Below are 57,017 nucleotides of genomic sequence, written 5' to 3' on the forward strand. Positions count from 1 at the left end.
GCATATCCGTTTGCTATGTAGACGCAGAGTCACCTTTGCGCCCTTACGGCCAGGCCTTTCAAGGTGTTCGACGTTAGTGTTGCAGCGCTTATGAGATCGAGCGCCACCCGCGTGGCGCATCGCGGATGAATCCGCTCCTACATCGGTTGCAACGTACCGCACCTGCCAGGCCATGGTTGCCAGCCTTGGCGCCAGCCGAAAAAACGCGTCTTACAAACAAGGCGAACAACCATGGCCTATCGGTCATGGCCACGTTGCAACGAATGTAGGAGCGGATTCATCCGCGATGCGCCGCGCGGGCGGCGCTCGATTTCACAGGCGCTGCAAGAATCCCGGCGGGCACCTGGCGGCCCTGATGCGGTAACGCCCCCTGCGTCCAAAGACCTTGAAAGGGATGGCCGTAAGGGCGCAAAGGTGAATCAGCATCGCTATCGCCAATGGATATGCTCAAAAAACCGCAAACCATCAGGCTGAGAGCTGAATGCCTACCCCCCATAAGCCCGCATGAACAACCCCACTACCTCCCGCACATGCACCTCCACCTCATCCCCCGTCAACGCCGGCGCACATCCCAGTAACAATCGATAATCCGGAGCGCCCTTGATCAGGCAGAAGAAATGCTCCGCCGCTCGCAGCGGGTTGTCGATGCGCAGCAGCCCCCGTTGGTCGACGCAACGCAGCAGCGCCTCCATCCCGGTCAGCACCCGTTTCGGCCCCGCCTCGTAGAAGTACCGCCCGAACCCCGGGTCCTGGCTCCCCAAGGCAAAAATCAGCCGGCTGAGCTTGACCGACTCGTCCGAACTGATCAGCGCCTGGAACCCCCGTGCGATATTCAACAGCACGTCCTCCAGCGCCACCCCGTCGGGGTACTCGAAGATCAGGTCGGGCAGTTGGGTCTGACAGGTCGCCATGACCGCTGCGCCGAACAAGGTCTGCTTGTCGGTGAAATGGCTGTAGACCGTAAGTTTTGAAACACCTGCCGCCGCAGCGACCGCATCCATGCTGGTGTTGGCATAGCCAAGGCTGAGAAACAGCGACTTGGCGGCTTCGAGGATGGCCTCGCGCTTGGCCAAGTCCTTGGGCCGGCCTGGGCCGATGGGTGCGTCGTTGGACATGGGGATCCGCATCTGTTTTGAAACCGACCATCTTACCGGGTCGAGGGCCATCCGGCTGCAACGCGCGTCGCCGCGTTATTCCACATTTTCTGTCGGCAGCCTGCTTCCCCGACCCGATTCCCTGACTTAATATACCCGCCAGTATAAATATTCGATGCGCCCTCTGCCAAAGGTCCTCCATCATGTTGCGTCGTGCGTTGTCCCTTGCCCTGCCCGCTGCCCTCGTGCTGCTCACCGCCTGTGGCCAGCAGGCCGCGCCGCCCTCGGCCCCGCGCCCGGCGCTGGTGGTGCAGCCCCAACCCGCTGGCGCCTCGGCCGACAGCTACCCCGGCGAAGTGCGGGCGCGTTTTGAGCCCGAACTGGCCTTTCGCATCGGCGGCAAGGTGAACAAACGCCTGGTGGAAGAAGGGCAGCGGGTCAAGGCCGAACAGGCCCTGGCCGAGCTCGACCCACAAGATGTGCGTCTTCAACTGGAGGCCAACCGTGCCCAACTGGCCGCCGCCGAGGCCAACCTGGCGCTGGTGCGCGCCGAGCGCGACCGTTACCAGAAACTGCTGGATCGGCAGATGGTCAGCCATTCGCAGTTCGACAATGCCGAAAACCTCTACCGCGCAGGTCTTGCCCGCTTGAAACAAGCCAAGGCCGAATTCGAGGTCGCTGGCAACCAGGCTGATTACGCGGTGTTGCGCGCGCCTCAGGCCGGCGTTATCGCCAAGCGTCAGGTCGAAGTGGGGCAGGTGGTCGCCGCAGGCCAGACCGTGTTCACCCTGGCCGCCGATGGTGAACGTGAGGTGGCGATCGGCTTGCCTGAGCAGCAATTCGCCCGATTCAGTGTCGGGCAGACCGTGAGCGTGGAACTGTGGTCGCACCCCAACCAGCGTTTCGAAGGGCGTATCCGTGAACTGTCGCCGGCAGCCGATCCGCGCTCGCGTACTTTCGCCGCACGTATCGCCTTCACCTCCAGCAGCACCCCTGCCGAATTGGGCCAGAGTGCCCGTGTCTTTATCGCCCACACCGAGCAGGCGCCGCTTGCCGTGCCGCTGTCGGCGGTCACCGCCGAAGCCGGGCAGGCCTATGTGTGGCGGGTCGGCAAGGATAATCGCCTGGAGCGTGCCGCGGTCCGCCTTGGTGCTTACGGGGCCGACAGCGTGCCGGTGCTCGAAGGCTTGCAAGCCAGCGACTGGGTGGTGGCCGCGGGTGGCCATGTGTTGCGAGAGGGGCAGCAAGTGCGCCCGGTGGACCGCAGCAACCGTGAAGTGAACCTGGCGACCAAGGAGTAAGTGCCGATGGGTTTCAACCTTTCCGCCTGGGCGCTGCGCAACCGCCAGATCGTGCTGTTCCTGATGATCCTGCTGGCCGCGATCGGGGCCATGTCCTACACCAAGCTTGGGCAGAGCGAGGATCCGCCGTTCACCTTCAAGGCCATGGTCATCCGCACCTTGTGGCCGGGTGCGACCGCCGAGGAGGTCTCGCGCCAGGTCACCGAACGGATCGAGAAGAAGCTGATGGAAACCGGCGAGTACGAGAAAATCGTCTCGTTCTCCCGCCCCGGCGAGTCCCAGGTCACCTTCATGGCCCGCGACTCGCTGCATTCCAAGGACATCCCCGAGCTCTGGTACCAGATCCGCAAGAAGGTCGCGGATATCCGCCATACGCTGCCACCCGAGATCCAGGGGCCGTTCTTCAATGACGAATTCGGCACCACCTTCGGCAATATCTACGCCCTGACCGGCTCCGGCTTCGACTATGCAGTGCTCAAGGATTACGCCGACCGTATCCAGATCCAGCTGCAGCGCGTCAAGGACGTGGGCAAGGTCGAGTTGATCGGCCTGCAGGACGAGAAAATCTGGATCGAGCTGTCCAACGTCAAGCTCGCCACCCTGGGCGTTCCGCTCGCGGCGGTACAGCAGGCGTTGCGTGAACAGAACGCGGTCAGTACCGCAGGCTTCTTCGAAACCTCGAGCGAGCGTTTGCAGCTGCGTGTCAGCGGGCGTTTCGACAGCGTCGAGCAGATCCGCCAGTTCCCCATTCGTGTCGGTGATCGCACCTTCCGCATCGGCGATGTCGCCGAGGTGCAACGCGGTTTCAACGACCCGCCCGCGCCGCGCATGCGCTTCATGGGCGAGGATGCCATCGGGCTTGCCGTCTCGATGAAGGATGGCGGCGATATCCTGGTGTTGGGCAAGGCGCTGGAAGGCGAGTTCGCCCGCCTGGCCCAGAGCCTGCCGGCAGGCATGGAGCTGCGCAAAGTCTCCGACCAGCCGGCGGCGGTCAAGGCCGGTGTCGGCGAGTTCGTCCAGGTGCTGGTCGAGGCCCTGGCCATCGTCCTGCTGGTGAGCTTCTTCTCCCTGGGCCTGCGCACGGGCCTGGTGGTCGCCCTGGCAATCCCGCTGGTGCTGGCGATGACCTTCGCCAGCATGCATTACTTCGGCATCGGCCTGCACAAGATCTCGTTGGGCGCGCTGGTGCTGGCGCTGGGTTTGCTGGTGGACGACGCGATCATCGCGGTGGAGATGATGGCGATCAAGATGGAGCAAGGGTACGACCGGCTCAAGGCGGCCAGCTACGCCTGGTCGAGCACGGCGTTCCCGATGCTGACCGGCACCCTGATCACCGCAGCGGGCTTCCTGCCGATCGCCACGGCGGCCTCGAGCACCGGCGAATACACCCGGTCGATCTTCCAGGTGGTGACCATCGCCTTGCTGACATCATGGGTGGCGGCGGTGGTCTTCGTACCGTATCTGGGTGAACGCCTGCTACCTGACCTGGCCAAGCTGCACGCGGCGCGCCACGGCAGCGACGGGCATGCGCCGGACCCTTATGCCACACCGTTCTACCAGCGTGTGCGGCGGATGGTGGAGTGGTGCGTGCGGCGACGCAAGACGGTGATCCTGCTCACCATCGCGGCCTTCGTCGGCAGCATCCTGCTGTTCCGTTTCGTGCCCCAGCAGTTCTTCCCGGCTTCCGGGCGTCCGGAGCTGATGATCGACCTGAAGCTGGCCGAGGGCGCCTCGCTCAACAACACCGCCGAACGCGTCAAGCAACTGGAAGTGCTGCTCAAGCAACAGGACGGCATCGACAACTATGTCGCCTATGTCGGTACCGGCTCGCCACGCTTCTATCTGCCCCTGGACCAGCAACTGCCCGCGGCGAGCTTCGCCCAGTTCGTGGTGCTGGCCAAGTCGCTGGAAGACCGTGAGCGCCTGCGCAGCTGGCTGATCAGTACGCTGGACGAGCAGTTCCCCGACCTGCGTTCGCGGGTCACGCGCCTGGAGAACGGCCCGCCCGTGGGTTACCCGGTGCAGTTCCGTGTGACCGGCGAGCATATCGAGAAAGTCCGGGCATTGGCCCGTGAAGTGGCGGCAAAGGTGCGCGAGAACCCTCACGTGGTCAACGTGCACCTGGACTGGGAGGAGCCGAGCAAGGCGGTCTACCTGGACATCGACCAGGACCGTGCCCGCGCCCTGGGCGTGAGTACCGCGCAGTTGTCGAGTTTTCTGCAAAGCTCGCTGACGGGCAGCAACGTCAGCCAGTACCGCGAGGACAACGAACTGATCGAGATCCTGCTGCGCGGCACCCCGGAGGAGCGTCGCGAGCTGGGCAGCCTGGGAAGCCTGGCCTTGCCCACCGACAATGGCCAGAGCGTGGCGTTGTCGCAGGTGGCCACCCTGGAATACGGTTTCGAGGAAGGTATCATCTGGCACCGCAATCGCCTGCCTACGGTCACCGTGCGTGCCGACATCTACGACAAGGAGCAGCCGGCCACGTTGGTCAAGCAGATCCTGCCAACCTTGCAGCAGGTGAAGGACGAGCTGCCTGACGGTTACCTGCTGGAAGTGGGCGGCACCGTGGAAGACTCCGAACGCGGCCAGCGCTCGGTGAACGCCGGCATGCCGCTGTTCATCGTGGTGGTGCTGAGTTTGCTGATGATCCAGCTGCGCAGCTTCTCGCGGATGTTCATGGTGTTCCTCACCGCGCCCCTGGGCTTGATCGGCGTCACCTTGTTCCTGCTGGTATTCCGCCAGCCGTTCGGTTTCGTCGCCATGCTCGGCACCATTGCCCTGGCGGGGATGATCATGCGTAACTCGGTGATTCTGGTGGACCAGATCGAACAGGATATCGCGGCGGGACTGGACCGCTGGCAGGCGATCATCGAGGCCACGGTTCGACGCTTCCGGCCCATCGTGCTGACCGCGCTGGCGGCGGTGCTGGCAATGATTCCGTTGTCGCGCAGCGTGTTCTACGGGCCGATGGCGGTGGCGATCATGGGTGGGTTGATCGTGGCCACGGTGCTGACGCTGCTGTTCCTGCCGGCGTTGTATGCGGCGTGGTTCAGGGTGAAGAAGGGCTGAAGATCGGGGCTCCTACTGGTACAGCGTTGATCGTGTAGGAGCGGCTTCAGCCGCGAACACCGGCGTAGCCGGTGCCAGGCACCGCGGTGCTCGATTCGCGGCTGAAGCCGCTCCTGCAGGAATTGCATTGCACCATCCCGTGGGAGCGTTCAGGTTCAGAGCGCGCCAAATACTTTCTTGGCAAGGCTGGTCGCCGCCTGGGCCGGGTTCTGGCGAATGCTTTCTTCCTGCTTGGCGATCATCTCGAACAGCCCATCCAGGGCTTTCTCGGTCACGTAGTTCTCGATGTTGGCGTCATCCTTGATCAGCCCCAGGCCTTTGGCCTGCCCGGCAAAGCTGTTGTACTGCTGGGCCAGGCCGACCTTGTCGGTGGCCTGCTTGACGATCGGCAGGAACTTGGCGCGGATCTGCTCGCGGCTGCTCTTGTTCAGGTACTGGGTAGCCGAGTCCTGACCGCCGCTGAGGATGCCCTTGGCATCGGTCACGGTCATCTTCTTCACGGCGTCTACCAGAATCGCCTGGGCCTGTGGCACGGCGGCTTCGGCGGCCTTGTTCATGCTGGTTTCAAGGGCCTCGACCTGGTCACCCTTGCCGAACATCTTCATGGCTTTGGCTGCCTTGCCGAGGTTGCCGGGCAGCTCGATGCGCACATCGGGGTTGTTGCTGAAGCCGCCCGGCGAACTCAACTGTTTGACGGCGATCTGTGCGCCTTGGGTGAGCGCGTCCTTCAGGCCGCCGGAGGCATCGCTCTGGGACAGGTCGCCGAGCGACAGGGCCAGCGCGCTGGCCGACAGCAGCAGGCCGGCGCACAGGGTGGTGAAGCGCAGGGAGGTGCGAATCATGGGGCTTTCCTTATAGACAGAATGGAGCGGGTTCAGCGGACCGGGTCGACCTTGATGCGGACAGGTTGCGGGTCGCTGCCATCAAGCAGCACACCATGGTGTTCGGTGTTGATGAACAGCAGCTTGCCGTCCAGCTCGATGCGTGCGCTGAGCGCGTAGCGATGGCCAGGTTTGACCTGGGCGGGGTCATACTTCAGGTGGAAGGGCAGCGGCACGTTGCCTTTGACCGGGCCGGCCTGGCGGGCCAGGGTCACCGCCGGGGCGTCCATCAGCGATACATCCTGGAGGGCGACGCTCAAGGTGGCGGTCGGTGGCAGGGCAATGCGCTGCAGGTAGAAGACTTCGCCGTCCAGGCTGGCCTGGTTGGACGGGGCATGGTTGGAGCAGGCTGCGAGCAGGGATGCGCAACACAGCAGGACGAGCTTTTTCATGGAATCTCCAAAATCCTTGGGCCGGCTTGTGGCCAACCCAAGGACTTTAGCGGAAATTCATCGCCAGGGGCGATCTTGCCGTGAGGTGATCAAGACCTGGCGTTGCGCAGCTCGACCTGCATGCCGGCTTCCAGTGTTTCGAGATCGATGTTGCGCAGGTTGCGGCCGGCAACGAAGTGGCCCGAGGGGGCCTGCAGCATGAAGCTCAGGTCGTGGCTGACGCCATCGCTCACCAGCACCTGCTGGTCGTAGTACAGCGAGAACGGAGCATTGAGGTCACGCATCTGGTAGACATTCTCGGAGATCTGGTTGAAGACCTTCTGCCCGTCATCGTTCAGACGTACTTCATACAAATCGGCGAACAGTTGATGACCGGACAAATCCTCGATGTTCGCGGCCAGTACACTGCCAGTGATCTGCTTGAAGCTGGGGGCCGCCATTCGCTGGGCGCCCGTTTCAGAGCCGGCGAGCGTGATGTCCTGTTCGACGCGAATGGTGGCGTGATCGAGGGCCAGCGGCAGTGTGACACGTACCTTTTCGGAGCCTTCCCCCCAGCCTGCGATCAGAACCGCTTCAAGTTCCAATGCCTCCCCGGCTGCGAAAGTGCGCTTGTCGAGGTGCAACTGGTAGGGAATCGGGGCGCCGCTGTACTGCTGGACACAGGATGCCAGCCATTCGGAGCGGGGAATGATGCCGGGGTGGGTCACCACCACAAGCACGCGAACCGGCGTTGCATCGAATTCGGGAATGTCGACGAGATCGATCGAACCATGCAGTTCGATGATGTTTTCATTTGGCATGTAGTGTTCCTGTTTCAAGCACGGTAGGTGGATAACACCGGTAGCTGGTGTCGGATACCATTGTGGGAAACAGGCGGGGTTACGATCAGAGGGAAGTTGTTTCTGCCGGAGAGGCAGATTGAGGAAGCGCTCCTCGTGGAGCGCTCCTACAAACTGCGAATCCTAAGTGTCAGGCTTCAGGGTTTTCCTGCGGCTCATCCCGGTGCAGCGCCACCTGGCGGATGGACAGGCGCAGCTCCGCCGACAACACCCGCTTGGCCACGCCCTCGGCCAGCTCTGCGAGCTTGTCGTGGTAACCCAGCTTGCCCTCGCCATCGGGTTGCAGCACACCCTCGCGCACCAGGGTCTGGATGAAGTGGCGGAACAGGGTCTTGTCGAAGAATTCCGGCGCATTCAGGCCATGCAGGATCGACAGGCGCTGGGCCATCATCACGCACAACTCTTCCAGCTCCTCGGCGCTCAGCGTGTGCTGGCCGCTGTTGAGCAGCAGCGAGGTGGCCATGTAGAAGCGCTGCAAGGTCTGGGTGATGGTGCGGGCCAGCAGGGTCAACAGAACGAACTGCCGCGAGCTGGGGGCCGGGCGCATGTAGATGTCGTTTTCCTGGCGCAGCAGGCCCTGGCTGACCAGCGCCGCCAGCCACTGGTCGATCACCTCGTCCAGCTGTTCGGGCGTCCAGCGCAGGAACAGCTCGGCCTGCAGGTAGGGGTACAGCGCCCGCACATACTGGCCCAACAGATCGCGGCTCATGCGCGAACTGCTGAGGAAGAAGCTCGCCAGCAGCCCTGGCAGGGCGAAAATGTGCAGGACGTTGTTGCGGTAGTAGGTCATCAGCACCGCGTTGGCTTCGTCCAGGTAGAGGATGCGGCCCATCGCGTCCTTCTGCTCGGCCAGCAGGTCCATGCCCAGTACATGCTTGATCAGGACCTGGCCATCACCTTCGGGCAGTGTGGTGTGCGGCGAATAGGGCACTTGGCGCAGCAAGGCCAGGTACAGGTCGAGCACACGGGTCAGGGCGCGCTCGTCCAGGGCCAGGCGGCTGGTCGAAAGCAAGGCCAGGGCCACCAGGTTGACCGGGTTGATCGCCGCCGCTTCGTTCAGGTGGCGGGCGACGGTCTCGCCCAGGCGGGTGGTGGTGTCGTTGAGCCAGGCTGGTCGGAATTGCGGGCCGAGTGCCTGCTCACGCCAGCCGGGTTGCTGCTCATCGAGGAAGCCTGCGAGGCGGATCGGCTCGCCGAAGTTGACGTAGACCTGGCCGAAGCGCTGCTTGAGTGCGCCAATCACCTTGAAGATGTCGAAGATCGATTCTTTCTTCTTGCTCGCGCCGCGTAGTTCACCCAGGTAGGTACGGCCCTCGAGCACTCGCTCATAGCCGATGTACACCGGGACGAAGACGATCGGCGTACGCGAGGAGCGCAGGAAGCTGCGCAGGGTGATCGCCAGCATGCCGGTGCGTGGCTGCAGCATGCGCCCGGTGCGCGAGCGTCCGCCCTCGACGAAGTACTCCACCGGGAAACCCTTGGTGAAGAGTGTGTGCAGGTACTCGTTGAACACCGCCGTGTACAGCGGGTTGCCCTTGAAGGTGCGGCGCATAAAGAACGCGCCACCCCGGCGCAGCAACCCGCCGATCACCGGCATGTTGAGGTTGATCCCGGCCGCGATGTGCGGCGGCGTCAGGCCGTTGCGAAACAGCAGGTAGGATAGCAGCAGGTAGTCGATGTGGCTGCGGTGGCAGGGCACGTAGATCACTTCATGGCCAGGGGCGATGCCCTGCACCTGCTCGATATGGTTGACCTTGATGCCGTCGTAGATCTTGTTCCAGAACCAGCTGAGCACCACTTCGAGGAAGCGGATCGCTGTGTAGGTATAGTCCGAGGCGATCTCGTTGCCGTAGTGCAGCGCCTTGGCTTCGGCCTTGGCGTAGGGGATCTTCTCGCGCTCGGCTTCGTCGCTGATGGCTTGGCGCACCAGCGGGTCGTGCACCAGGCCCTTGACCAGGTTGCGTCGGTGCGAGATGTCCGGGCCGATCACCGCGGTCTTCAGGTTGCGAAAATGCACGCGCATCACCCGCTGGGCCATGCGCACGGTGCGTTCATGGCCCTTGTTGTGGTCGACCAGCTCGCGCAGATGAATCGGGGCGGAGAACTGCACACGCGTCTTGCGCCCCAGGATCAACACGCTCAGCAGCCGGCGCAGGCGCCCGGTGACCGCCCAGCTGTCGGCGAACAGCAGTTTCCAGGGGCTCGACTCGCTGGCCGGGGTCTGGCCCCAGAACACGCTGACCGGGATGATCTGCGCATCTTCTTCGGCGTGCTGGCTGATGGCTGCAACCAAGCGTTCGAGGGTGGGTGGGGCGCCGCGCTTGTCCTGCCGGCCCAGCCAGTCGGGGTCGGGGGTCAGGTAGAAGAACCCGGCGGGCTCCTGCAGCGGGCCGACGGCCACCGGCAGCACTGGGCGCGGCAGCCCCGCCTTGGTGCACTCGTGGTCCACCACGGCCAGGTCGGTGAGCGACGGCGAGGAAAGGGCGTAGAACACCGGGCGGCTGCGGTCGAGCTTGAGCGTCAGCGAGGACTGGTTGATGGTTTCGGAGCGCACCCACAGGTAGAGAACGCGACGCAGGGCGCCGAAGATGAGGCGGCGCAGGGGGGAACGGGTCATGGGGGTGGGCCCTGGGTGAGAGTTTCGGTGTTTTCCAGGCCGATAGTCTGCCGTATCTGCGTAAGTTCAGCAAAAATCGGCAAAAATCAGTGCCGTCATGAATTTTTTTTGTTTCGTGTCATATACTCGGCCTGCCGCTTGCAGGATATTCGGGCAAGCTGCGAAGGCCCTGGGTGCTGACCCCAGGCCGGCAAGGCGATCTTCAAAATAAAAAACCGGAGTAGTTCAGATGTCGTCTCGTGAGACTGGGAATGTGAAGTGGTTCAACGATGCCAAGGGTTATGGCTTCATTCAGCGCGAAGGTGGCGCGGACGTGTTCGTCCACTATCGGGCTATCCGTGGTGAGGGGCATCGCACCCTGGTCGAGGGACAGCAGGTTGAATACGCCCTGGTGCAAGGCCAGAAAGGCTTGCAAGCCGAGGACGTCGTTGGTCTCTGACCGCAGCCTCAAGCGGTAAGCTTCAAGCTGCAAGCTGTCCGTGGAGCTTGCAGCCTGATGCAATCGAGCTTGTAGCTTGTAGCTTGTAGCTTGTAGCTTGTAGCTTGTAGCTTGTAGCTTGTAGCTTCAGTTCGTACGCCAGGTGATTTCCTGTTCACCGTCGGCACTGATGCGGATCCAGCGATCGGCATCTTCTTCACCATCTTCCTCTGCCCAGCTACCGGGCGCGCAACGTACTTCCACGTTCAGTGCGGCATAAGCCGCGCGGGCGCAGGCGATGTCATCGGCCCATGGGGTCTGGTCGCTTTCCAGGTACAGGCTGTTCCATTTCCCCACAGCTTTCGGTAACCAGGTGACCGGAATGTTACCGGCCGTGCACTTGAAGGTCTGGCCTTTCTGCTTCCATTCACTGCAGGGGCCCAGGGCCTGGGTCAGCCAGTCGGCGATCTGTTTGTGATCGACGTCGGCGTCCTTGAGGTAGATCTCGATATCGGGTTGGCGCATCAGGGGCTCCGGTGTGCTCAGTCTTGGCGCACGAAATAGTCATAACGCATGGAAACAGTGACCTCGAACGGTTCGGGCTGGTCGATCACCCGTGCACGCTTTTCGGCACTGGCGCGCCAGCCGTGCGGGGTCATGGCCAGCAGGTCGGCGCGGGCCTTGGCTTCAACCAGGCTCAGGCGGAACTCGAGAATCTCGCTGTGGGCGTGCACCATGCCTTCGGGAATCAGCGCCAGGTGCTTGTCATCGGCGTAGGGGCGCACTTCATCGTAGAGCACCTCACGCAGTTCCATCAGGTGGCCGCTGGTCGGGCCGACCCGCATCAGGCCGCCGCCGGGGGCGAGCAGGCGCTTGGCCTCCTGCCAGTCCAGCGGGCTGAACACGCTGGCGATGAAGCCGCAGCTGGCGTCGCTCAGGGGGACACGGGCCATGCTCGCGACCATCCAGGTCACCTGTGGGGCGCGGCGGCAGGCACGCTTGACCGCCTCGCGGGAGATATCCAGGGCGTAGCCATTGGCAGCCGGCAGCGCCTGGGCGATCTGCGCGGTGTAGTAGCCTTCGCCGCAGCCGATGTCCAGCCAGGCCTGCGGGGCGCGCTCGGCCGCCAGTTCGGCGAGACGGCGGGCGACGGGCGCATAGTGGCCGGCGTCGAGGAAATCGCGACGTGCCTCGACCATGGCCTGGTTGTCGCCCGGGTCGCGGCTGTTCTTGTGCTGCACGGGCAGCAGGTTCAGGTAGCCCTGGCGGGCGCGGTCGAAACGGTGGCCGGCGGGGCATGCCACGCCGTTGTCGAGCCGCGCCAGGGGCGCCTGGCAGAGGGGGCAGGCGAGCATCAGGCGAGCAACCGCACCAGGGTTTGGTAGTAGATCTCGGTCAGCAGGTCGAGGTCGCTGGCCAGGATGCGCTCGTCCACCTGGTGGATGGTGGCGTTGACCGGGCCGAGCTCGACCACCTGAGTGCCCATGGTGGCGATGAAGCGGCCATCGGAGGTACCGCCGCTGGTCGATGCCTGGGTCTCGCGGCCAGTGACCGCCTTGATGCTCGACGACACCGCGTCGAGCAGGTCGCCCGGTTCGGTGAGGAACGGCAGGCCGGACAGCGCCCAGTCGATCGACCACTCCAGCTGGTGCTTGTCGAGGATCGCCGCGACACGTTGCTGCAGCCCTTCGACAGTCGACTCGGTGGAGAAGCGGAAGTTGAACAGCGCCGTCAGATCGCCCGGCACCACGTTGGTGGCGCCGGTGCCGGAGTTGAGGTTGGAGATCTGGAAGCTGGTCGGTGGGAAGAACGCGTTGCCTTCGTCCCAGTGCTCGGCGGCAAGTTCCGCCAGGGCCGCGGCGGCCAGGTGGATCGGGTTGCGTGCCAGGTGCGGGTAGGCCACGTGGCCCTGCTTGCCGCGCACGGTCAGCTTGGCGCCGAGCGAACCGCGGCGACCGTTCTTGACCACGTCACCCAGCAGCGTGGTGCTGGAGGGTTCGCCGACGATGCACCAGTCCAGGCGCTCGTTGCGCGCCTTGAGCAATTCGACCACGGCCTTGGTGCCGTGGTGTGCCGGGCCTTCCTCGTCGCTGGTGATGAGGAAGGCGACCTTGCCGCGATGGTTGGGGTAGTCCTGCACGAAGCGCTCGCTGGCCACCACCATCGAAGCCAGGCTGCCCTTCATGTCGGCGGCGCCACGGCCGCAGAGCATGCCGTCGGCATCGATCAGCGCTTCGAACGGTTCATGCTGCCATTGCTGTACCGGGCCGGTCGGTACCACGTCGGTGTGGCCGGCGAAGCACAGCACCGGGCCGTCCTGGGTGCCATGGGTGGCCCAGAAGTTGTCGACGTCCTCGAAACGCATGGGCTCGAGCTGGAAGCCGACGGCGCCCAGGCGGTTCATCATCTGGGTCTGGCAGTCGGCGTCGACCGGGGTGACCGAGGGGCGGCGGATCAGGTCGCAGGCCAGTTGCAGGGTAGGCGATAGCTCGGCTGGGGCCGTCATTGCAGGACTCCGGGGCAAGGCAAGGCGAGGGAAACAGAGGGGCGTTATCTTATATCAAACCAGGGGGAAGTGGGGCCGTGGTGCGGCCCTTTCGCGGCACAAGGCCGCTCCTACAGCCAGAGTAGGAGCGGCCTTGTGCCGCGAAAGGGGCGCAACGCGCCCCCGACGATCTCAAGCCTGCTGCGGTTCGGCGGCCTTTTCCGCAGGCTTTGGCAACGACGACAACAGCGCCATCACCAGCGCCGCCAGGTACGGCAATGACTGCACCAGCAGCATCGCTACCCAGAAGCGCATGTCCGAACTCGGCAGCCCCTGCACCAGGTAGATGCCCAGCGCCGCGCCCCACAGCATCAACATGATGAACAGCTCTTCGCGAGCCTCGGAGATCGCCACCAGCACACCATGGCTGTCGGCATTCTTCGGTGTGCGGAAGAACGGCATGCTGCTGGTGAAGAACCCGTACAACACCGCCTTGGCGATGGTGTGCGACAGCGCCAGCCCCGCCAGTGCCGCAGCGAAGGCATCCTTCAGGTCCACCCCCACGGCGCGGCGGTAGAGGAACAGGATCTTGCCGACCTTGAAGAAGAACAGCGCCAGCGGCGGAATGGCGAACATCATCAGCGGCGGGTCGACCCGGTGCGGCACGATGATCATCGCCGCCGACCACAGCAGCGCCCCCACGGTGAAGAAGATGTTCATGCCGTCGGCGATCCACGGCAGCCAGCCGGCCAGGAAGTGGTAGCGCTGGCCGCGGGTCAGCTCGCTGCCCTTGCCGCGCAGCAGGGCGCTGGCGTGGTGCTTGATGATCTGGATGGCGCCATAGGCCCAGCGGAAGCGCTGCTTCTTGAAGTCGATGAAGGTGTCGGGCATCAGGCCCTTGCCATAGCTGTTGTGGGCATAGGCGGCCGACAGGCCTTTCTCGAACACCCGCAGGCCCAGTTCGGCATCCTCGCAGATGCACCACTCGGCCCAGCCCAGTTCCTCGAGCACGGTGCGCCGAGTCATGGTCATGGTGCCGTGCTGGATGATCGCGTCGCGGTCATTGCGGGTGACCATGCCGATATGGAAGAAGCCTTTGTATTCGCTGTAGCACAGTTTCTTGAAGGCGCTTTCGTGCTGGTCGCGGTAATCCTGCGGCGACTGCACCACGGCGATCTTCGGGTCGGCGAAGTGCGGCACCATGTGCTTGAGCCAGTTGCGATCCACACAGTAGTCCGAGTCGATCACCGCGATCACTTCGGCGTCCTTGGCGGTATGCGGGATCAGGTAGTTCAGCGCGCCGCCCTTGAAGCCCGCCAGGGGCGCAACATGGAAGAATTTGAAGCGCTCGCCGAGTTTCTCGCAGTGGGCCTTGAGTGGCTCCCACACGGCCGGGTCCTTGGTGTTGTTGTCGATCACCAGCACTTCGTAGTCCGGGTAATCCAGTGCGGCGAGGGCGTCGAGGGTCTGCTTCACCATCTCCGGTGGTTCGTTGTAGCACGGCACGTGCACCGAGACCTTGGGACGGTAGGCGCTGTCGCCCTGCACCGGCAGGAACTCCCTGCGCCGCTTGTGCGTCCATACCGCTTCAGCCAGTTCATGGGCTTCGGTCAGGAGCACGATGAACACCCCCAGGGCACCCAATGCCAGCAGCACACCGACCGTGAGGCTGAACCAGGTGCTGTACTGCTGGCTGTAGTCGTAGCCGATCCACACCAGCACCGAGCCACACAGGAAAGTAATGAAGGTCAGGAACGTGCGACCGCGCTGGCGCAAGGCCGAACCGTCGATCAACAGCACGGTCAGGGCGATCATTGCCAGCACCACCGACGCTACGGCCAAGGCCCGCCACTGCGGGATCGCCACGATCGGACCTTCGAAATTGAATTTCTGTTGGCGCGCGGCATTGAACACCCCCCAATAGGCGCCCACCGAGCCTTCGTCGCTGGCTTTCCAGGGTTGGTCGTAGGCTTCGATGACGAAATAGTTGTAGCCCCGGCGGTTCAATGTGTTGACCAGAGTACGCAGGTAGATGGCCTGGTCGGCCTGGGTGGCATCGGCGCCGCCGCGCATGCGGCCGTTGCTCGGCCAACCGACTTCGGACAGCAGCAGTGGCTTGTGTGGGAACTGCTTGCGCAGGTCGCGGGCGCGGTCGAGGACGAATTGCACCGAATCCTTCATCGGCACAAACTCCCAGTACGGCAGGATGTGCGCGGCGATCAGGTCCACGTGTTTCGCCAGTTCCGGGTGTTCCTTCCAGATGTGCCACTGTTCGCTGGTGGTCACGGGTACCTTGACTGTGGCACGGACCCTGTCCAGGTAGCCGATCAACTGTTCGGCAGTGACCTCTTCGCGGAACAGCGCCTCGTTACCCACCACTACCCGCACGACGCTGCGAGCGGTATTGGCCAGGCCGATGGCCTTCTCGATCTCGCGCTCGTTGCGCTCCAGGTCGTTGCTGATCCAGATTCCCAGGGTGACACGCAGGCCAAGCTCTTCGGCCAGGTGGGGCACTTCGGCCTGGGTGCCTTCGACGGTGTAGATACGGATGTTGTCGGTCAGTTTGTTCAGTTGCTCAAGGTCCTGGCGGATCTCGTCCTCGCTCGGGTACTGGCCCTTTTGTGGGCTCTGGCCCAGGCGGAACGGTGAATAGGAGAAACCGGAGATCTGCTCCGGCCAGGCAGGGGCGGACACCGGGCGGTTGATGAGTGCCCAGAACCCGGTGAACAGCGCGGCGATGGCCAGGACCACCACCAGGTTGAGACCGAATTTGCGTGATGACATAGGTGTTAGAGGTTCCGAAGAGTGGCGCGGCGTGGGGCCGTCAGGGCGCAAGTCCTACACTGGCGAAGCGGGCACTGCGTTGGATTTGCCAAAGAGGATGAAGTTCTGGGGCCGCTCGGTTGTCGTCCATATCTTTTTCTTTGATGGAACATTAAAGCAGGCTTGGCAGGACTCTCGCCAATGGCAACCCCAGATCAGGCCGCTTGGCATATAATGCGCGCCGATTTTTTCGAGGTTGAGCCATGAGCACAGAAGATCCACGCTTTGCCGGCGTCGCCCGGCTGTACGGCGATGAAGGCTTGCAACGCCTGCGCCAGGCCCATGTGGCCATTGTCGGCATCGGCGGGGTCGGCTCGTGGGCGGCGGAAGCCATGGCCCGCAGTGGCGTGGGTGAAATTACCCTGTTCGACCTCGATGACGTATGCGTCAGCAACACCAACCGCCAGGCCCATGCCCTGGAAGGGCAGGTCGGGCGGCCCAAGGTCGAAGCCATGGCCGAGCGGCTGAAGGCGATCAACCCGGCGTGTACGGTGCACGCGGTGGCCGATTTCGTCACCCGCGACACCATGGTCGAGTACATCACCGAAAACCTCGACTGCGTGATCGACTGCATCGACAGCGTGATGGCCAAGGCCGCGCTGATCGCCTGGTGCCGCCGACGCAAGATCGCCATTGTCACCACTGGCGGTGCGGGTGGGCAGATCGACCCGACCCAGATCCAGATCGGCGACCTCAACAAGACCTTCAACGACCCGCTGGCCTCGCGGGTGCGCTCGACCCTGCGTCGCGACTACAACTTCTCGCGCAATACCAGCCGTAACTATGGCGTGCCGTGCGTGTTTTCCAGCGAGCAGCTGCGTTATCCCAAGGGGGATGGCAGCGTGTGCCTGCAGAAGAGCTTCGTGGGCGAGGGCGTGCGGCTGGACTGCGCGGGCGGATTCGGCGCGGTGATGATGGTGACGGCGACCTTCGGCATGGTGGCCGCGAGCAAGGCGGTGGAGAAGCTTGTGGCGGGGGCGCGGCGACCTTCGGAGCGGGTCAAGGCCCAATAGCGGCGTTGGCCCCTGCGCGGTATTTGGCACCGGCTTTGCCGGTGTTCGCCAGCAAGGCTGGCTCCTACAGGTGTGCGTTTGGCGCTGGTTCGTGTGGGTTCAGCCTGCGGATGCCAACTCGGCCATCCTGAGCAACACCGCATGTAGCCCATTGCTGCGTGAGGGTGACAACTGACGCTCCAGCCCCAGTTGAGTGAACCAGCCACTCAGGTCCAGATCGGCCAGCTCCGTGCTGCGCAGCCCTTGTGCCCGCACCAGCAATAGCGCCAGCAAACCTCGCAGCAAGCGAGCATCACTGGATGCCTTGAAGTGCCAATGGTCGTTTTCCAGCGTGGCCACCAACCACACCAGGCTTTCACAACCGTGCACGCGGTTGTGTTCACTTTTCTCTGCCTCGTCCAGCGGTTCCAGCCGATCCCCCCACTGCATCAGCAGCCGTGCCCGCTGCTCCCAACCCCGAGCCTGCTCGAAGCTTTCCAGCACGAGGCTGGCCTCGCTCGAAAGACTCATCGCAGCAGCTCCAGGCCTTGGTCGAGCGCCTCGAAGAAGCGCTGCAGATCGTCGCTGTCGCTATACAGCCCGAGGGACACGCGAATCGCCCCGTCCAGCCCCAGGTTCCTCAGCAATGGCATGGCGCAGTGATGCCCGGCGCGCACGGCAATCCCTTGTTCGGTCAACAAATGGGCGATGTCGGCATTGTGCACCCCCTCGATGACAAAGCTGGCCAATGCCGCCTGGGGGGAACCAAGCACTTGGATTCCTTCCCGATCGGCCAGCCCGCGCAACAGATGCTGGTGCAGGCTGGCTTCATGGGCGGCAACCGCATGGGCGTCGAGACTGGCCAGGTAATCCAGGGTGGCGCCCAGGCCGATGACGCCGGCAATAGGCGGAGTACCCGCCTCGAAGCCCAGTGGCGCGGGGCGGAAGCTGGCACTCTGATAGTCTGCCAACTGGACCATCTCCCCGCCGAACTGCCAATGGCGCAGCAGCTCCAGCGCCTGTTGGCGGCCATACAGCACGCCAACACCGTCCGGGCCATAGAGCTTGTGGCTGGAGAACACGTAGAAATCGCACTCCAGCTGCTGCACATCATGGCGACCATGAACCACGCCCTGGGCGCCATCGACAACGCTCAACGCGCCCTGGGCGCGGGCATGGGCCAACAGCGGTGCCAGCGGCTGCCAGGTGCCCAGTACGTTGGACAGCTGGCTGATCGCAAGCAGGCGGGTGCGTGGACCGATCAGTTGCAGGGCTTGCTCCAGGTCGACATACCCCTGGTCGTCCACCGGCAGGATAACCAGGCGCAGGTTGCGCCGATGTGCCAACTGCTGCCAGGGCAGCAGGTTGGCGTGGTGTTCCAGCGCACTGACGGCAATCTCGTCACCCGCCTCGAAGCGATGCTCCAGGCCATAGGCCAGCAGGTTCAAGGCCGAGGTGGCGCCGTGGGTGAAGATGATCTGCCGTGTGTCCGGCGCATTGAGCCAGGCTGCAACCTTCTCTCGGGTACCTTCGAACGCCTGGGTGGCCAGGGCGCCCGGCAGGTGCTGTGCACGATGCACATTGGCTGCGCCATGGCCGTAATAATGGTTCAGGGCGTCAAGCAGTGCCTGGGGTTTCTGCGTGGTGGCGGCGCTGTCCAGGTAGGTCTGGTGCTGCCGTTGCAGGGCGGCGATGGCGGGGAAGTCGGCACGCCAGGGGGAGGGCTGGAACATGTTCGCGGGGCCTGGAAAGAAAAATCGGGTCTGCCCGTAAGAGCAAGACCCGATCTTATCACTTCGAACTCGCAGGTTCTCAGTTGTGGGCGTGCAGCGCCTCGTTCAGCTCGATGGCCGACTTGTGGGTCTTGCACTCCACTGCGCCGTTGAGCGAGTTGCGACGGAACAGCAGGTCGGTCTGGCCGGCCAGGTCGCGGGCCTTGACCACCTGGACCAGCTGGTTGTTTTCGTCCAGCAGGTTCACCTTGGTGCCAGCGGTGATGTACAGGCCTGCTTCCACGGTGTTGCGGTCGCCCAGCGGGATGCCGATACCGGCGTTGGCACCGATCAGGCAGCCTTCGCCGACCTTGATGACAATGTTGCCGCCACCGGACAGGGTGCCCATGGTCGAGCAGCCGCCGCCCAGGTCCGAGCCTTTACCGACGAACACGCCCGCAGAAACGCGGCCTTCGATCATGCCCGGGCCTTCGGTGCCGGCGTTAAAGTTGACGAAGCCTTCGTGCATGATGGTGGTGCCTTCGCCGATGTAGGCGCCCAGGCGCACACGGGCGGTGTCGGCGATACGCACGCCGGCCGGCACGACGTAGTCGGTCATCTTCGGGAACTTGTCCACCGAGAATACTTCCAGCAGCTCGCCCTTCAGGCGCGCTTCCAGTTGCAGCTCGGCCAGTTCGGCCAGGTCGACCGCGCCCTGGTTGGTCCAGGCGACATTGGGCAGCAGCGGGAAGATGCCGGCCAGCGAGACACCGTGCGGCTTGACCAGGCGGTGCGACAGCAGGTGCAACTTGAGGTAGGCCTCGGGGGTGGAAGCCAGGGTGCTGTCTTCTTTCAGCAGAGTGGCGACCAGCGGCTTGTGGCTTTCGGCCAGACGGGTCAGCAGGGCGGCTTGAGCGCTATCGACACCCTTGAGCGCGTCGGCCAGCTGTGCGGCCTGGGCGGTGGTGAAGGCGATGGCCTGGTTGCCGCCTTCGTAACCGAGGATCGGCGCAATGGCGGCGACCAGCTCGGCGGACGGCTTGAGCACCGGCTGCGCGTAGAACACTTCCAGCCAGGCGCCCTGGCGGTTCTGGGTGCCGACACCGAAGGCCAGGCTGAACAGGGATTGAGACATGCGATTACCTCGTGCGAAAAGGGGGTGGAGCGTAATGCGGGGATCAGGCCAGTGCCGCGGCGTACAGGTCGGGCTTGAAACCGACGAGCGTGCGGTCGCCGAGGTCCAGTACCGGGCGCTTGATCATCGACGGCTGGGCGAGCATCAGTTCTACGGCCTTCGCTTGGTCGAGATCGGCCTTGCTGGCATCGTCGAGCTTGCGGAAGGTGGTGCCGGCGCGGTTCAGCACGACTTCCCAGCCATGCTCGGTGCACCAGCGGTTCAGGCTGTCGCGGTCGATGCCTTGGGTCTTGTAGTCGTGGAACTCGAAGCCGATGACCTTTTCTTCAAGCCAGGTGCGGGCTTTTTTCATGGTGTCGCAGGCTTTGATGCCGTAGAGAGTGTAAGCCATTGAATGCCAGGGCCGCCGGGCAGCCCGATACTCCGTGAAGATAGGGTGGGGCCGATTATGCGGTATCGATGGGGTTGGCGCCACGGCCACGGGCTCGAAGGCAGGGGCGATGTGTATCACAGCTTCTCACGAATCATTGTGTTACATATTCAGGGGCGAGCTGCGACTATCGTGCAGCGGCCCACGATAGACGCTCCCCGCTAACATATTGTTTCAATGGCGTTGTTGCGCCCCGCTGTCGATTCTCCGTTCAAACAGGAAGCTCACCGATGCAGTCAGCCTATACCGTCCTTATCCTGCTGATGCTGGTGAGCCTGTCGAAACTGGTGGGGCGCGTGGTGCCGCTTCCACTGCCGCTGGTGCAGATTGGCGCCGGCGCCTTGCTGGCCTGGCCGACCCTGGGGTTGCATGTGGCACTGGATCCGGAGCTGTTCCTGTTCCTGTTCCTGCCGCCGTTGCTGTTCGCCGATGGCTGGCGCATGCCCAAGCGTGAGCTGTGGCGCATCCGCGGACCGGTTGTGGCCTTGGCGGTGGGGTTGGTGCTGTTCACCGTGGTCGGGGCCGGTTACTTCATCCACTGGCTGCTGCCGGCTATTCCATTGCCCGTTGCTTTCGCATTGGCCGCGGTGCTCTCGCCTACCGATGCCGTGGCCGTGTCGGCCATTACCCAGGACCGTCTGCCCACGCCGTTGATGCACATGCTGCAAGGCGAAGCCTTGATGAATGACGCCTCGGGCCTGGTGACGTTCAAGTTCGCCTTGGTGGCGGCCATTACCGGCGTGTTCTCGTTGACCGAAGCCAGCCTCACCTTCGTGCTCGTCGCCCTTGGCGGGTTGGCGGTGGGCGTAGCGCTCAGTTGGTTGGTCGGGCGCCTGCGGATGTGGATGATCACCCGTGGCTGGGATGATCCGGCGACCCATGTGGTGTTCATGCTGTTGTTGCCGTTCGCCGCCTATGTGCTGGCCGAACGGCTGGGTGTGTCGGGCATTCTCTCGGCGGTGGCTGCCGGCATGATGCAGAGCTGGCTCGACCTGCTGCCGCGCCAGACCAGCACCCGCCTGCTCAACCGCAGCGTCTGGTCGCTGCTGGAGTTCGCCTTCAACGGTTTGATCTTCTTGTTGCTCGGCCTGCAACTGCCGGACATCGTCAAGGCGGTGGTCAGCGACGAGGCGGCGGCCTGGCCGACCCTGGCATGGCGCTGCCTGGATGTGATGGCGATCTTCGCCACGCTGGTGTTGCTGCGGTTCATCTGGGTGCAGAGCATCTGGCGGGCGATCGGCGTGGTGCGGCGCTGGCGTGGCAAGCCCGAGCTGGTTTTGATGCCGACCGCCCGGTCCTGCTGGCTGCTGACCCTGGGTGGCGTGCGCGGTGCGGTTACGCTGGCGGGCGTGATGTCGGTGCCCTTGCTGATGGGGGCGGGCAAGGCGTTTCCCGAGCGTGACCTGCTGATCTTCATCGCCGCCGGGGTGATCCTGTTGTCACTGGTCAGTGCCGTCATCGCGCTGCCAATCTTGTTGCGCGGCGTAACCAAGAGCCCGGACGAGCGCCTGCGCCAGGAGGTTCAGGAGGCCTGGCGGCGCACGGCCGAGGCAGCCATCCATGCCCTCGAGGCGGAGGAAGTCAGTGATGCCGGCGCACCACAGGACGCGGCGCAGGCCACCTTGGCCATCGAGCTCAAGGCCCGGTTGATGGCTGAGTACCGCGATGAGCTGGACAGCTACAACGATACCGCCGAGGCCCGTGCCCTGGCCGAGCAGATGGACCTGCTGGAGCGCCGCTTGCGCCTGCGTGCGCTGCGGGCCCAGCGCCTTGAACTGTACAACCTGCATCGCCAGCATCAGGTGGGCGATGAAGTGGTACGACAGGTACTGGGCGAGCTGGACTTGAGTGAGGCCAACCTGGGCCAGGTCAGGTAACTGCCTGGGAGCCATTGGTTGGAAAAGGGTAGGCCAGGCGCATGAAAGCCAGATCCTTTTCACTCAAGTGGCTGTTCAGCCCAATCTCCCAGTCACCGTGAGTGAACGCCTGGGGAACCGGGTAATGCATGACCGAAGCTGGGTCGTACTGGGTCTTCACCAGGCCGATGTCGGCACGCCTGGCGATCATCTCGTCCATCACCTGCTGGCGCGTCCAGCCCTGTTCCGCATTGGCCACGCGCACAACTTCCTCGACATTCCACGGAATGCTGGCATCGGGGTGCTGGTGTTCGTGTTCCGCCCCCAGGGCGTGGCCGAACTCGTGCAATACGACGTGCTCGAAGGCGGCATCGCCGGGTTCGACGTTGAGGTTCATGGTTTCGGCGGGCATGGCCAGGGCGTCGGTTCCGGCGCAGGACTCATTGCGTGGCAGCGCCCTGCCAGTGCGCACCCTGATTTGTGCCTGTGGGTCGTTATCCCAAGTCAGGGTCATTGCCAGGTTGGCCCCCGAGCGTAGCAGCCATTGTGAAGCAGTCCTGAAGATTTCCGACTTCAGGAAATCATCGGGGCTGCCGAGGAACGATACCTTCAGTAAACGGCCGGGGCGCCAGAGTTTGCGGGTGATGGCCAAGGCGCGCTTTTTTCGGCCGCCGGCGCTCGTGGGTACGTTGCCGGGATTCTCCAATCGTGCCTGCAGTTCGGCGAACCGTGGGTCGGCAGGCTTCAGGTGGTGGGAAAAGATCAGTTGAGACATGGGAAAACTCCGTGTTTGAAAGCCCGGAGTTTTCCTCTGCTGGCGTGCCGGTGTGCGGTAGATAGTGCTGCGGTGTCAGCGGCTCAGGAATGCACGAATCCGCTCGGCCGCCTCGATGCATTCGGCCAGCGGTGCGACCAGCGCCATGCGCACGCGCCCGGCCCCGGGATTGACGCCATCCACCTCGCGCGACAGGTACGAACCCGGCACCACGGTCACGTGCTGCGCTTCGAACAGGTCGCGGGTGAAGTCGGCATCGTTGCCCGGCACCTTGGCCCACAAGTAGAAGCTGCCATCGGGGCGTTGCACATCCAGTACCGGCTGCAGGATGTCGAGTACCGCATCGTACTTGGCGCGGTACTGGTCACGGTTGTCGCGCACATGAGCCTCGTCCTGCCAGGCTGCAATGCTGGCCAGTTGGGTTTGCACAGGCATGGCGCAACCGTGGTAGGTGCGGTACAGCAGGAACGGCTTGATGATCGCGGCGTCGCCGGCGACGAAGCCCGAGCGCAGGCCTGGCAGGTTGGAGCGCTTGGACAGGCTGTGGAACACCACGCAGCGCTTGAAGTCGCTGCGGCCGAGCTCGGCACATGCAGTGAGCAGGCCCGGTGGCGGGGCGTCCTCATCGAAGTAGAGTTCGCTGTAGCACTCATCGGAGGCGATGACGAAGTCGTGCTCGTCGGCCAGGGCGATCAGCTTTTTCAGCGTGTCCATTGGCACCAGCGCGCCGGTGGGGTTGCCCGGGGAGCACAGGAACAGGATCTGGCAGCGCTTCCAGACCTCGGCCGGCACGGCATCGAAGTCCGGGTTGAAGCCGTTGCTTTCCAGGCATGGCAGGTAGTGCGGGGTGGCGCCGGCCAGCAGGGCCGCGCCTTCGTAGATCTGGTAGAACGGGTTGGGGCTGACCACCAGGCCGTCGTCGGCGCGGTTGACCACGGCCTGGGTGAAGGCGAACAGCGCCTCGCGTGTACCGTTCACCGGCAGGATGTGGCGGTCGGCATCCAGCCAGCCGGCCGGTACCTTGAAGCGGCGCTCGCACCACTGGCCGATGGCTTGGCGCAGGGCGGGCAGGCCGAGGGTGCTCGGGTAGACCGCCAACTTGTCGAGGTTGTCGGCCAGGGCCTTGGCGACGAACGCCGGTGATTCGTGCTTCGGCTCGCCGATCGACAGGGCGATGGCACGTTTGTCCGCCGCAGGCTTCACGCTACCGAGCAGGGCGCGCAGTTTCTCGAACGGGTAGGGCTGAAGCTGGGTCAAGGCATGGTTCATCGGCGCAAGGTCTCGTAATCGTCAAAAGGTCATGCGGGAAGGGCTGGCTTCGCTGGCCTGGCCGGCCTGCAACTGCTGGACGATGGCCTCCTGCAGGCGGCTGCACAGCTGCGGGTCGGACAGCGGCTGGTTATCGGCGTCGGTGATGAAGAACACGTCCTCCACCCGTTCGCCGAGGGTGGCGATCTTGGCGTTTTGCAGCGACAGGTCGAACTCCAGGAAGATCCGCCCGATTCGTGCCAGCAGGCCGGGGCGGTCGGGGGCGGTGATCTCGAGAATGGTCACCGGGCGCTGGGCATCGTTGAGGATGGTCACCTGGGGTGGGAAGTCGAAGTGCTTGAGCTGGCGCGGTACTCGGCGCTGGATGATCGCCGGGTAGTCCTCGGGGGTACGCAACGCTTCGGTCAGGCCATCGCGGATCTGCTTGACCCGCTGCGGGTTGTCGCCGATCGAGCCGCCGTCGTTGTCGAGCACGATGTAGGTGTCGAGGGTGAACTGGCTGCTGGAGGTGATGATGCGGGCGTCATGGATGTTCAGGTTGAGCTGCGCCATGGCGGCCACGGTCACGGCGAAGAAGTCGTGCTGGTCGGGGGCGTAGATGAAAATCTGCGTGCCGCCCTCGAACTCGCGCTGGGTGGTTTCCTTGATCAGCACCAGCGGGCCGCTGTCGGCGGGCTGCTGGAGGATGGCATCACTGTGCCAGGCCACGTCGGCGGCGTTGTGCTTGAGGAAGTAATCGTCACCCAGTTGCGACCAGAGCTGCTCGACATCGTCCGGGTCGGTGCCTTCGCGCACCAGGATATCCAGCGCGGCGCTCTGGGTCTGGCGAATCTGCTCCTCGCGGTCCAGCGGGTTTTCCAGGCCCCGGCGCAAGGCACGCTTGGTTTCGGTGTAGAGCTGGCGCAGCAGGCTCGCGCGCCAGGAGTTCCACAGGCTGGGGTTGGTGGCGTTGATGTCGGCCACGGTCAGCACGTAGAGGTAGTCCAGGCGTGTCTCGTCGCCCACGTGCAGGGCGAAATCGTTGATCACCTGCGGGTCGGACAGGTCCTTGCGCTGGGCGGTGGTGGACATCACCAGGTGGTTCAGCACCAGCCAGACGATCAGGCGGCTGTCCCAGGCGGGCAGCTGGTGGCGGGCACAGAAGGCCTGGGCATCCACCGCGCCGAGTTCGGAGTGATCGCCCTGGCGACCCTTGCCGATGTCATGGTACAGGCCGGCCAGGTAGATCAGCTCGGGCTTGGGCAGGCGGCCCATGAGCTTGCTGGCCAGTGGGAATTTCTCCGAAACCGGGGTGTACTGCAGCTTGCGCAGGTGCTTGATCAGGTTGAGGGTGTGCGCGTCGACCGTATAGATGTGGAACAGGTCGTGTTGCATCTGCCCGACGATCAGGCCGAACTCCGGCAGGTAGCGGCCGAGGATGCCGTAGCGGTTCATTCGCCGCAGGTTGCGATGGATGCCGATTTCGCACTTGAACAGCTCGATGAACAGGCTGGTGTTGCGGATATCGTTGCGGAACTTGTCGTCGATCAGGTGGCGGTGTTCGCGCAACAGGCGCACGGTGTCGGCGCGCACGCCCTTGATCTCGGGGTGCTGGGCCATCAGCACGAAGATTTCCAGCATGGCGAACGGCGTGCGTTTGAACACGTTCGGATTGACCGCTTCTATATAGCCGTCATGCAGGCGGAAGCGGGCATTGAGCGGTTGCGTGGTGCCGCTGTCGTCGTCGGCGAGGATCACTTCCTCGAAATGCTGGATGATCAGGTCGCACAGCTGGCTGATGCTCATCACCACCCGGTAGTACTGCTGCATGAACTGTTCGATGGCGCGTTTGGGGTTCTCGTCGTTGAAGCCCAGCAGCGTTGCGATGCTGCGCTGGTGGTCGAACAGCAGGCGATCCTCGGCGCGCCCGGCGAGCATGTGCAGGGCATAGCGCACGCGCCAGAGGAAGGCTTGGGACGAAGCTAGCAGTTCGTTCTCGCTCTCCAGCAGGAAATCCTCGCCGGCCAGGGCATGCAGGTTCAGCGTGCCGTACTGGCGGCGCGCCACCCATAGCACCGTCTGGATATCGCGCAGGCCGCCCGGGCCACCCTTGACGTTGGGCTCGAGGTTGTACTCGGTGTCGTTGTACTTGTGGTGGCGGGCCTTGAGCTCGGCGCGCTTGGCCAGGAAGAACTCCTTGCTCGGCCACATGTGCGCGGTGCAGGTGGCATCGAGCATGCGCTGGCGGAGTGGCTCGGGGCCCGCGATGGTGCGGCTTTCCATCAGGTTGGTGATGACCGTCAGGTCGGCCCGGGCCTGTTCGGCGCATTCGTCGACGGTGCGCACGCTCTGGCCGACTTCCAGGCCGATATCCCACAGCAGCGTGAGAAAGCGCTCGATGGCGTCGCGGTACTGTTCGTGCTCGGCGGCATCGAGCAGGATCAGCAGGTCGATGTCGGAGTAGGGGTGCAGTTCGCCCCGGCCGTAGCCGCCCACCGCCACCAGGGCGATGCCCTCCGGGTTGCCCCAGGTGAACTGGTTCCAGGCCTGTTGCAGGATGTTGTCGACGAACCAGGCGCGGTCCTCGATCAGCCGGCGGATCTCGCGGCCTTCACGGAAACGCTTGTCGAGCACTTCGCCGGCCATGCGGATGGCTTTCTTGAAAGCGGCGATGGGGCTTGCCTTGAGGGCCAGTTCCGCCTGGAACTGGCCGCGGTCGAACAGCTCGGGATCCACCTGGGGCATCGAGTCGCGTTCCTGTGATGTGAAGGTCAGGCCGAGGTGCGCGGGATGGTGTCGTCCTTGCGCAGGGTGAAGATCTCGTAGCCCGTGGCGGTCACCACCAGTGTGTGTTCCCACTGGGCCGAAAGCTTGCGGTCCTTGGTGATGGCGGTCCAGCCGTCACCGAGCACTTTGGTGTCGGCCTTGCCCTGGTTGATCATCGGCTCGATGGTGAAGGTCATGCCTTCCTTGAGCTCCATACCGGTGCCGGCCTTGCCGTAGTGCAGGATCTGCGGTTCTTCGTGGAATACCTTGCCGATACCATGGCCGCAGAACTCGCGTACCACCGAGAAACCGTTCTTTTCGGCGTGCTTCTGGATCACTTCGCCGATGTCGCCCAGGCGGCAGCCCGGCTTGACCAGCTCGATGGCCTTGTACATGCACTCCTGCGTCACCTTCGACAGGCGCGCGGCCCACTCCGGGACCTCGCCGACGTGGAACATGCGGCTGGTATCGCCGTGGTAGCCGTCCTTGATCACGGTGATGTCGATATTGAGGGTGTCGCCCTTCTTCAACGGCTTGTCGTTGGGGATGCCGTGGCACACCACGTGATTGATCGAGGTGCAGATCGACTTCGGGTAGCCCTTGTAGTTGAGCGGTGCCGGAATGGCCTGCTGGACGTTGACGATGTAGTCGTGGCAGATGCGGTCGAGCGCTTCGGTGGTGATGCCGGGCTTGACGTGTTCCTCGATCATCTCGAGGACTTCGGCGGCCAGGCGGCCGGCGACGCGCATCTTCTCGATGTCTTCTGCGGTCTTGATGGTGACGGTCATTACAGGCTCTCTACGGCGCCGCGTGCGGCGCGAACGAACGGGAAAGGCCGGATTCTACCAGAGCATGGCGGCGATCTGGCGGGATAATCCCGAGGATCCAGTGGTCTATTGAAGGCATTCTGGCCCTAAAGCCCGGGTGCTGCAAAAGCCGCTGACGGACGAATCATTATTCGGGTTTCGTTCGTGCGTGGTCTGTGGTATAAAATGCGCCGCTTTCGGGGGATGACCTCCGTAAGCTCAAACCCACACACGTGTCGACACGATGGCCTGGGTGCCCGGTCTCCTCGGAGATGCGGGTTGGTCATTGGGATACGTGGAGGCCCAACCCGACTTATCAAGGAACTATCATGTCCCAAGTCAACATGCGCGATATGCTGAAGGCCGGTGTGCACTTCGGCCACCAGACCCGTTACTGGAACCCGAAGATGGGCAAGTACATTTTCGGCGCGCGTAACAAGATTCACATCATCAACCTGGAAAAAACCCTGCCGATGTTCAACGAAGCTCTGTCCTTCGTAGAGCGCCTGGCCCAGGGCAAGAACAAGATCATGTTCGTCGGCACCAAGCGTTCCGCCGGCAAGATCGTCGCCGAGCAAGCTGCTCGTTGCGGTTCGCCATACGTTGACCACCGCTGGTTGGGCGGCATGCTGACCAACTACAAGACCATCCGCGCTTCGATCAAGCGTCTGCGCGACCTGGAAACCCAGGCCGAAGACGGCACTTTCGCCAAGCTGACCAAGAAAGAAGCCCTGATGCGTTCCCGCGACCTGGAAAAACTGGATCGCAGCCTGGGTGGTATCAAGGACATGGGCGGCCTGCCTGATGCCCTGTTCGTGATCGACGTCGACCACGAGCGCATTGCCATCACCGAAGCCAACAAGCTGGGCATCCCGGTCATCGGCGTTGTCGATACCAACAGCAGCCCGGAAGGTGTTGACTTCGTTATCCCAGGTAACGATGACGCCATTCGCGCCATCGAGCTGTACATGACTTCGATGGCTGACGCTGTCATCCGCGGCCGCAACAACGTTGCTGGCGGCACCGAAGTCTACGCTGAAGAAGCGGCTGCACCGGCTGCTGAGTAATTGACGCTTAGCGTCTGACTTGGCACGCAAAAAGGGGGCTTGGCCCCCTTTTTGCCACCTTGAAATCCTGCTGTCAGCGTTGGTCCCGCATCATGGGCCTGCTGAAGTAAAAACAGCGGATTTGCAGAATTTAACGCCCGTGAAGAGCGGGTGGAATGGTTGAAAAACTTTCCAAGAGGATTTTGAAATGGCAGCAATTACTGCGGCGCTGGTCAAAGAACTGCGCGAGCGTACCGGCGAAGGCATGATGGATTGCAAGAAGGCCCTGGAAAAGGCCGGCGGCGACATCGAGAAAGCCATTGACGACATGCGTGCCTCGGGCGCCATCAAGGCCGCCAAGAAAGCTGGCAACGTTGCCGCTGAAGGCGCTATCGCCGTCAAGACCGACGGCAAAGCCGCTGTCCTGCTGGAAGTGAACTCGCAGACCGACTTCCTGGCCCTGCAAGACGACTTCAAGAACTTCGTTGCCGAAAGCATCGAAGAAGCCTTCGCCCAGAAGCTGACCGACGCCGCTCCGCTGATCGCCTCGCGCGAATCCGCGCGTGAAGCCCTGGTTGCCAAGTGCGGCGAAAACGTCAACATCCGTCGCCTGGTGCGCGTAGAAGGCGACGTTGTCGGCGCCTACCTGCACGGCAACAAGATCGGTGCTGTCGTTGTCCTGAAAGGCGGCGACGTCGAGCTGGCCAAGAACATCGCCATGCACGTTGCAGCGTCGAACCCAGAGTTCCTGGACGCGTCGGAAATCTCCGCCGAGGCCATCGAGCGCGAGAAGAACGTCTTCCTGCAGCTGAATGCCGACAAGATCGCTGGCAAGCCGGAAAACATCGTTGAGAACATGATCAACGGCCGTATCACCAAGTTCAAGGCCGAAGCCTCGCTGAAAGAGCAAGCTTTCGTCATGAACCCGGAAGTCAAGGTTGGCGAGCTGGCCAAGAAAGCCGGTGCTGAAATCGTTTCCTTCACCTACTTCAAGGTTGGCGAAGGCATCGAGAAGCCGGTTGACAACTTCGCTGAAGAAGTTGCCGCCCAGGTAGCTGCCGCCAAGCAGTAAGACAGACGCGTCTGTCGCCCCAAAGAGGCTGCCCGCTCACGCGCGCAGCCTCTTTGTCAAAACGGCCGCGGGTTTATAAAGCCCAAGGCTGCTGGCACTGAAGCAGTGCCACGCTACAGTTAGCAGGCTGTAAACAGCCCGCACGGAATTTTCTAAAAGTACGCCGCAGGAGAGACTCGCAATGGCTCAGCAGGTGAGTGGTCGCCAACCTCGCTATAAACGCATTTTGCTCAAACTTAGCGGCGAGGCCCTGATGGGCTCGGAAGACTTCGGGATCGACCCGAAGGTGCTGGATCGCATGGCCCTGGAAATCGGCCAGCTGGTCGGGATCGGTGTCCAGGTGGGCCTGGTGATCGGTGGTGGCAACCTGTTCCGCGGCGCGGCGCTCAGCGCGGCCGGCATGGACCGTGTCACCGGCGACCACATGGGCATGCTGGCTACCGTGATGAACGGCCTGGCCATGCGTGACGCCTTGGAGCGCTCGAACATCCCGGCGCTGGTCATGTCGGCCATTTCCATGGTTGGCGTCACCGATCATTACGATCGTCGCAAAGCTATTCGCCACCTCAACACCGGGGATGTGGTAATTTTCTCCGCCGGTACTGGCAACCCGTTCTTCACCACCGACTCCGCAGCGTGCCTGCGCGCGATCGAAATCGACGCCGATGTGGTGCTGAAGGCGACCAAAGTCGACGGTGTGTACACTGCCGACCCATTCAAGGACCCGCACGCCGAGAAGTTCGATCACCTCACCTACGACGAGGTGCTGGACCGCAAGCTCGGTGTCATGGACTTGACCGCAATCTGCCTGTGCCGCGACCACAAGATGCCATTGCGGGTATTCAACATGAACAAGCCTGGCGCCCTGCTGAACATCGTGGTGGGTGGCGCTGAAGGTACTCTGATCGAGGAAGGCCAAGCATGATCAACGACATCAAGAAAGACGCGCAGGAGCGCATGGGCAAGTCCATCGAGGCCCTGGGCCGCAACCTGGCGTCCATCCGCACCGGCCGTGCCCACCCAAGCATCCTGGACAGCGTCAAGGTCCCGGCCTGGGGCAGCGACATGCCGCTGAACCAGGTGGCCGCGATCACCGTCGAGGATGCCCGCACCCTGAAGATCGTCGCTCATGACAAGAACCTGAGCGCCGCCATCGAGAAGGCCATCCTGACCTCCGACCTGGGCCTGAATCCCTCCAGCGCCGGCACCACCATCCGCGTACCGATGCCGGCCCTGACCGAAGAAACCCGCAAGGGTTACACCAAGCAGGCCAGCAGTGTTGCCGAAGACGCCAAGGTCGCCGTGCGCAACGTGCGCCGTGATGCCCTGGCCGATCTGAAGAAGCTGACCAAGGACAAGGAAATCAGCGAAGACGAAGAACGTCGCGCCGCTGACGAGATCCAGAAGCTGACCGACAAGTTCGTCGCCGAAATCGACGCTGCGTTCAAAGCCAAGGAAAAGGACCTGTTGGCCGTCTAAGGCCGAGGTTTTTTAATGGAAAAGACCAAGCTGGCGGCACCGGGCTCGGTGCCGCGTCACGTCGCGATCATCATGGATGGCAATAATCGCTGGGCGAAGAAGCGTCTTCTGCCCGGTGTTGCCGGGCACAAGGCTGGCGTCGATGCCGTGCGTGCGGTCATCGAAGTCTGTGCCCAGTCCGGGGTCGAGGTGCTGACCCTGTTCGCCTTCTCCAGTGAGAACTGGCAGCGTCCGGCGGAAGAGGTGGGGGCGTTGATGGAGCTGTTCTTCTCGGCGTTGCGCCGTGAAGCCAAGCGCCTCAACGAGAACAACATCAGCCTGCGCATCATTGGTGACCGTTCGCGCTTCCATCCGGAGCTGCAGGCGGCCATGCGCGAGGCTGAGGCGCTGACGGCCGGCAACAACCGCTTCATCCTGCAGATCGCCGCCAACTATGGCGGTCAGTGGGATATCGCCCAGGCCGCACAGCGCCTGGCGCGTGAGGTTCAGGCCGGCCACCTGCGTCCGGACGACATCACGCCTGACCTGTTGCAGACCTGCCTGGCCACCGGCGACCTGCCGTTGCCCGACCTGTGCATTCGTACCGGTGGCGAGCGCCGCATCAGCAACTTCCTGCTGTGGCAGCTGGCCTATGCCGAGCTGTATTTCTCCGACCTGTTCTGGCCGGACTTCAAACACGAGGCCATGCGCACCGCGCTGGCCGATTTCGCTTCGCGCCAGCGCCGCTTCGGTAAGACCAGCGAGCAGGTCGAGGCTGGAGCTCGTGCTTAATGCTTAAACAACGCATCATTACTGCGCTGATCCTGCTACCGGTCGCGTTGGGTGGGTTCTTCCTGCTCAATGGTGGCGATTTCGCGCTGTTCATCGGCTTCGTGGTCACGCTGGGCGCCTGGGAGTGGGCCCGCCTGGCCGGCCTGGTGGCCCAGTCCGTGCGTATCGCATACGCCGCGGTGGTCGCCGGGGCGCTGATGCTGCTCTACCTGATGCCAGACCTCGCGCCTTGGGTGCTGGGGGCTTCGGTGATCTGGTGGGCCCTGGCCACCTGGCTGGTGCTCACCTATCCGCGCAGCAACGATTTGTGGAGCAGCGCTGCCTGTCGCCTGCTCATCGGCCTGCTGGTGCTGCTGCCGGCCTGGCAAGGGCTGGTGCTGCTCAAGCACTGGCCGCTGGGCAACTGGTTGATCCTGGCGGTCATGGTGCTGGTGTGGGCTGCGGACATCGGCGCCTACTTCTCCGGGCGGGCCTTCGGCAAGCGCAAGCTGGCGCCGCAGGTCAGCCCCGGCAAAAGCTGGGAGGGTGTGTACGGCGGCCTGGTGGTCAGCCTGTTGATCACCCTGGGCGTCGGCCTGGCGCGGGACTGGAGTGTCGGCCAACTGCTGCTGGGGCTGCTGGGAGCGGTCGTGGTGGTGATGTCCTCGGTGGTGGGTGACCTGACCGAGAGCATGTTCAAGCGCCGTGAAGGCATCAAGGACAGCAGCAACTTGCTGCCTGGCCATGGCGGCGTGCTCGATCGCATCGACAGCCTGACTGCGGCCATCCCGATGTTCGCTGTACTGCTGTGGGCTGCCGAGTGGGGTGTGATGTGAGCCGTCTTCAACGCATAACCGTGCTGGGTGCCACGGGCTCCATTGGCTTGAGCACCCTTGATGTCATTGCCCGGCACCCTGATCGCTACCAGGTGTTCGCCCTGAGCGGCTACTCCCGCCTCGACGAGTTGCTGGCTTTGTGCGAGCGCCATCGGCCTGCCTATGCAGTCGTTCCCTCCGCGGATGCCGCAGCGCGCTTGCGCGAGGGGTTGGCGCGTGCAGGTTGCGCCACCGAGGTTCTCGAAGGTGAGGCCGGGCTCTGCCAGGTGGCGGCGGCATCTGAAGTGGATACCGTGATGGCCGCCATTGTCGGCGCTGCCGGGCTGCGGCCGACGCTGGCGGCGGTCGAGGCCGGCAAGAAGGTCCTGCTGGCCAACAAGGAAGCGCTGGTGATGTCCGGCGCCTTGTTCATGGATGCGGTACGGCGCAGTGGTGCGGTGCTGCTGCCGATCGACAGCGAGCACAACGCAATTTTCCAATGCATGCCTACCGACTTTGCCCGCGGGCTAGGTAATGTCGGCGTGCGGCGCATCCTGCTGACCGCCTCGGGCGGCCCGTTCCGCGAAACGCCCGTGGCGGCGCTGCAGGGTGTCACGCCGGAGCAGGCGTGCGCCCACCCCAACTGGTCCATGGGGCGCAAGATCTCGGTCGATTCGGCAAGCATGTTGAACAAGGGGCTGGAACTGATCGAAGCCTGCTGGCTGTTCGACGCCAAGCCAGCCCAGGTCGAGGTGGTGGTGCACCCGCAAAGTGTCATCCACTCGCTGGTGGATTACGTCGATGGCTCGGTGCTCGCCCAGCTGGGCAACCCGGACATGCGCACGCCAATCACCAACGCCCTGGCCTGGCCCGAGCGCATCGACTCCGGTGTGGCGCCGCTGGACCTGTTCGCCATCGCTCGTTTGGATTTCCAGGCGCCCGACGAACTGCGCTTCCCTTGCCTGCGCCTGGCGCGTCAGGCTGCCGAGGCCGGCAACAGTGCGCCCGCCGTGCTCAATGCCGCCAACGAAGTGGCGGTGGATGCGTTTCTCCAGCGGCGTATCCGCTTCCCGGAGATCGCGGGTATGATCGAGCAGGTGCTCGACCAGGAGCCTGTGGTACCGCTCACCACGCTGGATGCGGTGTTCGCCGCCGACCAGCGTGCCCGGGAACTGTCCCGGGAATGGTTGAGGCGCCACGGCCGCTGATCCGCGGTGGCCCGCCACGCCGAACGTCATCCGGAGATAGGACATGACTGCGCTCTACATGATTATCGGCACCCTGGTGGCTTTGGGTGTGCTGGTCACCTTCCATGAATTCGGCCACTTCTGGGTGGCGCGTCGTTGTGGGGTCACGGTGCTGCGCTTCTCGGTGGGCTTCGGTACGCCGTTGATACGCTGGCATGACCGGCACGGCACCGAGTTCGTGGTCGCGGCGATCCCGCTGGGCGGTTACGTCAAGATGCTCGACGAGCGTGAGGGTGAAGTCCCGCCTGCGCTGGTCGAGCAATCGTTCAACCGCAAGTCGGTGCGCCAGCGTATCGCCATCGTTGCTGCGGGCCCCATCGCCAACTTCCTGCTGGCGATCCTGTTTTTCTGGTTCATCGCCATGCTGGGCACGCAACAGGTGCGCCCGGTCATTGGCGCGGTCGAGGCGGGCAGCCTGGCGGCGACCGCCGGTCTGAACGTCGGGCAGGAGATCGTTTCCATCGATGGCAAGCCGACCAATGGCTGGTCGGCGGTCAATCTGCAATTGGTTCGCCGCCTCGGTGAGAGTGGAACCTTGCGCGTCGGCGTGCTCGACGAGGGTGCCACGGTCGAGCGCCAGCACGATGTTCAGCTGAGCCACTGGCTCAAGGGCGCCGATGAGCCCGATCCGATCCAGTCCCTGGGGCTGCGCCCTTGGCGCCCTGCGGTCGAGCCGGTGCTGGCCGAGATCGATCCCAAAGGCCCGGCCGCCGCGGCAGGGCTCAAGACGGGCGACAAGCTGCTTGCCCTTGATGGCGCCGTGCTGGGTGACTGGCAGCAAGTGGTCGATGCGGTGCGCGCCCGTCCTGAAAGCAAGGTAAGCCTGCGCATCGAGCGTGATGGCGCGCAGCTGGAGGTGCCGGTCACCCTGGCGCGCAAGGGTGAAGGTCAAGCGTCCGGTGGCTACCTGGGCGCTGGCGTCAAGGCGGCGCAATGGCCGGCGCAGATGCTTCGCGAGGTCAGCTACGGGCCGTTGGAGGCCGTGGGGGAGGGGCTTTCGCGTACCTGGAACATGAGTGTCCTGACCCTCGAATCGCTGAAGAAAATGCTGTTCGGAGAGCTCTCGGTAAAAAACTTGAGCGGACCGATAACCATTGCTAAAGTGGCGGGCGCTTCAGCCCAGTCGGGCGTTGGGGATTTCCTGAATTTCCTGGCCTATCTGAGCATAAGCCTGGGGGTTCTGAACCTGCTGCCCATCCCGGTACTGGATGGGGGGCATTTGCTGTTCTACCTGATCGAGTGGGCGCGCGGTCGTCCGCTCTCGGATCGGGTGCAAGGTTGGGGGGTCCAGATCGGTATCAGTTTGGTCGTCGGGGTGATGTTGCTCGCCCTGATCAATGATCTGGGTCGACTATAAAAGCTTCGCTCAATCGCGAAACCTGCCGCCTCATCGCGGCGGGTTGTTTATTGCCAGTTGGAATAAAAGGACTTCATGAAACGTCTGCTGCTAACTGCGGTGCTCTCCGCACTGATGATCGCTGAAGTTCACGCCGAGTCCTTCACCATCTCCGATATTCGTGTCAACGGCTTGCAGCGGGTCTCCGCCGGCAGCGTGTTCGGCGCGTTGCCGCTGAACGTCGGCGACCAGGTCGACGATCGTCGTCTGGTCGACTCCACCCGCTCGCTGTTCAAGACCGGCTTCTTCCAGGACATCCAGCTGAACCGCGACGGCAATGTCCTGATCATCAACGTGGTCGAGCGCCCGTCGGTGTCGAGCATCGAGATCGAAGGCAACAAGGCGATCAGCACCGAAGACCTGATGAAAGGCCTCAAGCAGTCGGGCCTGGCCGAAGGCGAGATCTTCCAGCGTGCCACGCTCGAAGGCGTGCGTAACGAGCTGCAGCGCCAGTACGTCGCGCAAGGCCGCTACTCAGCCGAAGTCGACGCCGAAGTCGTCCCCCAGCCACGCAACCGCGTCGGCCTGAAGATCAAGATCAACGAAGGCACCGTGGCTGCGATCCAGCACATCAACGTGGTGGGCAACACGGTGTTCGACGACGAGACGCTGGGGCAGCTGTTCGAGCTGAAGACCACCAACTGGCTGTCGTTCTTCAAGAACGACGACAAGTACGCCCGCGAAAAACTGTCCGGTGACCTGGAGCGCCTGCGCTCCTACTACCTGGACCGCGGCTACATCAACATGGACATCGCTTCGACCCAGGTGTCGATCACCCCGGACAAGAAGCACGTCTACATCACCGTCAACATCAACGAAGGTGAGAAGTACACCGTTCGCGACGTGAAGCTGTCCGGTGACCTGAAGGTGCCGGAAGACCAGGTCAAGTCGCTGCTGCTGGTGCAGCCAGGCCAGGTGTTCTCGCGCAAGGTGATGACCACTACGTCCGACCTGATCACCCGTCGCCTGGGTAACGAAGGCTACACCTTCGCCAACGTCAACGGCGTGCCGCAACCGAACGACCAGGATCACACCGTCGACATCATGTTCGTGGTCGATCCGGGCAAACGCGCCTACGTCAACCGCATCAACTATCGCGGCAACACCAAGACCGAAGACGAAGTGCTGCGTCGCGAGATGCGTCAGATGGAAGGCGGCTGGGCCTCGACCTACCTGATCGACCAGTCGAAGACCCGCCTCGAGCGCCTGGGCTTCTTCAAGGAAGTCAACGTCGAGACCCCGCCGGTGCCAGGCACCGACGACCAGGTCGACGTCAACTACAGCGTCGAAGAGCAGGCTTCCGGTTCGATCACCGCCAGCGTCGGTTTCGCCCAGAGCGCGGGCCTGATCCTGGGTGGCTCGATCAGCCAGACCAACTTCCTGGGTACCGGTAACAAGGTCTCCATCGGCCTGACCCGTTCCGAATACCAGACCCGCTACAACTTCGGCTTCGTCGACCCCTACTTCACCGCCGACGGTGTCAGCCTGGGTTACAACGCCTTCTACCGCAGCACCAACTACGACGACCTCGACGTCGACGTGGCCAGCTATGCGGTCGACAGCCTGGGTGCCGGTGTCAGCCTCGGCTACCCGATCAGCGAGACCTCGCGCCTGACCTATGGCCTGACCGTCCAGCAGGACAAGCTCAAGACCGGTAAGTACACCGTTGACGAGATCTTTGACTTCGTCGACAAGGAAGGCGACAACTTCCTGAACTTCAAGGCCTCGATCGGCTGGTCCGAATCGACCCTGAACAAAGGCGTGCTGGCAACCCGTGGTCACTCGCAAAGCCTGACACTGGAATCCACCATCCCGGGCAGCGATCTGTCGTTCTACAAGCTCGACTACCGCGGCCAGCTGTTCAAGCCGATCAACAACGACTACACCCTGCGCTTGCACACCGAGCTGGGCTATGGTGATGGTTTCGGTGGCACTTCGGGCCTGCCGTTCTATGAGAACTACTACGCGGGTGGTTTCAACTCCGTACGTGGCTTCAAGGACAGCAGCCTCGGACCACGCAGTACACCTAGCCGTGGTGAAGGCAACCCTGGAGGAAAACCAGGCACCATCGCCGACCCGGATCAGGATCCGCTGCCGTTCGGTGGCAACGTGCTGGTGCAGGGCGGTGTCGAACTGCTGTTCCCGCTGCCGTTCGTCAAGGACCAGCGCTCGCTGCGTACTTCCGTGTTCTGGGACGTGGGTAACGTGTTCGATACCAACTGCGGCAGCAAGCCTGACTGCGCGAAGGTCGGTTTCTCGGACATGGCCAGCTCCGTTGGTCTGGGCGTGACCTGGATTACCGCGCTGGGCCCGCTGAGCTTCAGCCTGGCGATGCCGATCAAGAAGCCGGACGACGCCGACACCCAAGTGTTCCAATTCTCTCTGGGCCAGACCTTCTGAGGTCGGCCCTGGTTTAACGACAACGGTTTATCCAGGAGTTCATCGTGCGTAAGTTGACCCAACTGGCCATCCTGGCCGCGGCGCTGGTCGCCACCCCGGCTTTCGCCGAAATGAAGGTAGCCGTGCTGAACTATCAGATGGCCCTGCTCGAATCCGACGCGGCCAAGAAGTACGCCGTCGACGCCGAGAAAAAATTCGGTCCACAACTGACCAAGCTCAAGGGCCTGGAAAGCAGCGCCAAAGGCATCCAGGACCGCCTGATCAAGGGCGGCGACAAGATGCCACAGCCAGAGCGTGAGCGCCTGGAACTCGAGTTCAAGCAGAAGGCCCGTGACTTCCAGTTCCAATCCAAGGAACTGAATGAGGCCAAGGCCGTTGCCGACCGCGACATGCTCAAGCAGCTCAAGCCCAAGCTCGACGGCGCTGTCGAGGAAGTGATCAAGAAGGGTGGCTTCGACCTGGTGCTCGAGCGCGGCGCGGTCATCGATGTCAAGCCTCAGTACGACATCACCCGCCAAGTCATCGAGCGCATGAACCAAGCGCGTTGATATGACCGTGACCATGACACTCGGCCAGCTGGCCGAGGCCCTCGGGGCTACGCTGAAAGGCCCCGAGGCGCTGCAGATCACCGGGCTGGCCACCTTGCAGGAGGCCGGTTCCGGGCAGTTGAGCTTCCTCGCCAACAAGCAGTACCGCAAATTCCTGGACGACTCCCAGGCCAGCGCGGTGCTGCTCAAGGCAGAGGACGCCGAAGGCTTTGCCGGCAACGCGCTGATCGTGGCCGACCCTTATCTTGCTTATGCGCGCATTTCGCACCTGTTCGATCCAAAGCTCAAGGCTGTAGCGGGAATTCATCCCAGCGCCGTGGTGGCTGAAGATGCGCAGGTCGATGTCAGCGCCAGCATCGGTCCGTTCGCCGTGATCGAAAGCGGTGCCCGCATCGGTGCCGATGTGACCGTCGGTGCCCATTGCTTCATCGGTGCCCGCTGCGTGATCGGCGAAGGTGGTTGGCTCGCGCCGCGCGTCACGCTCTATCACGATGTCACTATCGGCAAGCGTGTGGTGATCCAGTCCGGTGCAGTGATCGGCGGCGAGGGCTTCGGCTTTGCCAACGAGAAGGGTATCTGGCGCAAGATCGCCCAGATTGGCGGTGTGACGTTGGGCGACGACGTGGAAATCGGTGTGAATACCGCCGTGGACCGCGGTGCGCTGTCCGATACGCGTATCGGTGATGGGGTCAAGCTCGACAATCAGATCCAGATCGCCCACAACGTGCAGGTCGGTGACCACACCGCGATGGCGGCTTGCGTCGGGATTTCCGGCAGTACCCGTATCGGCAAGCACTGCATGATTGCCGGTGGTGTCGGCATGGTTGGCCACATCGATGTCTGTGACAACGTATTCGTGTCCGGCATGACCATGGTGACCCGCTCCATCACCGAGCCGGGTGGCTATTCTTCCGGTACGGCCATGCAGCCTTTGGCCGAATGGCGCAAGAGCGCCGCGCGCATTCGCCAGCTGGACGAGATGTCCAAGCGTCTCCAGCAGCTGGAAAAACGAGTTGACACCGTGACCTCAGGTGGCCAGCCGACATCAGAAGGCTGATACCCTTTCCTGAGTGAGCGTTAATAGTCGCTGGCTGGCTCCTCTTTGGATCTGCAAAAGGAGCGTGAGGTCGGTACCTGCGCTCCCTATTCTTATTACAGGCTTCCCCCCGAAATGATGGACATCAACGAGATTCGCGAATACCTGCCTCACCGTTACCCGTTCCTGCTGGTGGATCGCGTGACGGACCTGGACTTCGAGGCCCAAAGCATTCGTGCCTACAAGAATGTCAGCATCAACGAGCCGTTCTTCAATGGCCACTTCCCGGCGCACCCGATCATGCCCGGCGTGCTGATCATCGAGGCGATGGCCCAGGCGGCCGGGATTCTCGGATTCAAGATGCTCGACGCCAAGCCGGCCGACGGCACCCTCTACTACTTCGTCGGCTCCGACAAGCTGCGCTTCCGCCAGCCGGTGCTGCCGGGCGACCAGCTGGTGCTGGAAGCCAAGTTCCTCAGCCGCAAGAGCATGATCTGGAAATTCGAGTGCCGGGCCCTGGTCGACGGCAAGCCCGTCTGCTCGGCTGAGATCACCTGCGCGGAACGCTCCCTATGAGTTCGATTGATCCTCGGGCGATCATCGACCCTTCGGCCAAGCTGGCCGAAGGGGTCGAGGTCGGCCCCTGGTCGATCGTAGGCCCCGATGTGGAAATCGGGGAAGGCACCGTCATCGGTCCGCATGTAGTGATCAAAGGGCCGACCCGCATCGGCAAGCACAACCGCATCTACCAGTTCTCGTCGATTGGCGAAGACACCCCTGACATGAAGTACAAGGGTGAGCCAACGCGCCTGGTGATGGGTGATCACAACGTGATCCGCGAGGGCGTCACCATTCACCGCGGTACTATCCAGGACCGTTCGGAAACGACGCTGGGCGACCATAACCTGATCATGGCCTATGCCCACATCGGCCACGACAGCGTAATCGGCAACCACTGCATCCTGGTCAACAACACGGCGCTTGCCGGGCACGTGCATGTGGGCGACTGGGCGATCCTGTCGGGCTACACGCTGGTGCATCAGTACTGCCACATCGGCGCCCACGCGTTCTCTGGCATGGGCACGGCGATCGGCAAGGACGTGCCAGCCTACGTCACGGTCTTCGGCAGCCCCGCCGAAGCGCGCAGCATGAACTTCGAAGGCTTGCGTCGCCGCGGCTTCAGCGATGACGTGCTGCACGCGCTGCGTCGCGCCTACAAGATCGTCTACCGCCAGGGCCTCACCGTCGAAGAGGCGATGAAGGAACTGGACGAACTGGTCACCCAGTTCCCTGAAGTCGAATTGTTCCGCCAGTCGATCGCCAACTCCGCCCGCGGCATCACCCGCTGACATGGCCCAGCTCTGCGTTGCGCTGGTCGCGGGCGAGGCCAGCGGCGATATTCTTGGCTCCGGTCTGATGCGCGCCATCAAGGCGCGCCATCCCGATGTGCGGTTCATTGGTGTTGGTGGCCCGTTGATGGAAGCCGAGGGCATGACCTCTTATTTCCCCATGGAGCGCCTGGCGGTCATGGGCCTGGTCGAAGTGCTCGGGCGCCTGCGCGAGCTGCTCAAGCGGCGCAAGGAGCTGATCCGGACGCTGATCGACGAAAAGCCCGACGTGTTCATCGGCATCGACGCCCCTGACTTCACCCTCAACATCGAACTCAAGTTGCGTCAGGCCGGCATCAAGACCGTGCACTACGTCAGCCCGTCGGTCTGGGCCTGGCGACAGAAGCGTGTGCTGAAGATCCGCGAAGGTTGCGACCTGATGCTCACCCTGTTGCCGTTCGAGGCGCGCTTCTATGAAGAGCAGGGCGTGCCGGTGCGCTTTGTCGGCCACCCCCTGGCCGACACCATTCCCCTCGAGGCTGATCGCGCTGGCGCACGTGCCGAGCTCGGCCTGGCCGTAGGCCCGGTCATCGCCCTCATGCCGGGTAGCCGGGGTGGTGAAGTGGGGCGTCTGGGCGCGCTGTTCCTGGACGCCGCGCAGCGTTTGCGCGAGTTGGTGCCGGGTGTGCGTTTTGTCTTGCCCTGCGCCAATGCCGCACGGCGTGCCCAGGTCGAGCAGATGCTCGAGGGCCGCGACCTGCCGCTGATGCTGCTCGATGGCCGCTCGCACCAGGCATTGGCCGCTTGCGACGTGGTGCTGATCGCCTCGGGTACGGCGACACTCGAGGCGATGCTGTACAAGCGCCCCATGGTCGTGGCTTATCGCTTGGCGCCGCTGACCTACTGGATTCTCAAACGCATGGTCAAAAGCCCGTACGTGTCGCTGCCCAATCTGCTGGCCCAGCGCATGCTGGTGCCGGAGTTGCTGCAGGATGCCGCCACCAGTGAAGCCCTGGCGCAGGCCCTGGCGCCACTGGTCAGGGATGGCTCGCACCAGACCGACAGCTTTGACCAGATTCACCGCACGTTGCGCCGCGACGCCTCCAATCAGGCCGCTGACGCCGTACTTGCCCTGTTGAAGGACCGCTGACATGCAGATGGGACTGGATTTCAACCTGGTCGAGGAACTGGTGGCCGGCGTCGATGAAGTGGGCCGTGGCCCGCTGTGCGGTGCGCTGGTCACTGCGGCGGTGATTCTCGACCCGCGCCGGCCGATCCTCGGCTTGAACGACTCGAAGAAGCTCACCGAGGCCAGGCGCGACGCGCTGTTCGACGAGATTCGCGAGAAGGCGCTGAGCTTTTGCATCGCCCGGGCCGAGGTCGAGGAAATCGACCGCCTGAACATTCTCCAGGCCACCATGCTGGCCATGCAGCGTGCGGTCGAAGGGTTGCATATCTCGCCGAAACTGGCGTTGATCGATGGCAACCGCTGCCCGAAGCTCGCGGTGCCGGCGGCGCCCGTGGTCAAGGGTGACTCGCAGGTGCCAGCAATTGCGGCGGCTTCTATCCTGGCCAAGGTTACCCGTGACCGGGAGATGAGCGAGTTCGAGCTGATCTACCCGGGGTACGGGATTGGCGGGCACAAGGGGTATCCGACGCCTGTGCACCTCGAGGCGCTGGCCCGGCTGGGGCCGACGCCCATCCATCGGCGTTCGTTCGCACCTGTTCGCGCCGCATGGGAAGCCCGTGAGGGGTATTCCAATTCCCTGATCTGATCAGGGGCTGTTCGCCGGCAAGCCGGCTCCTACGGGGTGCGTACCCTTGCAGGGGCCGGCTTGCCGGCGAACGGGCCACAGCGTGGCCCGAAACCCGCCGCCATTTGCGCTACAATCCCGCCCTTGTCGTTCAGCTCTGCTACAGGATCCTCCATGTCGGTCTCCTTCGTTCACCTTCGCGTGCACTCCGAATTCTCCCTGGTCGACGGCCTGGTGCGGATCAAGCCGCTGGCCAAGGCCCTGGCCGGGATGAACATGCCGGCGGTGGCGATCACCGACCAGAGCAACATGTGCTCGCTGGTGAAGTTCTACAAGACCGCCATGGGCGCCGGGATCAAGCCGATCTGCGGCGCCGACCTGTGGCTGGCCGGGGCCGACCCCGAGGCGCCGCTGTCGCGCATCTGCTTCCTGGCCATGAACCCCAAGGGCTATCGCAACCTCACCGAACTGATCTCGCGCGGCTGGACCGACGGCCAGCGCAACGGCCTGGTGATCATCCAGCGCGACTGGATCGCTCCGGCCAGCGAGGGGTTGATCGCCCTGTCCGCGGGCAAGGAGGGGGATATCGGCATGGCCTTGATGGCCGGTCGCCAGGCTGAAGCCGAGGTGCTGCTCGGTGACTGGATGGGCATGTTCCCGGATCGCTTCTACGTCGAGGTGCAACGCACCAACCGCGCTGGCGATGAAGAATATGTGCATGCCGCCGTCGCCCTGGCCGACAAGTTCGCTGCGCCGCTGGTGGCGACCAATGACGTGCGTTTCATCAAACAGACCGATTTTGACGCCCACGAAACCCGTGTTTGCATCGGCGAGGGCTGGACCCTTGATGACCCGCGCCGCCCGCGTCGCTACAGTGACCAGCAGTACCTGAAGTCGGCCGAAGAAATGGCCGAGCTGTTCAGCGACCTGCCCGACGCCATCGCCAACACCGTGGAGATCGCCAAACGCTGCAACATCACCGTGCAGTTGGGCAAGTACTTCCTCCCCGACTTCCCCACGCCCAATGGCATGGGCATCGATGATTACCTGCGCCATGTCTCCCACGAAGGCCTGGAAGAACGCCTGGCGGTACTGTGGCCGAAAGAGACCACACCGAATTATGAAGAGAAGCGCCAGGTCTACCTTGACCGCCTGAAGTTCGAGCTGGACATCATCATCCAGATGGGCTTCCCCGGTTACTTCCTGATCGTGATGGACTTCATCAAGTGGGCCAAGAACAACGACGTGCCGGTTGGCCCCGGCCGGGGTTCGGGTGCCGGCTCGCTGGTGGCCTACGTGCTGAAGATCACCGACCTCGACCCGCTGGCCTACGACCTGCTGTTCGAGCGTTTCCTCAACCCTGAACGTATTTCCATGCCCGACTTCGATGTCGACTTCTGCATGGACGGCCGCGACCGGGTGATCGACTACGTCGCCGAGGCCTATGGCCGTAATGCGGTGAGCCAGATCATCACCTTCGGCACCATGGCCGCCAAGGCGGTGGTGCGCGACGTGGCGCGGGTGCAGGGCAAGTCCTACGGCCTGGCCGACCGCCTGTCGAAGATGATCCCCTTCGAAGTGGGCATGACCCTGGAGAAGGCCTACGAGCAGGAAGAGATCCTGCGCGACTTCCTCAAAAGCGACGAGGACGGCCGCGAGATCTGGGACATGGCCCTCAAGCTCGAGGGTGTCACCCGTGGTACCGGCAAGCACGCCGGTGGCGTGGTGATCGCGCCGACCAAGCTTACCGACTTCTCGCCGATTGCCTGTGACGAAGAGGGCGGCGGCCTGGTGACCCAGTTCGACAAGGATGATGTCGAGGCCGCGGGCCTGGTGAAGTTCGACTTCCTCGGCCTGCGCACTCTGACGATCATCAAGTGGGCGATGGAGATCATCAACCGCGAGCAGAAAAAGAAGGACCTGCCCGACGTCAACATCGACTTCATCCCGCTGGATGACCGCAAGACTTACGAGCTGCTGCAGAAGGCCGAGACCACGGCGGTGTTCCAGCTCGAATCCCGCGGCATGAAGGAGCTGATCAAGAAGCTCAAGCCCGACTGTCTGGAAGATCTCATCGCACTGGTGGCACTGTTCCGTCCGGGCCCGCTGCAATCGGGCATGGTGGATGACTTCATCAACCGCAAGCACGGCCGCGCCGAGCTGGCCTACCCGCACTCGGACTACCAGTACGAGGGGCTCAAGCCGGTCCTGGCACCGACCTACGGCATCATCCTGTATCAGGAACAGGTGATGCAGATCGCCCAGGTGATGGCGGGCTACACGCTCGGTGGCGCGGACATGCTGCGTCGAGCCATGGGCAAGAAAAAGCCCGAGGAAATGGCCAAGCAGCGAGGTGGCTTCATCGAAGGCTGCGTGGCCAACAATATCGACGCGGACCTGGCGGGCAACATCTTCGACCTGGTGGAGAAGTTCGCCGGCTACGGCTTCAACAAATCCCACTCCGCCGCCTATGGCCTGGTGTCCTACCAGACCGCCTGGCTGAAGACCCATTACCCGGCGCCATTCATGGCTGCGGTACTGTCGGCGGATATGCACAACACCGACAAGGTGGTGGTGCTGGTCGAGGAAGTGCGCAGCATGAAGCTGCGCCTCGACGCGCCGGACGTGAACTTCTCCGACTTCAAGTTCACCGTCAACGACGACGGCCGCATCGTCTACGGCCTGGGGGCGATCAAGGGGGTGGGCGAGGGCCCGGTGGAGGCGATCGTCGAGGCGCGCGCGCAAGGCGGCCCGTTCAAGGACCTGTTCGACTTCTGCGAGCGCATCGACCTCAAGCGCGTTAACAAGCGCACCCTCGATGCCTTGATCCGCAGTGGCGCGCTTGACCGGCTGGGGCCGCACTTCCATGACGAGATCAAGGCCTACCAGGCCAACATCGACCGTAACCGTGCGGTGCTGTTATCGGCCCTGGAAGAAGCGGTGAAGTCTGCCGAGCAGACCGCCCGCACCGCCGACAGCGGTCATGTCGACTTGTTCGGCGGGCTGTTCGTCGAGGAAGATTCGGACGTCTACGCCAATTACCACAAGGTGCGCGAGCTGACCCTCAAGGAGCGCCTGAAAGGCGAGAAGGACACGCTGGGTCTCTATCTCACCGGTCACCCGATCGACGAGTACGAAACCGAGATTCGCCGCTTCGCCCGACAGCGCATCGTCGACCTCAAGCCTGCGCGGGACACACAGACCATCGCGGGCATGATCATTGCGCTGCGGGTGATGAAGAACAAGAAAGGCGACAAGATGGGCTTCGTCACCCTCGACGACCGCTCCGGGCGTATCGAAGCCTCGCTGTTCGCCGACGCCTTCATGGCCGCCCAGGCCCTGTTGCAGACCGACGCCATGGTGGTGGTGGAAGGGGAGGTGAGCAACGATGACTTCTCCGGTGGCCTGCGCCTGCGGGTCAAGACGGTGATGACCATGGAGGATGCGCGCACCAAGCTGGCCGAGAGCCTGCGCCTGAAGCTCAGCCACGAGGCACTCAAGGGTGACCGTCTGAGCTGGCTGGGCGAATTGATCAACCGCCACCGCGGTGGCTGCCCGATCACCCTGGAGTACACCGGCAGCGACGCCAAGGCCATGCTGCAGTTCGGCGACCAGTGGTCGATCGACCCGGCCGATGGCCTGATTCAGGCACTGCGTGACCAGTTCGGGCGTGAGAACGTCTTCTTGCAATACCGTTGAAACGACGCATTTTAATCTCGACCTTTATGCGCCTGATCCCTTAAGGTAGGGCGCCAAACGGATCAACCGGCCGGCCGCCTGGCCGTAGACCCAAGACGGAAGCCTATGAACCCGAATTTCCTCGATTTCGAACAGCCGATTGCCGACCTGCAAGCCAAGATCGAAGAGCTGCGCCTGGTGGGCAACGACAACTCGCTGAACATCAGCGATGAAATTGCCCGTCTGCAGGACAAGAGCAGCACCCTGACCGAGAGCATCTTCGGCAACCTGACCAGCTGGCAGATCGCCCGTCTGGCCCGTCACCCGCGCCGCCCGTACACCCTCGACTACATCGAGCACATCTTCACCGAGTTCGAAGAGCTGCATGGCGACCGTCACTTCTCCGACGACGCCGCGATCGTCGGTGGCACCGCGCGCCTGAACGACAAGCCGGTCATGGTCATCGGCCACCAGAAAGGCCGCGAAGTGCGCGAGAAGGTGCGCCGCAACTTCGGCATGCCGCGCCCTGAGGGCTACCGCAAGGCCTGCCGCCTGATGGAAATGGCCGAGCGCTTCAAAATGCCGATCCTGACCTTCATCGATACGCCGGGCGCCTACCCGGGCATCGACGCCGAAGAGCGCAACCAGAGCGAAGCCATCGCCTGGAACCTGCGTGTGATGGCGCGCCTGAAAACGCCAATCATCGCCACCGTGATCGGTGAGGGTGGTTCCGGTGGCGCACTGGCCATTGGCGTGTGCGACCAGCTGAACATGCTGCAGTACTCCACCTACTCGGTGATCTCGCCGGAAGGCTGCGCCTCGATCCTGTGGAAGACTGCGGACAAGGCCGCCGACGCGGCTGAAGCCATGGGCATCACCGCCGAGCGCCTGAAGAGCCTGAACATCGTCGACAAGGTCATCCAGGAGCCGCTGGGCGGTGCCCACCGTGACCCGGCGAAGATGGCGGCGAACGTTCGTGCCGACCTGATCGAGCAGTTGGACATGCTCGGCAAACTCGACAACGACACGCTGCTCAAGCGCCGTTACGATCGCCTGATGAGCTACGGTCTCTGATGAAACCCGGGGCCGCTTTGCGGCCCTTTCGCGGCACAAGGCCGCTCCTACAGGCGACCGCGATCCCTTGTAGGAGCGGCCTTGTGCCGCGAAAGGGGTGCGAAGCGCCCCCGGCGACCTCAAGTTATGTGAGGCCCTGATGCTCAACCTCACCCCCTGGATTTCAGCCCCCGCCTGGTACGTCGCCTTCTCCGGCGGTCTCGATTCCACTGTCCTCCTGCACCTGCTCGCCGACTACGCCCGCCAGCATCCAACGCCCCCCTTGCGCGCGATCCATGTCCATCACGGCCTGCAACGCGCCGCCGATGCCTGGCCCGCCCATTGCCAGTCGGTCTGCGATGCCCTGGGTATCGAGCTCGAGGTGATCCCTGTCCAGGTCGCCCCCGGCGCCAGTCTCGAGCAGGCCGCGCGCAATGCCCGCTACGGCGCTTTCGAACAATTGCTCAAGCCTGGTGATGTGCTGTTCACCGGCCAGCACCGCGATGATCAGGCCGAGACCTTGCTCTTTCGCCTGCTTCGCGGTGCAGGCCTACGCGGATTGTCTGCCATGCCGGTACACCGGGCGCTGGGGCAGGGCAGGCTGGTGCGGCCGATGCTGGGGCTGTCGCGCCAGCGGTTGCAGGCCTATGCCGATACTCACGGCCTGGTGTGGGTCGACGACCCCTCCAATTGCGACACGGCCTTCGCCCGCAACTTCCTCCGTGGAGAGGTCTTGCCGCTGTTACACAGTCGCTGGCCCCAGGCCGAGGCCAGCCTGGCGCGCAGCGCAGAGCACCTGGGCGAGGCGCTGGGGCTGCTGGACGAATTGGCCGCCAGCGACTTGGCGTGTGCCTGCGGCAAAGCGCCGCTGCCGTGGTTGGGGCTGGACTCTCTGAATCTCGAGCTGCTTGCAGCGCTGTCACCTGCGCGCCAGCGTAATGCGTTGCAGTTCTGGCTCAGCCGGCGTACCCGCCTGCCTGACAGCCGCCACTGGGCCGGTTGGAACGATCTGCTTGAAGCAGCCCCTGATGCCTCCCCGATCTGGCGCCTGGCCGATGGCGAACTGCACCGCAGTCATGGGCGGATCTGGTGGCTGAGCGGCGACTGGTTGACCGGTGTGTCGAGTGAACAGCTCTGGTTGGACAGTGCCCGGCCCCTGATCCTGACGGGTAATGGCAGTGTTCGCCTGGCACCCGGTCACGCGGGTGAAGGCCTGCGTATCCGCTACCGCCAGGGGGGCGAGGTCCTGCAGGTGCCCGGCCGCGGTCGACGCGATCTCAAGCGCCTGCTCAACGAACGGCAGGTCCCGCACTTTGTGCGTCCGCGCCTGCCGCTGCTGTACCGGGGCGAGCAATTGCTGGCGGTGGCCAACCTGCCCGGACTGACGCAAGCCGATTGGCAGTTGCACTGGCAACCACCGACGAACGTGCAAGGTTTGAGCTGAAGGGTACATTCGGGTAGACTACCCTCCCTTCTTGATACAGCTTCTGTGGGTTCCGCGAAAACACAGAGGTTGCCGATTACCAAGCAGTTTTTTGCTGGGCTGATTCTTAAAATGACGAGCGAGCTCCATGCCGGGGATACCCCTGGTCTGTACAGACGCGGCAGTTGTTCGAGATGCACTGTGATTGACGCAGGTGATCGGGGGCTTCGGCCTTCCTTCGCTTTCTCCGGCGGCCCATGCCGCCTTAACGCAGACTTCTAGGGTTTTTCATGACGCGCTACATATTCGTCACGGGCGGTGTTGTTTCTTCATTGGGGAAAGGCATTGCCTCGGCTTCCCTGGCGGCCATCCTGGAAGCGCGGGGGCTCAAGGTCACCATGCTCAAGCTGGACCCGTACATCAACGTCGACCCGGGCACCATGAGCCCGTTCCAGCACGGTGAAGTGTTCGTCACCCACGACGGCGCCGAGACCGACCTCGACCTGGGCCACTACGAGCGGTTCATCCGCACCACGATGACCCAGAACAACAACTTCACCACAGGCCGCATCTACGAGCACGTGCTGCGTAAAGAGCGCCGTGGTGACTACCTGGGCGCGACCATCCAGGTCATCCCGCACATCACCGACGAAATCAAGCGTCGCATCATCAAGGGCGCCGGTGATGCCGACGTCGCGTTGGTCGAGATCGGCGGTACCGTGGGCGACATCGAGTCGCAGCCGTTCCTCGAGGCCATCCGCCAGCTGCGCGTCGAAGTGGGCTCCAAGCGTGCCATGCTGATGCACCTGACGCTGGTTCCGTACATCGCCACCGCTGGCGAGACCAAGACCAAGCCGACCCAGCACTCGGTCAAGGAGCTGCGCTCCATCGGCCTGCAGCCTGACGTGCTGATCTGCCGCTCCGACCACCCGGTCGACGCTTCGTCGCGTCGCAAGATCGCGCTGTTCACCAACGTCGAAGAGCGTGCGGTGATTTCGCTGGAAGATGTCGACACCATCTACAAGATTCCTGGCGTGCTGCACGCACAAGGCCTGGACGACTTCGTCGTCGAGCGCTTCGGCCTGCAATGCAACAGCGCCGACCTGTCCGAGTGGGACAAGGTCGTCGATGCCAAGCTCAACCCTGAGCAGGAAGTGACCATCGCCATGGTCGGCAAGTACATGGAGCTGCTGGACGCGTACAAGTCGCTGATCGAAGCGATGAGCCACGCCGGCATCACCAACCGTACCAAGGTCAACCTGCGCTACATCGACTCCGAAGACATCGAGAACCAGGGCACCAGCCTGCTGGAGGGCGCCGACGCCATCCTGGTGCCGGGCGGCTTTGGCCTGCGTGGTGTGGAAGGCAAGATCACCGCGGTGCAATACGCCCGTGAGAACAAGGTCCCGTATCTCGGCATCTGCCTGGGCATGCAGGTGGCCGTGATCGAGTTCGCCCGTAACGTCATGGGCTGGAAAGACGCCAACTCCACCGAGTTCGATCGCAACAGCGGCCACCCGGTCGTCGGCCTGATCACCGAGTGGGCCGATGCCACCGGCGCGGTCGAGACCCGTACCGAAGCCTCCGACCTGGGCGGCACCATGCGCCTGGGCGCGCAGGACTGCCAGATCGTTGCCGGCTCCAAGGTCCACGACTGCTACGGCAAGGACGTGATCACCGAGCGTCACCGTCACCGCTACGAGGTCAACAACAACCTGCTGCCGCAGCTGATGGATGCCGGCCTGGTGGTTTCCGGTCGTTCCGAAGACGGCGCGCTGGTCGAAGTGGTCGAGTCCAAGGACCACCCATGGTTCGTCGCCTGCCAGTTCCACCCGGAATTCACCTCCACGCCACGTGACGGCCACCCGCTGTTCAGCGGCTTCGTCAAGGCTGCCCTGGCACAGAAGAACAAGGCCTGACCCATGACTCAGAAGATCATTCGCGTCGGTAATATCGAGATCGCCAACGACAAGCCGTTCGTCCTGTTCGGCGGCATGAACGTCCTGGAATCCCGTGACCTGGCCCTGAAGGTCTGCGAGGAGTACGTGCGGGTGACCGAGAAACTCGGCATCCCGTACGTGTTCAAGGCCAGCTTCGACAAGGCCAACCGTTCGTCGGTCAACTCGTACCGTGGTCCGGGCATGGAAGAAGGCCTGAAGATCTTCGAGGAGATCAAGCGCACCTTCAACGTGCCAGTGATCACCGATGTGCACGAGCCCTACCAGTGCGAACCGGTGGCAAAAGTGTGCGACATCATCCAGCTGCCGGCCTTCCTGTCGCGCCAGACCGACCTGGTCGTGGCGATGGCCAAGACCGGCGCGGTGATCAACATCAAGAAGGCGCAGTTCCTCGCGCCCCACGAGATGAAGCACATCCTCGCCAAGTGCGTCGAGGCCGGCAACGACCAGCTCATCCTGTGTGAGCGCGGTTCGAGCTTCGGCTACAACAACCTGGTCGTGGACATGCTCGGCTTCGGCATCATGAAAGCGTTCGAGTACCCAGTGTTCTTCGACGTGACCCACTCGCTGCAGACGCCGGGTGGTCGCGCCGACTCCGCCGGTGGTCGCCGCGCCCAGGTTACCGACCTGGCCAAGGCCGGCATGAGCCAGGGCCTGGCGGGGCTGTTCCTCGAGGCCCACCCGGACCCGGACAACGCCAAGTGCGATGGTCCGTGCGCCCTGCGCCTGGACAAGCTGGAGCCGTTCCTGGCCCAGCTCAAGCAACTGGACGACCTGGTGAAAAGTTTTCCGACGGTAGAAACCGCGTAAAGCGCTTTTCTCGGGTAAAGTACCGCCCGTTCCACCCCTGACCTTTCGGTCAGGGGCCCCCTTCGCCAGGCCTGCCCGTGCCATGTCGCCTGGTGAACGGCAAGAATTCCCAAAAGCTGCGTTGTTTTCGTCAATTCTGGAGTGCTTACAACAATGGCAAAGATCGTCGACATCAAAGGTCGTGAAGTTCTCGATTCGCGTGGCAACCCCACCGTGGAAGCCGATGTACTGCTCGACAACGGCATCATCGGCAGCGCCTGCGCGCCGTCGGGTGCTTCCACTGGCTCGCGCGAAGCGCTGGAGCTGCGTGATGGCGACAAGAGCCGTTACCTGGGCAAGGGCGTGCTGAAGGCCGTCGGCAACATCAACGGCCCGATCCGCGACCTGCTGCTGGGCAAGGACCCGGCTGACCAGAAAGCCCTGGACCGCGCCATGATCGAGCTGGACGGTACCGAGAACAAGGCCAAGCTGGGCGCCAACGCCATCCTGGCCGTGTCGCTGGCCGCCGCCAAGGCAGCCGCCCAGGACCTGGACCTGCCTCTGTACGCTCACATCGCCAACCTGAACGGCACCCCGGGCCAGTACTCGATGCCGGTGCCGATGATGAACATCATCAACGGCGGCGAGCACGCCGACAACAACGTCGACATTCAGGAGTTCATGGTGCAGCCGGTTGGCGCCAAGACCTTCTCCGACGGCCTGCGCATGGGCACCGAGATCTTCCACCACCTCAAAGCCGTGCTGAAGGCCCGTGGCCTGAACACCGCCGTCGGTGACGAAGGCGGCTTCGCGCCGAACCTGGCCTCCAACGAAGACGCCCTGGGCGCCATCGCCGAAGCCGTCGAGAAAGCCGGCTACAAGCTGGGCACCGACGTCACCCTGGCCCTGGACTGCGCGGCCTCTGAATTCTACGAAGACGGCAAGTACAACCTGTCCGGCGAAGGCAAGTCGTTCGACGCCGAAGGCTTCGCCGACTACCTGAAAGGCCTGACCGAGCGCTTCCCGATCATCTCGATCGAAGACGGCCTGGACGAGTCCGACTGGGCGGGCTGGAAGATCCTCACTGACAAGATCGGCGAGAAGGTCCAGCTGGTGGGCGACGACCTGTTCGTCACCAACACCAAGATCCTGAAAGAAGGCATCGAGAAAGGCATCGGCAACTCGATCCTGATCAAGTTCAACCAGATCGGCTCGCTGACCGAGACCCTGGAAGCCATCCAGATGGCCAAGGCCGCTGGCTACACCGCGGTGATCTCGCACCGTTCCGGTGAAACCGAGGACTCGACCATCGCCGACCTGGCCGTAGGTACCGCTGCCGGCCAGATCAAGACCGGTTCGCTGTGCCGTTCCGACCGCGTCAGCAAGTACAACCAACTGCTGCGCATCGAAGAGCAACTGGGCGCCAAGGCCGTCTATCGCGGTCGTGCCGAGTTTCGCGGCTGAGCAAGAGATGGTAAAAAGGCAGCAGCCGGGGCCGGCTGAACGTTCACGCTGATCGTTCGGTTGTCTCCAACCGGTTTCTGTCGACGAAGCCTGGCCTCGGCCAGGCTTCGTGCTATCGGAAGCTCGCTGCGGCGGCCTTTTCTACCCTGGATATCTTCATGCGCAGTCCCTATTGGTTGTTCCTCGTCCTGCTCCTGCTCCTGCTGCTCGGCGGCCTGCAATATCGCCTCTGGGTGGGTAATGGCAGCCTGGCGCAAGTGACCGAACTCAAGCAGCAGATCGCCGACCAGCATGCGGAGAACGAACGGCTGCTGGAGCGAAATCGCGTGCTCGATGCTGAAGTCCTGGAGTTGAAGAAAGGTATGGAGACCGTGGAAGAACGGGCTCGTCATGAACTGGGGATGGTCAAGGAGGGCGAAACCCTCTACCAGCTGCCGCAGAAATGACAACTGTACTGCCGGCCTTCTGGGCCGTGATTCCCGCCGCGGGCGTTGGTGCCCGCATGGCTGCCGACCGCCCCAAGCAGTATCTGCAACTGGGCGGGCAGAGTATTCTCGAGCATAGCCTCGACTGTTTCCTCGACCATCCTGCGCTCAAGGGCGTGGTGGTCAGCATTGCCGAAGATGATCCGTATTGGCCTGGCCTGCGTTGCGCCAGCGATCCGCGCATTCAACGCGGGCCGGGTGGCCGTGAGCGGGCCGACTCGGTGCTAAATGCCTTGTTGCTGCTGCATGCCCAAGGGGCGTCTGATGATGACTGGGTGCTGGTGCACGATGCGGCGCGCCCCAATCTGGCACGTAGCGATCTGGACAAGTTGTTGTCCGAGCTTGCAGATGATCCTGTAGGTGGATTGCTGGCGGTGCCTGCGCGGGACACGCTCAAGCGTGCCGGCGCCGATGGCCGCGTGGCCGCCACTGTCGATCGCAGTACTATCTGGCAGGCCTATACGCCACAGATGTTTCGCCTCGGCATGTTGCATCGGGCCCTGGCCGAGTGCCTGGTGTCAGATGTGGCCGTCACCGACGAGTCCTCGGCCATCGAGTGGGCCGGCCATGCGCCCCGCCTGGTCGAAGGGCGCAGTGACAACATCAAGGTGACCCGGCCGGAAGACCTGGAGTGGTTGCGCCAGCGTTGGGCCGGCCGCCGCTGAGCGCCTACCTGGCTTCGTCCCCGTAGGAGCGGCTTCAGCCGCGATCACCCGCGAAGCGGGTGCCAGAACCGCGTTGCCTGCATCGCGGCTGAAGCCGCTCCTACAGTGGCGTGGTGCGATATTCTGGCAATTGCGCCAACCCCTCTTTCAGATAATCCACCAGCCTGCGCACCTTCGGCGACAGGTGCCGCTGCTGCGGGTACAGCGCCCACACCGCTGTGTTCGGCGGCTGGTGCCCCTCCAGCAATGACACCAATGCGCCCGTGTTCAGATGCTCGAGTACGTAATAGTCCGGCAACTGGCACAATCCCATCCCCTGCAATGTCGCATCCAGCACCGCCTGGCCACTGTTACAGCGCCAGTTGCCCTGCACCCGCTGGCTGATCTCGCGGCCATCCTGCTGTAGTGCCCACACCTCGGAACTGCCGATCAGGCAGTTGTGCCGCGCCAGTTCCGACAGACTGTGCGGTCGCCCATAGCGCTCCAGGTAGGCCGGCGAGGCGCACAGGTACATGCGCCGCGGCGCCAGGCGCGTCGCCACCAGCCGGGAATCCTGCAGGCGGCCCAGGCGGATGGCCAGGTCCATGCCTTCGTGCAACAGGTCCAGGGTGCGGTTGCTCAGCTCCACCTCGACCCGTAACTGCGGGTACAACGCCATGAAGCGCGTCACCAGCGGCACGATGAAGCGTTCGCCATAGGCCACGGCGCACGTCATGCGCAACAGCCCCTTGGGTTCACTGGCCAGGTCGCCCATGGCGCGCAGCGCTTCCTCACGGCCATCCTGCAGGCGCTGGCAATGCTGCAGGAAGGTCTGCCCAGCCTCGCTCAGGGTCACCCGCCGTGTGCTGCGATACAGCAAGCGGGTCTGCAGACGTTCTTCCAGGCGGGCGATCTGCCGGCTGATATGCGACGAGGAAACCCCCAGGCGCTCGGCGGCCGCCGTGAACTGCCCCGACTCAGCCACGGCCACGAATTCATCGATGCCTTCCCAGCGGCTGCTCATGGATTATCCCTGTGTGGCAATAATGTTTTGTAGGTGGCCGGATTATTCATCAAATCAAGGTGAATTACACTGCATGGCACTAATCGACACTCTGTCTGGAGACCTTTGATGATCAAGTCCCGCGCCGCCGTCGCCTTCGAGGCCAAGAAACCCCTGGAAATCGTCGAAGTGGACGTGGCCATGCCCAAGGCTGGCGAGGTGCTGCTGCGCGTCGTGGCCTCCGGCGTGTGCCACACCGACGCCTACACGCTGTCCGGTGCCGACCCGGAAGGCATCTTCCCGTCGATCCTCGGCCATGAGGGCGGGGCGATCGTCGAGGCAATCGGCGAGGGTGTGACCTCGGTGGCGGTCGGCGATCACGTGATCCCGCTGTACACCCCGGAATGCGGCCAGTGCAAATTCTGCCGCTCCGGCAAGACCAACCTGTGCCAGGCCATCCGCGCAACCCAAGGCAAGGGCCTGATGCCCGACGGCACCACCCGCTTCAGCTACAAGGGCCAGCAGCTGTTCCACTACATGGGCACCTCGACCTTCTCCGAGTACACCGTGCTGCCGGAAATCTCCGTGGCCAAGATCCAGAAGGAAGCGCCGCTGGAGAAGGTTTGCCTGCTCGGTTGCGGCGTGACCACCGGTATCGGCGCGGTGCTCAACACCGCCAAGGTCAAACCGGGAGACACCGTGGCCATCTTTGGCCTGGGCGGCATCGGCCTGTCGGCGGTGATCGGCGCGGTCAAGGCCAAGGCCTCGCGCATCATCGCCATCGACATCAACCCGGCCAAGTTCGAGATCGCCCGCCAACTGGGTGCCACCGACTGCGTCAACCCGAAGGACTACGATCGTCCGATTCAGGAGGTCATTGTCGACCTCACCGACGGTGGCGTGGACTTCTCCTTCGAGTGCATCGGCAACGTGCAACTGATGCGCGCGGCACTGGAATGCTGCCACAAGGGCTGGGGCGAATCGGTGATCATCGGCGTGGCCGGTGCTGGCCAGGAAATCGCCACCCGTCCGTTCCAGCTGGTGACCGGGCGTGTGTGGCGCGGTTCCGCCTTCGGTGGCGTGCGTGGCCGCAGCGAGCTGCCCAGCTACGTCGAGATGTCCGAGAAGGGCGAGATCCCGCTGGACACCTTCATTACCCACACCATGGGCCTGGAGGACATCAACAAGGCCTTCGACCTGATGCACGAAGGCAAGAGCATCCGCAGCGTGATTCACTTCTGAGGCCCTTGCCATGACGCTGGAAAACATCTCTTGCCAGAAAAGCTTCGGCGGCTGGCACAAGCGTTACCGGCACAGTTCCAAGGTGCTGGGCTGCGACATGGTGTTCGCCGTCTACCTGCCGCCCCAGGCCGAGCAGGGTGAGAAGCTGCCGGTGCTGTATTGGCTCAGCGGCCTTACCTGCACCGACGAGAACTTCATGCAGAAGGCCGGCGCCCAGCGCCTGGCCGCCGAGCTTGGGTTGATCATCGTCGCGCCGGACACCAGCCCGCGGGGCGAGCAGGTGCCGGGCGATCCGGACGGCGCCTGGGATTTTGGCCTGGGCGCCGGGTTCTATCTCAACGCCACCCAGCAGCCCTGGGCGCAGCACTACCGCATGCACGACTATGTGGTACAGGAGCTGCCAGCGCTGATCGAGGCGCACTTCCCGGCCTCCGACCAGCGCAGCATCAGCGGTCACTCCATGGGTGGGCATGGCGCGCTGGTGTGCGCCTTGCGCAACCCTGGGCGTTATCGTTCGGTGTCGGCATTCTCGCCGATCAGCAACCCGATGGATTGCCCGTGGGGCGAGAAGGCGTTCTCCCTCTACTTGGGCGAAGACCGCTCGCGCTGGCGCGAGTGGGACGCCAGTGTGCTGCTGGCCGAGGTCGGTGAGTGTCCGCCGCTGCTGGTGGACCAGGGGGATCGTGACGACTTCTTGGACAAGCAGCTCAAGCCACAGGCGCTGGAGCAGGCGGCGCGCAAGGGTGGGCATCGGCTGACCCTGCG

At 63.4% G+C, this 57,017-nt stretch carries 48 protein-coding genes (1 of these 48 running past the window's edge); 30 read left to right on the plus strand and 18 right to left on the minus strand.

Annotation, left to right across the window (positions count from 1 at the left end):
• Positions 1-485: 485 nt before the first annotated feature.
• Positions 486-1,127, minus strand: coding sequence for a TetR/AcrR family transcriptional regulator (locus tag NGM28_RS14300; RefSeq protein WP_275679287.1), 642 nt, complete (start codon positions 1,125-1,127; stop codon positions 486-488).
• Positions 1,128-1,297: 170 nt separating this feature from the next.
• On the opposite strand from NGM28_RS14300, the gene NGM28_RS14305 reads away from it, so the two are divergent.
• A complete protein-coding gene (locus NGM28_RS14305) occupies positions 1,298-2,395 on the plus strand; it encodes an efflux RND transporter periplasmic adaptor subunit (protein WP_240065118.1) in 1,098 nt (365 codons plus the stop codon).
• A gap of 6 nt (positions 2,396-2,401) precedes the next feature.
• Complete coding sequence (locus NGM28_RS14310) at positions 2,402-5,467, plus strand: efflux RND transporter permease subunit (RefSeq protein ID WP_252090552.1); 3,066 nt, start codon at positions 2,402-2,404, stop codon at positions 5,465-5,467.
• 155 nt (positions 5,468-5,622) lie between these two features.
• Here NGM28_RS14310 and NGM28_RS14315 read toward each other — a convergent pair whose 3' ends face one another.
• From NGM28_RS14315 to plsB, 4 genes are all read right to left on the minus strand, one after another.
• On the minus strand, positions 5,623-6,309 hold the full coding sequence (locus tag NGM28_RS14315) for a DUF4197 domain-containing protein (protein ID WP_011535299.1): 687 nt from the start codon (positions 6,307-6,309) through the stop codon (positions 5,623-5,625).
• 32 nt (positions 6,310-6,341) lie between these two features.
• Positions 6,342-6,740: a YbaY family lipoprotein gene (locus NGM28_RS14320; RefSeq protein ID WP_213658025.1), complete on the minus strand. Its 399-nt coding sequence runs from the start codon at positions 6,738-6,740 to the stop codon at positions 6,342-6,344.
• 89 nt (positions 6,741-6,829) lie between these two features.
• A complete protein-coding gene (locus NGM28_RS14325) occupies positions 6,830-7,540 on the minus strand; it encodes a hypothetical protein (RefSeq protein ID WP_252090553.1) in 711 nt (236 codons plus the stop codon).
• Positions 7,541-7,709: 169 nt separating this feature from the next.
• The gene (plsB, locus tag NGM28_RS14330) at positions 7,710-10,196 is read right to left on the minus strand and encodes a glycerol-3-phosphate 1-O-acyltransferase PlsB (protein WP_252090554.1); all 2,487 of its coding nucleotides are present in this window, start codon (positions 10,194-10,196) and stop codon (positions 7,710-7,712) included.
• Positions 10,197-10,425: 229 nt separating this feature from the next.
• On the opposite strand from plsB, the gene NGM28_RS14335 reads away from it, so the two are divergent.
• The gene (locus NGM28_RS14335; RefSeq protein WP_011535295.1) at positions 10,426-10,635 is read left to right on the plus strand and encodes a cold-shock protein; all 210 of its coding nucleotides are present in this window, start codon (positions 10,426-10,428) and stop codon (positions 10,633-10,635) included.
• Positions 10,636-10,761: 126 nt separating this feature from the next.
• Here the strand turns inward: NGM28_RS14335 and NGM28_RS14340 are convergent, their stop codons facing one another.
• The 4 genes from NGM28_RS14340 to NGM28_RS14355 all read right to left on the minus strand — a co-directional run bounded on the left by NGM28_RS14340 (position 10,762) and on the right by NGM28_RS14355 (position 15,883).
• On the minus strand, positions 10,762-11,139 hold the full coding sequence (locus NGM28_RS14340) for a hypothetical protein (RefSeq protein WP_240065124.1): 378 nt from the start codon (positions 11,137-11,139) through the stop codon (positions 10,762-10,764).
• A 17-nt stretch (positions 11,140-11,156) separates the two neighbouring features.
• The gene (locus tag NGM28_RS14345) at positions 11,157-11,969 is read right to left on the minus strand and encodes a putative RNA methyltransferase (protein WP_252090555.1); all 813 of its coding nucleotides are present in this window, start codon (positions 11,967-11,969) and stop codon (positions 11,157-11,159) included.
• A complete protein-coding gene (gene dapE, locus NGM28_RS14350) occupies positions 11,969-13,120 on the minus strand; it encodes a succinyl-diaminopimelate desuccinylase (RefSeq protein WP_252090556.1) in 1,152 nt (383 codons plus the stop codon). Before dapE ends, NGM28_RS14345 begins: the two co-directional genes overlap by 1 nt.
• A gap of 171 nt (positions 13,121-13,291) precedes the next feature.
• Positions 13,292-15,883 carry a glycosyltransferase gene (locus NGM28_RS14355; RefSeq protein WP_252090557.1) on the minus strand — a complete coding sequence of 864 codons (2,592 nt, stop codon included), beginning with the start codon at positions 15,881-15,883 and terminating at the stop codon, positions 13,292-13,294.
• Positions 15,884-16,125: 242 nt separating this feature from the next.
• On the opposite strand from NGM28_RS14355, the gene tcdA reads away from it, so the two are divergent.
• Positions 16,126-16,935 carry a tRNA cyclic N6-threonylcarbamoyladenosine(37) synthase TcdA gene (gene tcdA, locus NGM28_RS14360; protein WP_240063851.1) on the plus strand — a complete coding sequence of 270 codons (810 nt, stop codon included), beginning with the start codon at positions 16,126-16,128 and terminating at the stop codon, positions 16,933-16,935.
• A gap of 99 nt (positions 16,936-17,034) precedes the next feature.
• Here tcdA and NGM28_RS14365 read toward each other — a convergent pair whose 3' ends face one another.
• The 4 genes from NGM28_RS14365 to NGM28_RS14380 form a co-directional block, all read right to left on the minus strand.
• Positions 17,035-17,445, minus strand: coding sequence for a SufE family protein (locus NGM28_RS14365; RefSeq protein WP_252090558.1), 411 nt, complete (start codon positions 17,443-17,445; stop codon positions 17,035-17,037).
• Complete coding sequence (locus NGM28_RS14370; protein ID WP_252090559.1) at positions 17,442-18,647, minus strand: cysteine desulfurase; 1,206 nt, start codon at positions 18,645-18,647, stop codon at positions 17,442-17,444. The genes NGM28_RS14365 and NGM28_RS14370 overlap by 4 nt, the downstream gene beginning before the upstream one ends.
• 79 nt (positions 18,648-18,726) lie before the next feature.
• The gene (gene dapD / locus NGM28_RS14375; RefSeq protein ID WP_240063848.1) at positions 18,727-19,761 is read right to left on the minus strand and encodes a 2,3,4,5-tetrahydropyridine-2,6-dicarboxylate N-succinyltransferase; all 1,035 of its coding nucleotides are present in this window, start codon (positions 19,759-19,761) and stop codon (positions 18,727-18,729) included.
• Positions 19,762-19,804: 43 nt separating this feature from the next.
• A complete protein-coding gene (locus NGM28_RS14380) occupies positions 19,805-20,152 on the minus strand; it encodes an ArsC family reductase (protein ID WP_252090560.1) in 348 nt (115 codons plus the stop codon).
• A gap of 269 nt (positions 20,153-20,421) precedes the next feature.
• Between NGM28_RS14380 and NGM28_RS14385 the strand changes: the two genes are divergently transcribed.
• Positions 20,422-22,068 carry a Na+/H+ antiporter gene (locus tag NGM28_RS14385; protein WP_240063846.1) on the plus strand — a complete coding sequence of 549 codons (1,647 nt, stop codon included), beginning with the start codon at positions 20,422-20,424 and terminating at the stop codon, positions 22,066-22,068.
• On the opposite strand, the gene NGM28_RS14390 is transcribed toward NGM28_RS14385, so the two are convergent.
• The 4 genes from NGM28_RS14390 to map all read right to left on the minus strand — a co-directional run bounded on the left by NGM28_RS14390 (position 22,061) and on the right by map (position 27,624).
• The gene (locus NGM28_RS14390) at positions 22,061-22,822 is read right to left on the minus strand and encodes a M12 family metallopeptidase (protein WP_252090561.1); all 762 of its coding nucleotides are present in this window, start codon (positions 22,820-22,822) and stop codon (positions 22,061-22,063) included. The genes NGM28_RS14385 and NGM28_RS14390 overlap by 8 nt on opposite strands.
• A 75-nt stretch (positions 22,823-22,897) precedes the next feature.
• Complete coding sequence (dapC, locus tag NGM28_RS14395) at positions 22,898-24,091, minus strand: succinyldiaminopimelate transaminase (RefSeq protein ID WP_252090562.1); 1,194 nt, start codon at positions 24,089-24,091, stop codon at positions 22,898-22,900.
• Between the two features lie 21 nt (positions 24,092-24,112).
• Positions 24,113-26,815 (minus strand): [protein-PII] uridylyltransferase, encoded by a 2,703-nt coding sequence (locus tag NGM28_RS14400; protein ID WP_240063843.1) that lies wholly within the window; start codon positions 26,813-26,815, stop codon positions 24,113-24,115.
• A gap of 26 nt (positions 26,816-26,841) precedes the next feature.
• Positions 26,842-27,624: a type I methionyl aminopeptidase gene (map, locus tag NGM28_RS14405; protein ID WP_240063842.1), complete on the minus strand. Its 783-nt coding sequence runs from the start codon at positions 27,622-27,624 to the stop codon at positions 26,842-26,844.
• A 347-nt stretch (positions 27,625-27,971) separates the two neighbouring features.
• On the opposite strand from map, the gene rpsB reads away from it, so the two are divergent.
• The 23 genes from rpsB (at position 27,972) to ispD (ending at position 54,028) form a co-directional block, all read left to right on the plus strand.
• Positions 27,972-28,709, plus strand: coding sequence for a 30S ribosomal protein S2 (gene rpsB, locus NGM28_RS14410; protein WP_252090563.1), 738 nt, complete (start codon positions 27,972-27,974; stop codon positions 28,707-28,709).
• 187 nt (positions 28,710-28,896) lie between these two features.
• The gene (gene tsf, locus NGM28_RS14415; RefSeq protein ID WP_011535279.1) at positions 28,897-29,760 is read left to right on the plus strand and encodes a translation elongation factor Ts; all 864 of its coding nucleotides are present in this window, start codon (positions 28,897-28,899) and stop codon (positions 29,758-29,760) included.
• Between the two features lie 181 nt (positions 29,761-29,941).
• Positions 29,942-30,685 carry a UMP kinase gene (gene pyrH / locus NGM28_RS14420; RefSeq protein ID WP_011535278.1) on the plus strand — a complete coding sequence of 248 codons (744 nt, stop codon included), beginning with the start codon at positions 29,942-29,944 and terminating at the stop codon, positions 30,683-30,685.
• Positions 30,682-31,239, plus strand: a complete 558-nt coding sequence (gene frr / locus NGM28_RS14425; protein WP_011535277.1) for a ribosome recycling factor — start codon at positions 30,682-30,684, stop codon at positions 31,237-31,239. The genes pyrH and frr overlap by 4 nt, the downstream gene beginning before the upstream one ends.
• 15 nt (positions 31,240-31,254) lie before the next feature.
• Positions 31,255-32,010 carry a polyprenyl diphosphate synthase gene (uppS, locus tag NGM28_RS14430; protein ID WP_240063841.1) on the plus strand — a complete coding sequence of 252 codons (756 nt, stop codon included), beginning with the start codon at positions 31,255-31,257 and terminating at the stop codon, positions 32,008-32,010.
• Positions 32,010-32,825 carry a phosphatidate cytidylyltransferase gene (locus NGM28_RS14435; RefSeq protein ID WP_011535275.1) on the plus strand — a complete coding sequence of 272 codons (816 nt, stop codon included), beginning with the start codon at positions 32,010-32,012 and terminating at the stop codon, positions 32,823-32,825. The genes uppS and NGM28_RS14435 overlap by 1 nt, the downstream gene beginning before the upstream one ends.
• A complete protein-coding gene (gene ispC, locus NGM28_RS14440; RefSeq protein ID WP_252090564.1) occupies positions 32,822-34,012 on the plus strand; it encodes a 1-deoxy-D-xylulose-5-phosphate reductoisomerase in 1,191 nt (396 codons plus the stop codon). Before NGM28_RS14435 ends, ispC begins: the two co-directional genes overlap by 4 nt.
• 43 nt (positions 34,013-34,055) lie before the next feature.
• Positions 34,056-35,408, plus strand: coding sequence for a sigma E protease regulator RseP (gene rseP, locus NGM28_RS14445; protein WP_252090565.1), 1,353 nt, complete (start codon positions 34,056-34,058; stop codon positions 35,406-35,408).
• Positions 35,409-35,483: 75 nt separating this feature from the next.
• Positions 35,484-37,847, plus strand: a complete 2,364-nt coding sequence (gene bamA / locus NGM28_RS14450; protein WP_011535272.1) for an outer membrane protein assembly factor BamA — start codon at positions 35,484-35,486, stop codon at positions 37,845-37,847.
• Between the two features lie 44 nt (positions 37,848-37,891).
• Entirely contained in the window at positions 37,892-38,395 is a 504-nt protein-coding gene (locus NGM28_RS14455; RefSeq protein ID WP_011535271.1) for an OmpH/Skp family outer membrane protein, read from the plus strand.
• Position 38,396: 1 nt separating this feature from the next.
• Positions 38,397-39,452: a UDP-3-O-(3-hydroxymyristoyl)glucosamine N-acyltransferase gene (gene lpxD / locus NGM28_RS14460; protein WP_252090566.1), complete on the plus strand. Its 1,056-nt coding sequence runs from the start codon at positions 38,397-38,399 to the stop codon at positions 39,450-39,452.
• A gap of 114 nt (positions 39,453-39,566) precedes the next feature.
• On the plus strand, positions 39,567-40,007 hold the full coding sequence (gene fabZ / locus NGM28_RS14465) for a 3-hydroxyacyl-ACP dehydratase FabZ (RefSeq protein WP_003252314.1): 441 nt from the start codon (positions 39,567-39,569) through the stop codon (positions 40,005-40,007).
• Positions 40,004-40,780: an acyl-ACP--UDP-N-acetylglucosamine O-acyltransferase gene (lpxA, locus tag NGM28_RS14470; protein ID WP_252090567.1), complete on the plus strand. Its 777-nt coding sequence runs from the start codon at positions 40,004-40,006 to the stop codon at positions 40,778-40,780. Before fabZ ends, lpxA begins: the two co-directional genes overlap by 4 nt.
• Position 40,781: 1 nt before the next feature.
• Complete coding sequence (lpxB, locus tag NGM28_RS14475; protein ID WP_252090568.1) at positions 40,782-41,909, plus strand: lipid-A-disaccharide synthase; 1,128 nt, start codon at positions 40,782-40,784, stop codon at positions 41,907-41,909.
• A gap of 1 nt (position 41,910) precedes the next feature.
• Positions 41,911-42,534 carry a ribonuclease HII gene (gene rnhB / locus NGM28_RS14480; protein WP_252090569.1) on the plus strand — a complete coding sequence of 208 codons (624 nt, stop codon included), beginning with the start codon at positions 41,911-41,913 and terminating at the stop codon, positions 42,532-42,534.
• 153 nt (positions 42,535-42,687) lie between these two features.
• Positions 42,688-46,212 carry a DNA polymerase III subunit alpha gene (dnaE, locus tag NGM28_RS14485; RefSeq protein ID WP_252090570.1) on the plus strand — a complete coding sequence of 1,175 codons (3,525 nt, stop codon included), beginning with the start codon at positions 42,688-42,690 and terminating at the stop codon, positions 46,210-46,212.
• 105 nt (positions 46,213-46,317) lie between these two features.
• Entirely contained in the window at positions 46,318-47,265 is a 948-nt protein-coding gene (locus tag NGM28_RS14490; protein ID WP_252090571.1) for an acetyl-CoA carboxylase carboxyltransferase subunit alpha, read from the plus strand.
• A gap of 139 nt (positions 47,266-47,404) precedes the next feature.
• Positions 47,405-48,688: a tRNA lysidine(34) synthetase TilS gene (tilS, locus tag NGM28_RS14495; protein WP_252090572.1), complete on the plus strand. Its 1,284-nt coding sequence runs from the start codon at positions 47,405-47,407 to the stop codon at positions 48,686-48,688.
• 269 nt (positions 48,689-48,957) lie between these two features.
• Positions 48,958-50,586, plus strand: coding sequence for a CTP synthase (gene pyrG / locus NGM28_RS14500; protein ID WP_011535262.1), 1,629 nt, complete (start codon positions 48,958-48,960; stop codon positions 50,584-50,586).
• 3 nt (positions 50,587-50,589) lie between these two features.
• Positions 50,590-51,435, plus strand: coding sequence for a 3-deoxy-8-phosphooctulonate synthase (gene kdsA / locus NGM28_RS14505; protein WP_240063831.1), 846 nt, complete (start codon positions 50,590-50,592; stop codon positions 51,433-51,435).
• Positions 51,436-51,588: 153 nt separating this feature from the next.
• Positions 51,589-52,878 carry a phosphopyruvate hydratase gene (gene eno / locus NGM28_RS14510; protein ID WP_203651149.1) on the plus strand — a complete coding sequence of 430 codons (1,290 nt, stop codon included), beginning with the start codon at positions 51,589-51,591 and terminating at the stop codon, positions 52,876-52,878.
• Positions 52,879-53,036: 158 nt separating this feature from the next.
• Positions 53,037-53,324: a cell division protein FtsB gene (ftsB, locus tag NGM28_RS14515; RefSeq protein WP_252090573.1), complete on the plus strand. Its 288-nt coding sequence runs from the start codon at positions 53,037-53,039 to the stop codon at positions 53,322-53,324.
• Positions 53,321-54,028: a 2-C-methyl-D-erythritol 4-phosphate cytidylyltransferase gene (gene ispD, locus NGM28_RS14520; protein ID WP_252090574.1), complete on the plus strand. Its 708-nt coding sequence runs from the start codon at positions 53,321-53,323 to the stop codon at positions 54,026-54,028. The genes ftsB and ispD overlap by 4 nt, the downstream gene beginning before the upstream one ends.
• A gap of 100 nt (positions 54,029-54,128) precedes the next feature.
• On the opposite strand, the gene NGM28_RS14525 is transcribed toward ispD, so the two are convergent.
• Positions 54,129-55,031 carry a LysR substrate-binding domain-containing protein gene (locus NGM28_RS14525; protein ID WP_252090575.1) on the minus strand — a complete coding sequence of 301 codons (903 nt, stop codon included), beginning with the start codon at positions 55,029-55,031 and terminating at the stop codon, positions 54,129-54,131.
• A gap of 108 nt (positions 55,032-55,139) precedes the next feature.
• Between NGM28_RS14525 and NGM28_RS14530 the strand changes: the two genes are divergently transcribed.
• Together NGM28_RS14530 and fghA are read left to right on the plus strand one after the other, a co-directional pair.
• Positions 55,140-56,252, plus strand: coding sequence for an S-(hydroxymethyl)glutathione dehydrogenase/class III alcohol dehydrogenase (locus tag NGM28_RS14530; RefSeq protein ID WP_213657989.1), 1,113 nt, complete (start codon positions 55,140-55,142; stop codon positions 56,250-56,252).
• Between the two features lie 10 nt (positions 56,253-56,262).
• Positions 56,263-57,017: the 5' portion of an S-formylglutathione hydrolase gene (gene fghA, locus NGM28_RS14535; RefSeq protein WP_252090576.1), read on the plus strand. Its footprint extends 94 nt past the window's final position; 755 of the gene's 849 nt are visible here — the first part of the coding sequence; the start codon lies at positions 56,263-56,265; the stop codon falls past the right edge of the window.

Source organism: Pseudomonas sp. MWU13-3659, from assembly GCF_023757525.1.
Lineage (GTDB): Bacteria > Pseudomonadota > Gammaproteobacteria > Pseudomonadales > Pseudomonadaceae > Aquipseudomonas > Aquipseudomonas entomophila_E.

What these genes read in the sequence shown, in the direction of transcription:
- rnhB (WP_252090569.1), top strand. Translation starts at nt 41,911, where the DNA reads ATGCAGATGGGACTGGATTTCAACCTGGTCGAGGAACTGGTGGCCGGC.
- lpxA (WP_252090567.1), top strand. Translation starts at nt 40,004, where the DNA reads ATGAGTTCGATTGATCCTCGGGCGATCATCGACCCTTCGGCCAAGCTG.
- lpxD (WP_252090566.1), top strand. Translation starts at nt 38,397, where the DNA reads ATGACCGTGACCATGACACTCGGCCAGCTGGCCGAGGCCCTCGGGGCT.
- NGM28_RS14365 (WP_252090558.1), bottom strand. Translation starts at nt 17,445, where the DNA reads ATGAGTCTTTCGAGCGAGGCCAGCCTCGTGCTGGAAAGCTTCGAGCAG.
- NGM28_RS14335 (WP_011535295.1), top strand. Translation starts at nt 10,426, where the DNA reads ATGTCGTCTCGTGAGACTGGGAATGTGAAGTGGTTCAACGATGCCAAG.
- NGM28_RS14370 (WP_252090559.1), bottom strand. Translation starts at nt 18,647, where the DNA reads ATGTTCCAGCCCTCCCCCTGGCGTGCCGACTTCCCCGCCATCGCCGCC.
- tilS (WP_252090572.1), top strand. Translation starts at nt 47,405, where the DNA reads ATGCTCAACCTCACCCCCTGGATTTCAGCCCCCGCCTGGTACGTCGCC.
- NGM28_RS14300 (WP_275679287.1), bottom strand. Translation starts at nt 1,127, where the DNA reads ATGCGGATCCCCATGTCCAACGACGCACCCATCGGCCCAGGCCGGCCC.
- dapC (WP_252090562.1), bottom strand. Translation starts at nt 24,091, where the DNA reads ATGAACCATGCCTTGACCCAGCTTCAGCCCTACCCGTTCGAGAAACTG.
- rpsB (WP_252090563.1), top strand. Translation starts at nt 27,972, where the DNA reads ATGTCCCAAGTCAACATGCGCGATATGCTGAAGGCCGGTGTGCACTTC.
- map (WP_240063842.1), bottom strand. Translation starts at nt 27,624, where the DNA reads ATGACCGTCACCATCAAGACCGCAGAAGACATCGAGAAGATGCGCGTC.
- pyrH (WP_011535278.1), top strand. Translation starts at nt 29,942, where the DNA reads ATGGCTCAGCAGGTGAGTGGTCGCCAACCTCGCTATAAACGCATTTTG.
- NGM28_RS14315 (WP_011535299.1), bottom strand. Translation starts at nt 6,309, where the DNA reads ATGATTCGCACCTCCCTGCGCTTCACCACCCTGTGCGCCGGCCTGCTG.
- NGM28_RS14525 (WP_252090575.1), bottom strand. Translation starts at nt 55,031, where the DNA reads ATGAGCAGCCGCTGGGAAGGCATCGATGAATTCGTGGCCGTGGCTGAG.
- eno (WP_203651149.1), top strand. Translation starts at nt 51,589, where the DNA reads ATGGCAAAGATCGTCGACATCAAAGGTCGTGAAGTTCTCGATTCGCGT.
- tcdA (WP_240063851.1), top strand. Translation starts at nt 16,126, where the DNA reads ATGAGCACAGAAGATCCACGCTTTGCCGGCGTCGCCCGGCTGTACGGC.
- NGM28_RS14325 (WP_252090553.1), bottom strand. Translation starts at nt 7,540, where the DNA reads ATGCCAAATGAAAACATCATCGAACTGCATGGTTCGATCGATCTCGTC.
- NGM28_RS14530 (WP_213657989.1), top strand. Translation starts at nt 55,140, where the DNA reads ATGATCAAGTCCCGCGCCGCCGTCGCCTTCGAGGCCAAGAAACCCCTG.
- dapD (WP_240063848.1), bottom strand. Translation starts at nt 19,761, where the DNA reads ATGTCTCAATCCCTGTTCAGCCTGGCCTTCGGTGTCGGCACCCAGAAC.
- uppS (WP_240063841.1), top strand. Translation starts at nt 31,255, where the DNA reads ATGGAAAAGACCAAGCTGGCGGCACCGGGCTCGGTGCCGCGTCACGTC.
- dapE (WP_252090556.1), bottom strand. Translation starts at nt 13,120, where the DNA reads ATGACGGCCCCAGCCGAGCTATCGCCTACCCTGCAACTGGCCTGCGAC.
- NGM28_RS14490 (WP_252090571.1), top strand. Translation starts at nt 46,318, where the DNA reads ATGAACCCGAATTTCCTCGATTTCGAACAGCCGATTGCCGACCTGCAA.
- NGM28_RS14310 (WP_252090552.1), top strand. Translation starts at nt 2,402, where the DNA reads ATGGGTTTCAACCTTTCCGCCTGGGCGCTGCGCAACCGCCAGATCGTG.
- NGM28_RS14380 (WP_252090560.1), bottom strand. Translation starts at nt 20,152, where the DNA reads ATGGCTTACACTCTCTACGGCATCAAAGCCTGCGACACCATGAAAAAA.
- plsB (WP_252090554.1), bottom strand. Translation starts at nt 10,196, where the DNA reads ATGACCCGTTCCCCCCTGCGCCGCCTCATCTTCGGCGCCCTGCGTCGC.
- frr (WP_011535277.1), top strand. Translation starts at nt 30,682, where the DNA reads ATGATCAACGACATCAAGAAAGACGCGCAGGAGCGCATGGGCAAGTCC.
- NGM28_RS14340 (WP_240065124.1), bottom strand. Translation starts at nt 11,139, where the DNA reads ATGCGCCAACCCGATATCGAGATCTACCTCAAGGACGCCGACGTCGAT.
- NGM28_RS14435 (WP_011535275.1), top strand. Translation starts at nt 32,010, where the DNA reads ATGCTTAAACAACGCATCATTACTGCGCTGATCCTGCTACCGGTCGCG.
- NGM28_RS14345 (WP_252090555.1), bottom strand. Translation starts at nt 11,969, where the DNA reads ATGCTCGCCTGCCCCCTCTGCCAGGCGCCCCTGGCGCGGCTCGACAAC.
- rseP (WP_252090565.1), top strand. Translation starts at nt 34,056, where the DNA reads ATGACTGCGCTCTACATGATTATCGGCACCCTGGTGGCTTTGGGTGTG.
- fabZ (WP_003252314.1), top strand. Translation starts at nt 39,567, where the DNA reads ATGATGGACATCAACGAGATTCGCGAATACCTGCCTCACCGTTACCCG.
- ispD (WP_252090574.1), top strand. Translation starts at nt 53,321, where the DNA reads ATGACAACTGTACTGCCGGCCTTCTGGGCCGTGATTCCCGCCGCGGGC.
- NGM28_RS14320 (WP_213658025.1), bottom strand. Translation starts at nt 6,740, where the DNA reads ATGAAAAAGCTCGTCCTGCTGTGTTGCGCATCCCTGCTCGCAGCCTGC.
- tsf (WP_011535279.1), top strand. Translation starts at nt 28,897, where the DNA reads ATGGCAGCAATTACTGCGGCGCTGGTCAAAGAACTGCGCGAGCGTACC.
- NGM28_RS14355 (WP_252090557.1), bottom strand. Translation starts at nt 15,883, where the DNA reads ATGTCATCACGCAAATTCGGTCTCAACCTGGTGGTGGTCCTGGCCATC.
- pyrG (WP_011535262.1), top strand. Translation starts at nt 48,958, where the DNA reads ATGACGCGCTACATATTCGTCACGGGCGGTGTTGTTTCTTCATTGGGG.
- NGM28_RS14305 (WP_240065118.1), top strand. Translation starts at nt 1,298, where the DNA reads ATGTTGCGTCGTGCGTTGTCCCTTGCCCTGCCCGCTGCCCTCGTGCTG.
- kdsA (WP_240063831.1), top strand. Translation starts at nt 50,590, where the DNA reads ATGACTCAGAAGATCATTCGCGTCGGTAATATCGAGATCGCCAACGAC.
- NGM28_RS14390 (WP_252090561.1), bottom strand. Translation starts at nt 22,822, where the DNA reads ATGTCTCAACTGATCTTTTCCCACCACCTGAAGCCTGCCGACCCACGG.
- NGM28_RS14400 (WP_240063843.1), bottom strand. Translation starts at nt 26,815, where the DNA reads ATGCCCCAGGTGGATCCCGAGCTGTTCGACCGCGGCCAGTTCCAGGCG.
- ftsB (WP_252090573.1), top strand. Translation starts at nt 53,037, where the DNA reads ATGCGCAGTCCCTATTGGTTGTTCCTCGTCCTGCTCCTGCTCCTGCTG.
- NGM28_RS14385 (WP_240063846.1), top strand. Translation starts at nt 20,422, where the DNA reads ATGCAGTCAGCCTATACCGTCCTTATCCTGCTGATGCTGGTGAGCCTG.
- lpxB (WP_252090568.1), top strand. Translation starts at nt 40,782, where the DNA reads ATGGCCCAGCTCTGCGTTGCGCTGGTCGCGGGCGAGGCCAGCGGCGAT.
- bamA (WP_011535272.1), top strand. Translation starts at nt 35,484, where the DNA reads ATGAAACGTCTGCTGCTAACTGCGGTGCTCTCCGCACTGATGATCGCT.
- dnaE (WP_252090570.1), top strand. Translation starts at nt 42,688, where the DNA reads ATGTCGGTCTCCTTCGTTCACCTTCGCGTGCACTCCGAATTCTCCCTG.